Annotated in this window: 49 protein-coding genes (2 of these 49 cut by a window edge); 27 read left to right on the forward strand and 22 right to left on the reverse strand. The window is 56.2% G+C overall.

Annotated features, from left to right (window positions below):
* The 4 genes in view from ATO67_RS09785 to ATO67_RS09800 are tightly spaced (at most 19 nt apart) and all read left to right on the forward strand, a layout consistent with a single transcriptional unit that may run on beyond the window.
* Positions 1-85, forward strand: partial view of a carbohydrate ABC transporter permease gene (locus ATO67_RS09785; protein WP_067647686.1) — the end only. The gene continues 791 nt to the left of window position 1, outside the view; the window shows 85 of its 876 coding nt (coding positions 792-876); its start codon lies beyond the left edge, outside the window; the stop codon is at positions 83-85.
* A gap of 18 nt (positions 86-103) precedes the next feature.
* Positions 104-1,117 carry a Gfo/Idh/MocA family protein gene (locus tag ATO67_RS09790; protein WP_067647689.1) on the forward strand — a complete coding sequence of 338 codons (1,014 nt, stop codon included), beginning with the start codon at positions 104-106 and terminating at the stop codon, positions 1,115-1,117.
* A complete protein-coding gene (locus ATO67_RS09795) occupies positions 1,110-2,177 on the forward strand; it encodes a Gfo/Idh/MocA family protein (RefSeq protein ID WP_067647692.1) in 1,068 nt (355 codons plus the stop codon). The genes ATO67_RS09790 and ATO67_RS09795 overlap by 8 nt, the downstream gene beginning before the upstream one ends.
* A gap of 19 nt (positions 2,178-2,196) precedes the next feature.
* On the forward strand, positions 2,197-3,273 hold the full coding sequence (locus ATO67_RS09800; protein WP_067647695.1) for an ABC transporter ATP-binding protein: 1,077 nt from the start codon (positions 2,197-2,199) through the stop codon (positions 3,271-3,273).
* Positions 3,274-3,286: 13 nt separating this feature from the next.
* Here the strand turns inward: ATO67_RS09800 and ATO67_RS09805 are convergent, their stop codons facing one another.
* Complete coding sequence (locus tag ATO67_RS09805) at positions 3,287-4,435, reverse strand: PLP-dependent cysteine synthase family protein (protein ID WP_067647697.1); 1,149 nt, start codon at positions 4,433-4,435, stop codon at positions 3,287-3,289.
* Between the two features lie 398 nt (positions 4,436-4,833).
* On the opposite strand from ATO67_RS09805, the gene ATO67_RS09810 reads away from it, so the two are divergent.
* Positions 4,834-5,979 (forward strand): fumarylacetoacetate hydrolase family protein, encoded by a 1,146-nt coding sequence (locus ATO67_RS09810; protein WP_106404930.1) that lies wholly within the window; start codon positions 4,834-4,836, stop codon positions 5,977-5,979.
* Between the two features lie 66 nt (positions 5,980-6,045).
* Here the strand turns inward: ATO67_RS09810 and ATO67_RS09815 are convergent, their stop codons facing one another.
* Together ATO67_RS09815 and ATO67_RS09820 are read right to left on the reverse strand one after the other, a co-directional pair.
* Positions 6,046-6,861 (reverse strand): lytic murein transglycosylase, encoded by an 816-nt coding sequence (locus tag ATO67_RS09815; protein ID WP_082760220.1) that lies wholly within the window; start codon positions 6,859-6,861, stop codon positions 6,046-6,048.
* Between the two features lie 195 nt (positions 6,862-7,056).
* Positions 7,057-8,091, reverse strand: coding sequence for an aspartate-semialdehyde dehydrogenase (locus ATO67_RS09820; protein ID WP_067647703.1), 1,035 nt, complete (start codon positions 8,089-8,091; stop codon positions 7,057-7,059).
* A 502-nt stretch (positions 8,092-8,593) separates the two neighbouring features.
* On the opposite strand from ATO67_RS09820, the gene ATO67_RS09830 reads away from it, so the two are divergent.
* Entirely contained in the window at positions 8,594-10,480 is a 1,887-nt protein-coding gene (locus tag ATO67_RS09830; RefSeq protein WP_067647709.1) for an MFS transporter, read from the forward strand.
* A 70-nt stretch (positions 10,481-10,550) separates the two neighbouring features.
* Here ATO67_RS09830 and ATO67_RS09835 read toward each other — a convergent pair whose 3' ends face one another.
* From ATO67_RS09835 to ATO67_RS09880, 10 genes are all read right to left on the reverse strand, one after another.
* Complete coding sequence (locus ATO67_RS09835) at positions 10,551-11,957, reverse strand: mannitol dehydrogenase family protein (RefSeq protein ID WP_067647712.1); 1,407 nt, start codon at positions 11,955-11,957, stop codon at positions 10,551-10,553.
* 4 nt (positions 11,958-11,961) lie between these two features.
* Positions 11,962-13,158, reverse strand: coding sequence for a mannonate dehydratase (uxuA, locus tag ATO67_RS09840; RefSeq protein ID WP_067647715.1), 1,197 nt, complete (start codon positions 13,156-13,158; stop codon positions 11,962-11,964).
* A gap of 19 nt (positions 13,159-13,177) precedes the next feature.
* The gene (locus ATO67_RS09845) at positions 13,178-14,227 is read right to left on the reverse strand and encodes an L-idonate 5-dehydrogenase (RefSeq protein WP_067647718.1); all 1,050 of its coding nucleotides are present in this window, start codon (positions 14,225-14,227) and stop codon (positions 13,178-13,180) included.
* A 68-nt stretch (positions 14,228-14,295) separates the two neighbouring features.
* The gene (locus ATO67_RS09850; protein WP_067647721.1) at positions 14,296-15,702 is read right to left on the reverse strand and encodes a TRAP transporter large permease; all 1,407 of its coding nucleotides are present in this window, start codon (positions 15,700-15,702) and stop codon (positions 14,296-14,298) included.
* A 4-nt stretch (positions 15,703-15,706) separates the two neighbouring features.
* Complete coding sequence (locus ATO67_RS09855; protein ID WP_067647724.1) at positions 15,707-16,279, reverse strand: TRAP transporter small permease; 573 nt, start codon at positions 16,277-16,279, stop codon at positions 15,707-15,709.
* Positions 16,280-16,341: 62 nt separating this feature from the next.
* A complete protein-coding gene (locus tag ATO67_RS09860) occupies positions 16,342-17,316 on the reverse strand; it encodes a sialic acid TRAP transporter substrate-binding protein SiaP (RefSeq protein ID WP_067647727.1) in 975 nt (324 codons plus the stop codon).
* A gap of 76 nt (positions 17,317-17,392) precedes the next feature.
* A complete protein-coding gene (locus ATO67_RS09865; protein ID WP_067647730.1) occupies positions 17,393-18,094 on the reverse strand; it encodes a FadR/GntR family transcriptional regulator in 702 nt (233 codons plus the stop codon).
* Positions 18,095-18,266: 172 nt separating this feature from the next.
* Positions 18,267-18,908, reverse strand: coding sequence for a carbonic anhydrase (locus ATO67_RS09870; RefSeq protein WP_067647733.1), 642 nt, complete (start codon positions 18,906-18,908; stop codon positions 18,267-18,269).
* A 74-nt stretch (positions 18,909-18,982) separates the two neighbouring features.
* Positions 18,983-19,858, reverse strand: a complete 876-nt coding sequence (gene pdxY, locus ATO67_RS09875; RefSeq protein WP_067647736.1) for a pyridoxal kinase PdxY — start codon at positions 19,856-19,858, stop codon at positions 18,983-18,985.
* Between the two features lie 132 nt (positions 19,859-19,990).
* Positions 19,991-20,662, reverse strand: coding sequence for a GntR family transcriptional regulator (locus ATO67_RS09880; RefSeq protein ID WP_067647739.1), 672 nt, complete (start codon positions 20,660-20,662; stop codon positions 19,991-19,993).
* Positions 20,663-20,899: 237 nt separating this feature from the next.
* On the opposite strand from ATO67_RS09880, the gene ATO67_RS09885 reads away from it, so the two are divergent.
* From ATO67_RS09885 to ATO67_RS09910, 6 genes are all read left to right on the forward strand, one after another.
* On the forward strand, positions 20,900-22,141 hold the full coding sequence (locus ATO67_RS09885; RefSeq protein ID WP_067647742.1) for an NRAMP family divalent metal transporter: 1,242 nt from the start codon (positions 20,900-20,902) through the stop codon (positions 22,139-22,141).
* A 10-nt stretch (positions 22,142-22,151) separates the two neighbouring features.
* Positions 22,152-22,919, forward strand: a complete 768-nt coding sequence (locus ATO67_RS09890; RefSeq protein ID WP_067647745.1) for a LamB/YcsF family protein — start codon at positions 22,152-22,154, stop codon at positions 22,917-22,919.
* Positions 22,920-22,928: 9 nt separating this feature from the next.
* Complete coding sequence (locus ATO67_RS09895; protein ID WP_067647748.1) at positions 22,929-23,738, forward strand: putative hydro-lyase; 810 nt, start codon at positions 22,929-22,931, stop codon at positions 23,736-23,738.
* A 7-nt stretch (positions 23,739-23,745) separates the two neighbouring features.
* A complete protein-coding gene (locus ATO67_RS09900; RefSeq protein ID WP_067648279.1) occupies positions 23,746-25,365 on the forward strand; it encodes a 5-oxoprolinase subunit B/C family protein in 1,620 nt (539 codons plus the stop codon).
* Entirely contained in the window at positions 25,362-27,086 is a 1,725-nt protein-coding gene (locus ATO67_RS09905) for an acetyl/propionyl/methylcrotonyl-CoA carboxylase subunit alpha (protein WP_067647751.1), read from the forward strand. Before ATO67_RS09900 ends, ATO67_RS09905 begins: the two co-directional genes overlap by 4 nt.
* Before the next feature lie 149 nt (positions 27,087-27,235).
* Entirely contained in the window at positions 27,236-28,519 is a 1,284-nt protein-coding gene (locus ATO67_RS09910; RefSeq protein ID WP_245303951.1) for a glucoamylase family protein, read from the forward strand.
* A 6-nt stretch (positions 28,520-28,525) separates the two neighbouring features.
* On the opposite strand, the gene ATO67_RS09915 is transcribed toward ATO67_RS09910, so the two are convergent.
* Positions 28,526-30,424 carry a bifunctional sugar phosphate isomerase/epimerase/4-hydroxyphenylpyruvate dioxygenase family protein gene (locus ATO67_RS09915; protein WP_067648286.1) on the reverse strand — a complete coding sequence of 633 codons (1,899 nt, stop codon included), beginning with the start codon at positions 30,422-30,424 and terminating at the stop codon, positions 28,526-28,528.
* 121 nt (positions 30,425-30,545) lie between these two features.
* Between ATO67_RS09915 and ATO67_RS09920 the strand changes: the two genes are divergently transcribed.
* On the forward strand, positions 30,546-31,241 hold the full coding sequence (locus tag ATO67_RS09920) for a TetR/AcrR family transcriptional regulator (RefSeq protein WP_067647754.1): 696 nt from the start codon (positions 30,546-30,548) through the stop codon (positions 31,239-31,241).
* Positions 31,242-31,253: 12 nt separating this feature from the next.
* Here ATO67_RS09920 and ATO67_RS09925 read toward each other — a convergent pair whose 3' ends face one another.
* The 5 genes from ATO67_RS09925 to ATO67_RS09945 are packed head-to-tail and all read right to left on the reverse strand — an operon-like array spanning position 31,254 to position 35,156.
* Positions 31,254-32,132: a shikimate dehydrogenase gene (locus tag ATO67_RS09925; RefSeq protein WP_067647757.1), complete on the reverse strand. Its 879-nt coding sequence runs from the start codon at positions 32,130-32,132 to the stop codon at positions 31,254-31,256.
* A 41-nt stretch (positions 32,133-32,173) separates the two neighbouring features.
* Complete coding sequence (locus ATO67_RS09930) at positions 32,174-32,935, reverse strand: amino acid ABC transporter ATP-binding protein (RefSeq protein WP_067647760.1); 762 nt, start codon at positions 32,933-32,935, stop codon at positions 32,174-32,176.
* Between the two features lie 13 nt (positions 32,936-32,948).
* A complete protein-coding gene (locus ATO67_RS09935) occupies positions 32,949-33,788 on the reverse strand; it encodes a transporter substrate-binding domain-containing protein (RefSeq protein ID WP_067647763.1) in 840 nt (279 codons plus the stop codon).
* Positions 33,789-33,826: 38 nt separating this feature from the next.
* Positions 33,827-34,477 (reverse strand): amino acid ABC transporter permease, encoded by a 651-nt coding sequence (locus ATO67_RS09940; RefSeq protein ID WP_067647766.1) that lies wholly within the window; start codon positions 34,475-34,477, stop codon positions 33,827-33,829.
* Between the two features lie 10 nt (positions 34,478-34,487).
* Positions 34,488-35,156 carry an amino acid ABC transporter permease gene (locus ATO67_RS09945; RefSeq protein ID WP_067647769.1) on the reverse strand — a complete coding sequence of 223 codons (669 nt, stop codon included), beginning with the start codon at positions 35,154-35,156 and terminating at the stop codon, positions 34,488-34,490.
* A gap of 344 nt (positions 35,157-35,500) precedes the next feature.
* Here ATO67_RS09945 and ATO67_RS09950 point away from each other — a divergent pair, with 344 nt between their 5' ends.
* The 7 genes from ATO67_RS09950 (at position 35,501) to ATO67_RS09980 (ending at position 45,083) form a co-directional block, all read left to right on the forward strand.
* Positions 35,501-37,048 (forward strand): cryptochrome/photolyase family protein, encoded by a 1,548-nt coding sequence (locus ATO67_RS09950; protein WP_067647772.1) that lies wholly within the window; start codon positions 35,501-35,503, stop codon positions 37,046-37,048.
* Positions 37,049-37,217: 169 nt separating this feature from the next.
* Entirely contained in the window at positions 37,218-37,337 is a 120-nt protein-coding gene (kdpF, locus tag ATO67_RS09955; protein ID WP_082760221.1) for a K(+)-transporting ATPase subunit F, read from the forward strand.
* Between the two features lie 17 nt (positions 37,338-37,354).
* Positions 37,355-39,064 (forward strand): potassium-transporting ATPase subunit KdpA, encoded by a 1,710-nt coding sequence (gene kdpA / locus ATO67_RS09960; RefSeq protein WP_067647779.1) that lies wholly within the window; start codon positions 37,355-37,357, stop codon positions 39,062-39,064.
* Between the two features lie 13 nt (positions 39,065-39,077).
* Positions 39,078-41,114 carry a potassium-transporting ATPase subunit KdpB gene (gene kdpB, locus ATO67_RS09965; protein ID WP_067647783.1) on the forward strand — a complete coding sequence of 679 codons (2,037 nt, stop codon included), beginning with the start codon at positions 39,078-39,080 and terminating at the stop codon, positions 41,112-41,114.
* Between the two features lie 2 nt (positions 41,115-41,116).
* Positions 41,117-41,686, forward strand: a complete 570-nt coding sequence (kdpC, locus tag ATO67_RS09970) for a potassium-transporting ATPase subunit KdpC (protein WP_067647787.1) — start codon at positions 41,117-41,119, stop codon at positions 41,684-41,686.
* A gap of 5 nt (positions 41,687-41,691) precedes the next feature.
* Complete coding sequence (locus ATO67_RS09975; protein ID WP_067647790.1) at positions 41,692-44,385, forward strand: sensor histidine kinase; 2,694 nt, start codon at positions 41,692-41,694, stop codon at positions 44,383-44,385.
* Positions 44,382-45,083 (forward strand): response regulator, encoded by a 702-nt coding sequence (locus ATO67_RS09980; RefSeq protein WP_067647793.1) that lies wholly within the window; start codon positions 44,382-44,384, stop codon positions 45,081-45,083. Before ATO67_RS09975 ends, ATO67_RS09980 begins: the two co-directional genes overlap by 4 nt.
* Positions 45,084-45,117: 34 nt before the next feature.
* On the opposite strand, the gene ATO67_RS09985 is transcribed toward ATO67_RS09980, so the two are convergent.
* Entirely contained in the window at positions 45,118-47,175 is a 2,058-nt protein-coding gene (locus ATO67_RS09985; RefSeq protein WP_067647796.1) for a hybrid sensor histidine kinase/response regulator, read from the reverse strand.
* Positions 47,168-48,670: an ATPase domain-containing protein gene (locus ATO67_RS09990; protein ID WP_067647799.1), complete on the reverse strand. Its 1,503-nt coding sequence runs from the start codon at positions 48,668-48,670 to the stop codon at positions 47,168-47,170. The genes ATO67_RS09985 and ATO67_RS09990 overlap by 8 nt, the downstream gene beginning before the upstream one ends.
* 215 nt (positions 48,671-48,885) lie before the next feature.
* On the opposite strand from ATO67_RS09990, the gene ATO67_RS09995 reads away from it, so the two are divergent.
* Positions 48,886-49,716, forward strand: coding sequence for an NADPH-dependent oxidoreductase (locus ATO67_RS09995; protein ID WP_106404931.1), 831 nt, complete (start codon positions 48,886-48,888; stop codon positions 49,714-49,716).
* 254 nt (positions 49,717-49,970) lie between these two features.
* On the forward strand, positions 49,971-50,597 hold the full coding sequence (locus tag ATO67_RS10000) for an outer membrane protein (RefSeq protein WP_067647805.1): 627 nt from the start codon (positions 49,971-49,973) through the stop codon (positions 50,595-50,597).
* A 197-nt stretch (positions 50,598-50,794) separates the two neighbouring features.
* Here the strand turns inward: ATO67_RS10000 and ATO67_RS10005 are convergent, their stop codons facing one another.
* Positions 50,795-51,847: a LacI family DNA-binding transcriptional regulator gene (locus tag ATO67_RS10005; protein WP_067647809.1), complete on the reverse strand. Its 1,053-nt coding sequence runs from the start codon at positions 51,845-51,847 to the stop codon at positions 50,795-50,797.
* A gap of 278 nt (positions 51,848-52,125) precedes the next feature.
* On the opposite strand from ATO67_RS10005, the gene ATO67_RS10010 reads away from it, so the two are divergent.
* The 5 genes from ATO67_RS10010 to ATO67_RS10030 all read left to right on the forward strand — a co-directional run.
* Positions 52,126-53,172, forward strand: a complete 1,047-nt coding sequence (locus tag ATO67_RS10010; RefSeq protein WP_067647812.1) for an ABC transporter substrate-binding protein — start codon at positions 52,126-52,128, stop codon at positions 53,170-53,172.
* 76 nt (positions 53,173-53,248) lie between these two features.
* Positions 53,249-54,067: an ATP-binding cassette domain-containing protein gene (locus tag ATO67_RS10015; RefSeq protein ID WP_067647814.1), complete on the forward strand. Its 819-nt coding sequence runs from the start codon at positions 53,249-53,251 to the stop codon at positions 54,065-54,067.
* Positions 54,064-55,326 carry a sugar ABC transporter permease gene (locus ATO67_RS10020; protein WP_067647818.1) on the forward strand — a complete coding sequence of 421 codons (1,263 nt, stop codon included), beginning with the start codon at positions 54,064-54,066 and terminating at the stop codon, positions 55,324-55,326. The genes ATO67_RS10015 and ATO67_RS10020 overlap by 4 nt, the downstream gene beginning before the upstream one ends.
* A gap of 21 nt (positions 55,327-55,347) precedes the next feature.
* Complete coding sequence (locus ATO67_RS10025; RefSeq protein ID WP_067647822.1) at positions 55,348-56,076, forward strand: SDR family oxidoreductase; 729 nt, start codon at positions 55,348-55,350, stop codon at positions 56,074-56,076.
* Between the two features lie 51 nt (positions 56,077-56,127).
* On the forward strand, positions 56,128-57,671 hold the 5' portion of the coding sequence (locus ATO67_RS10030) for an FGGY-family carbohydrate kinase (protein WP_067647825.1). The gene runs 85 nt beyond the window's last position; the window shows 1,544 of its 1,629 coding nt (coding positions 1-1,544); the start codon lies at positions 56,128-56,130; the stop codon falls past the right edge of the window.

Here is a 57,671-nt window from a genome sequence, read left to right on the forward strand (position 1 = left end):
TTCGCTCGTTCCCGTTTTTCTCTTTTTCCTTTTCTTCCAGCGTCTCCTCATCGAAGGCATCGCCACCACAGGCATGAAGCGCTGAAACACCAAGGCATGGACAATGAAACCCGTTCGGTTTGCGACAATCGGTATCAACCACAATCACATCTTTGGACAGACGAGCTGCCTGTTGAATGCAGGGGCCGAGCTTGTTGGCTTTCACGCCGTGGAAGATGATCTCGCAAGTGAATACTCTGATGCGTTCTCCGGTGTGCCGCGCGTCGATGACAAACGCAGGCTGCTGGATGATCCGTCTGTCGACCTCATCATAACCGCCGCCATTCCGGATGAGCGCGCGCCCTTGGCGATTGAGGCCATGCGTGCTGGCAAGGATGTGATGACTGACAAGCCGGGTATGGTTACATTCGCCCAGTTGAATGAAGTGAGGAAAGTCCAGGTGGAGACAGGTCGGCTTTTTTCCGTCCTCTACTCCGAACATTTTGAAAACCGCGCCACCGTCAAGGCTGGCGAGCTTATCGCAGCCGGTGCAATCGGTAAGGTCGTTTCTACGGCAGGCTTCGGCCCGCACCGCCTGCGAGCGTCAACACGGCCGGAGTGGTTTTTCGACCGTGCGCGATATGGCGGTATCCTGGTTGATATCGCATCCCACCAATGCGAGCAGTTCCTATTTTTCACCAACTCCGATACGGCGGATATTCTCGCCGCAAAGGTCTCGAACCGCGCCAACCCACAATGGCCCGGCTTGCAAGATAGTGGAGATATTCATCTCTGCACCAAAGATGTGGATGGATTTATCCGTGTGGACTGGTTTACGCCGGATGGCCTGCCAAGTTGGGGGGATGGTCGACTTTTCATTACCGGCACTGAAGGTGCAATCGAAATCCGCAAGAACGTCGACATTGGGGGACGGGATGGCGGCAATCACCTGTTCCTTATCGATAAAAGCGGTGTGCAGCACATTGATTGTGCCAATGTAGCGCTACCCTACGGGCCGCAGCTTCTGTCCGATATTCGTAACCGCACAGAAACCGCCATGCCGCAGGCGCGCTGCTTTGCCGCCATGGAGCTTGCCTTGAAAGCGCAGCAGATGGCGGAGGGTCGCCACCATGGCTAAGCGATACAAGGTCGGCGTCATCGGTTGCGGCATTGGCCGATCCCACATTTCCGAGGGATATGCGATGCATCCGGATAAATACGAGGTGACTGTTCTGTGCGATCTTGATGAAGCGCGCCTGAACGCTGTTGCAGATGAATTCAACGTTGCTGGTCGTATCAAGTCCTCGGACGAATTGATGGCAATGCCTGACGTGGACATCATCGATATCTGCACACCGCCCGCCATCCACACAAAGCTTATTCTGCAGGCGCTTGCCGCGGGTAAACATGTCGTCTGCGAAAAGCCGCTGACGGGTTCGCTGGCCGAGCTGGATGATGTCGTTGCGGCTGAACAGATGGCAAAGGGCGTGTTGATGCCGATTTACCAGTATCGGTATGGTGATGGCGTTCAACAGGTGCGGCGCATCATCGAAAGTGGTCTCGCCGGAAAACCCTATGTCGGAACCGCAGAAACGCTGTGGAAGAGAAACGCTGCCTATTACGATAATCCATGGCGCGGGCGCTGGGCTACGGAACTTGGTGGTGTCTTGATGACCCACGCCATACACCTGCATGATATGCTCACATATCTCATGGGTCCTATAGACCGCGTGTTTGCCCGCACGGCCACCCTGGTCAACACAATCGAGGTTGAGGACTGTGTCTCTGCCAGCCTGTTGATGAAAAACGGTGCGTTGGTCTCACTTACCGCGACGCTGGGCTCTCAGGAAGAGATCAGCCGTTTGCGGCTGGCTTTCGAAAACGTGACCTTCGAGAGTAATCATTCCCCCTATTCGCCGGGTGACGGCCCTTGGCGCATCATTCCAGCCAATGACGAGATTGGCGCCAAAATCGGGGCGCTATTGGAGGGCATGCCCGCTGTTGGCCGCCGTTTCAACGGGCAGATGGAAGCCTTCTATCGCACGTTGGAAAAGGGTGAGAAGCCACCTGTTACGACAACGGACGCGCGCGGCTCGCTGGAACTCATAGCTGCGATCTATCACTCGAACGACATCAATTCCGACGTTGCCCTGCCGATCACGAAGGGTCACTCGAAATACATCAGCTGGCGACCGTAGGTTTGCCGGGAGGAACGATATGGCAAGTAGCATTACTCTTGAAAAAATCGTCAAACGCTTCGGCGCTTTCCCGGTCGTGCATGGCATCGATCTTCAGATAGAGCCGGGTGAGTTCACAGTTTTCGTCGGCCCATCCGGCTGCGGTAAATCGACACTTCTGCGGATGATTGCAGGGCTGGAAGAGATATCGGAAGGCGAGCTGCGGATTGATGGAGAGCGGGTCAACGAAACCGCTGCGTCCAAACGCGGTATAGCCATGGTGTTTCAGTCCTATGCGCTATACCCGCATATGAGCGTCTACAAGAATCTTGCCTTCGGGCTGGAAACGGCGGGCTATAAAAAGCCAGAGATCGAAGTTCGCGTCAAAAAAGCAGCGGATATTCTACAAATCAATCCTTTATTGCAGCGCAAGCCGAAGGCTCTCTCGGGCGGTCAGCGTCAACGTGTCGCCATTGGCCGCGCCATCGTTCGCGAACCCAAGATATTTCTGTTCGATGAACCGCTGTCCAACCTCGATGCGGAATTGCGTGTGCAGATGCGCGTCGAAATCGCCAAGCTTCACCAGACCCTTGGCAGCACCATGATTTATGTGACCCATGATCAGGTGGAAGCCATGACGATGGCCGACAAGATCGTGGTCCTGCGTGAAGGGCGCATCATGCAGGTCGGGCGTCCATTGGATCTTTATAACCATCCAGCCAACCAGTTCGTGGCGGGTTTTATCGGCTCTCCGAAAATGAATTTTCTGGCGACAAAACTGGTGACGTCGGACGCGTCGCGCCGCACCATAGAGATCGCCGGGCAGCAGATCGTCTTGGATCGCCCGCTTGAGGCTCAGGATGGCGAGGCTTTGACATTGGGTATTCGCCCGGAGCATATTCAGGCGCAGATGCAATCCGCCACCCTTGGTCAAGGCAACATTCAGCTTGTCGAGCATCTGGGTGGATCGACTGTCCTTTACACCAACACGGCGGATGGGCAGCCGGTGACAGTGTTGCTGGAAGGGCAGAAGCAGTTGCGCATGGGCGAAACCGTTCCGCTGTCCTTCGATCTCGCCAATGCCCACGTTTTCGGCACTGATGGGCGCAGGGTCTGAAAAAAGCCGCGCTTCAAAGCGCGGCTGCGCTCCCTATGATGCCTGCCTCGAACCTCTTGAATTCGCCGTGGTCGATGAAGGTTTCCAACATGTCGCGGTATGGCGTGATATCGATCTCGTTCTTCGCCAGCCAATCGGGATTGTAATAAGTGGCGGCGTAGCGGTCGCCGCTATCGCAAATCAAGGACACCAGCGAGCCCTTTTTGCCTTCCTTCATCATGTTTGCTGCAATCCAGCATGTCCCGAAGAAATTTGTGCCCGTGGAGCCTCCCACACGCCGGAACAGCCGGTCGGATAGGACATGCATTGCGGCGATGGAGGCCGCATCCGGTATCTTTATCATGTGGTCGATGACGCCAGGAATGAAGGACGGCTCGACCCTTGGGCGTCCAACACCTTCGATCCGAGATGGCGTGGGGCAGGTAATGTCACGGTCGCCCGACATATAGGACGCATAAAAGGCCGAATGCTCGACATCCACCACGCAAAGACGCGTGCGCAGGTTGCGATAGCGAATAAATCGGCCAATCGTCGCTGATGTGCCGCCCGTTCCCGCGTTCATCACCACCCATTCAGGCTCGGGATGCTCTTCGCTTTTCATCTGCTCGAAAATGGAATCTGCAATGTTGTTGTTGCCGCGCCAGTCGGTCGCCCGTTCGGCGTAAGTAAACTGGTCGAGATAATGCCCACTCGTTTCGGCCGCCACCCTTTCTGCAACGGTATAAACTTCCGAAGGGCGATCCACAAAATGGCACTTGCCACCAAAACGCTCGATGGCTTCGACCTTCTGCGGACTGGTGGAGTGTGGCATGACAGCAATGAATGGCAAATCGAGGAGGTGTGCGAAATAGGCCTCGCTAACCGCAGTGGAGCCCGAGGATGCCTCCACCAGCGTTGTCCCCTGTGCGATCTTGCCGTTGCAGATGCCATATAGAAAAAGCGAGCGCGCCAACCTGTGCTTGAGACTGCCGGTGGGGTGTGTGGACTCGTCTTTCAGATAGATCGAAATACCCCGTAACCCTTTGAAAACAGGTTTGACCAGATGTGTATCAGCAGAGCGGCGCCCATCTCCCTCCAAAATGCCGATGGCACGTCTCGCCCATTCACGATCCTCGCAGGCGGGCAGGGGAGAGAGGGGAGGAGTTGAGATGCACTCTGACATCAGAGTTGGTCCTTTTGCCGGGTGAGGAGCTTTAGTCGCTGTTTTCGGCGTGGAAGCTCTACATCACGTTTTGTCTATTTTTGAGTAGATTATCGGAATATATTTCTATTATTCTCCAATATATTAGAAATCATCGGTCGCCAAGCAAAAATTCCAGACCTCTTTATAGAGCTTGGCCTTTCCCTTGGTCGGCCGTTTACCGAAATATTAATAGTCAGGCGTGGCGGCGTGTCGGATGCATCTGTAGAGACAACTTTCTCTGAGTGCTGGACATCGGAAAAAAGCCCTAATAGACATAGGCAGGGAGAATTGTCAGACATTCTGACAACAGAAATAGCGTCGCTGAGAGCCGCGCTTTGACAGGGAAATGTGGAGGACTAACCTTGAAATCCGAACGTATGCTGCGCGCTGAAGCCATTTTGCCGACGGACGCGGCCGATGCTCTATTGGTTGGACGCGTATGGTCTAACACCAATGCCGGACCATGCCCGGTTATGATTTCTGATGGTCGGGTTCTCAATCTGACCAGTATTGCTGCCACAATGTCCGGTCTGCTCGAAACGGAAAATCTTGTCGATCGTTTGCGTCGACCTCTCGACTTGGCGGACCTGGGTGACCTCAATAGCTTTTTGTCAGGCGAGGCCGGTAAAATTCTCGCCCCCATTGATCTTCAGGCTGTGAAAGCTGCTGGCGTGACGTTCGCAGACAGCATGCTGGAACGTGTCATCGAAGAGCAGGCGAAGGGCGACCCGCGCCGCGCGCAGGACATCCGTGCCAAGCTCGCACCTATTCTTGGTGATAGCTTACGCGGGCTTGTCGCCGGTTCCGAACAGGCGGCGAAGGTCAAGAAACTTCTTCAGGATATGGGGCTGTGGTCGCAATATCTTGAAGTCGGCATCGGTCCGGATGCTGAAATTTTCACCAAATCCCAACCCATGTCATCTGTCGGATGCGGCGATCTCGTCGGCATTCATCCGATTTCGCAGTGGAATAATCCCGAGCCGGAAGTGGTTCTTGTACTGAGGTCCGATGGCACGATCGTTGGCGCGAGCCTAGGCAACGACGTGAATTTGCGTGATGTCGAAGGACGTTCAGCTCTGCTGCTGGGTAAGGCAAAAGACAACAATGCCTCCTGCTCCATAGGCCCTTTCATCAGGTTGTTTGATGAGGGTTTCACGATGGAACACCTGCGCCGCGTGCGTGTCGCTCTTGAAGTGCACGGCGAGGATGGATTTGAAATGACCGGTGAGAGCCCGATGGAGGCTATCAGTCGCTCGCCGGAAAGCCTTGCCTCACAACTCATGAACCGAAACCATCAGTACCCTGATGGTGCCGTGCTTTTCCTGGGTACGATGTTTGCCCCGGTCAAGGATCGGCGCGGTGCGGGAGAGGGCTTCACCCATGAGGTCGGTGATCGCGTCGAAATCTCGACTGCGAAGCTTGGCCGCCTTGTTAACTGGGTGGAACGCACGGATGTCTGCCCGCAGTGGACGTTCGGCGTCAGTGCGCTCATCCGCAATCTGGCTGGCCGAAATCTGTTGTGATGAAATCATAGGCACGGCAGGTCGGGATGTGTGGTCCCGACCTGCCGCGTGATGCACCGGCTCGAATTATTGGCCGTCGATGGCCTTGCCGATATAGGCGATAGCCTGCTGGTAGACGCTTGCGGCGTTCCAGCCCTGAATCGCGGAGAAATTCGTTTGGCCCTGCTGATATCCGGCGCCGCGCTGCCAGCCGTGGCCCACGAGGAAATTCGCGGTCGAGGCCAGAGCATCAGCGCGTGAGCCGACGAGATCAATACGACCATTGCGGTCGAAATCGACGCCATAGCGGACGACGTTGAGGGGCAGGAACTGCGTCTGGCCGATTTCGCCGTGTGCTGCGCCCTTAGCGGTTACGCTCAAATTGCCGCTGCCAACCAGTTTCAAAGCCGCATACAACTGCTCGGTAAAATAGTCGGAACGACGGCAGTCGTAGGAAAGTGTGGCAACTGCAGACAGCGTATGCTGGTTGCCCAGGAAACCACCAAAGCCGGTTTCCATGCCCCAGATCGCCAGAAGCGGACCGGCAGGAACGCCGTAGGCACGTTCGATATTGGCAAACAGGGCAGCGTTGTTCTTCTTCATCGCCTTTCCGCGAGAGATGATCGCCTGACCGCCGCGCTTTTGCATGAACTGGTCGAAGGAAAGCTTGAAGCTGTGCTGACCACGGTCTGCGCTGATTGTCGGCCTGTTATACGAGACATTCGAGAATGCACGGTCTAGAACGGAAGCGCTGACGCCACGACCTGCTGCCTCCTGCTTGAACGCGCCGACCCAGGCGTCAAAGCCTGCCGATGTGTTGCCGCACTGCGCCGCCAGAACCGGCGTGGCCGCAAATGCGGCAACCATAACTGCGCCAACGGAAAAAGCTTTTAGTGCCCGCATCAGAATCTGCCTTCAATATGTCTTGGGATCATGCCCTAACTCGGTCACCACTTGACTGAGACGTCGTGTGTTTCAGCCTGCCTGTCGATATCATAACCGGCAAATAAACTGCCCGTGATAAGCAACTCAACTGAAAACCCGTCCATCCCGCAGTGGAATAGACGGGTTATAGTTAATAGTTGTTAAAAAACAGTATCAGGCTGCTTCTTTGCGCGGCTTGATCAGGCCGCGATTGACCAGAAGCTCGGCAATCTGAATCGCGTTGAGCGCAGCGCCCTTGCGCAGATTGTCTGAAACGACCCAGATATTCAGGCCATTTTCAACGGTTGCGTCTTCGCGAATACGCGAAATATACGTTGCATCTTCGCCTGCGCACTCGACCGGTGTGATGTAGCCACCGTCTTCATGCTTGTCGATGACGAGGCAACCCGGTGCTTCGCGCAGGATATCGCGAGCCTGATCGGCAGTGATTTCGTTTTCGAATTCGATGTTCACAGATTCCGAATGACCGATAAAGACAGGAACGCGCACTGCGGTGCAGGTAACCTTGATCTTCGGGTCCAGCATCTTTTTGGTTTCTGCCAGAACCTTCCACTCTTCCTTCGTGTAGCCGTCTTCCATGAACACATCGATATGCGGAATGACGTTGAAGGCGATGCGCTTGGTGAACTTCTTGGTTTCGACAGGATCGGCCACGAAAACGGCGCGGGTCTGCTGGAACAGTTCGTCCATGCCTTCCTTACCGGCACCGGATACGGACTGGTAGGTGGAGATGACGACCCGCTTGATCTGGGCGGCGTCATGCAACGGCTTCAACGCAACGACGAGCTGTGCTGTCGAGCAATTCGGGTTGGCAATGATGTTGCGCTTGCGGAAACCTTCGATGGCATCGGCGTTTACTTCAGGAACGATCAAAGGAACATCCTGATCGTAGCGCCATGCCGAGGAATTATCGATAACGACGCAACCCTGCGCACCGATCTTTGGTGACCACTTCTTGGAAACATCGCCGCCTGCCGACATCAGGCAGATATCTGTCGTGGAGAAATCGTAGTTCTCCATGTTGGAGACTTTTAGCGTGCGATCGCCGTAGGACACTTCAGTGCCTTGGCTACGGGCTGACGCCAAAGCGACGACCTCGTCTGCCGGAAACCCGCGTTCGGAAAGGATATTGAGCATTTCACGACCGACATTGCCGGTGGCGCCTACGATTGCAACTTTGAAACCCATGATAAGTTCTCTTTCTGCCTCTCCTCGTTTCTGGTGAGGGGGAACCCGCAAGTCTGCGGTTTCCTTCTTCCCCGACCAAACCGGGGAGAGAGCGGCGGGCCAGAGACGTCAGACGGTTTTAATCGTCGTTTTGGCCGTAATTCGGATGGAGTAAGCAAGGCGCGAACGATCACCGGCAAATCCTGCCGGGTTCTGCATGACAACCATGTCGTGGACATGTCCTATCAAAATCGTGCTCCTTTTCTTGGCAAAGCTATTATGGTGTTTCGATTTTCTGTCAAGCTCAAACCGCCTGCAATTCCGTTCAGTAGTGCGCAAAGGTGCAATCAGCAGGAACATAGTCTGTAGTCGTCATTAGACTAAAGTCATAAGCCGAAAGCATCGCTCTTCCTTTCATTAATTTTCTGTCACTCTGTCCACAGGTGCATCGCACTGTCAGGGCAGCTTGTGGGTGAGTCGAGCTGCTGCGATGTGTCATTTTGATATCTGTGGAGGACAGAGAATGGCGAATGTAGCAGTCGCTGCCAGCGAAAAAGCCCGTCCGATGACGGGCGAAGAGAAGAAAGTGATTTTCGCTTCTTCTCTTGGAACAGTCTTCGAATGGTACGATTTTTATCTTTATGGCTCCTTGGCCATCTATATTGGCGCGAACTTCTTTAGCCAGTATCCAGAAACAACACGCAACATCTTTGCTTTGCTTGCCTTCGCCGCGGGCTTTCTCGTTCGCCCGTTCGGCGCTTTGGTGTTTGGACGTCTGGGCGATCTCGTGGGTCGCAAATACACGTTCCTCGTCACGATCCTGATCATGGGCCTGTCGACCTTCCTCGTGGGCGTTCTGCCGAATGCCTCGCAGATCGGTATCGCGGCACCCATCATCCTCATCATCCTGCGCATGTTGCAGGGTCTGGCTCTTGGTGGTGAATATGGCGGCGCGGCAACCTATGTGGCCGAACATGCGCCCAATGGCCGTCGCGGCTACTACACGTCGTGGATTCAGACGACAGCAACGCTTGGTCTCTTCTTGTCGCTGATCGTCATTCTCGGCGTGCAGTTTGCATTGGGCCGTGAAGCTTTCGCCGACTGGGGCTGGCGTATTCCGTTCCTGTTGTCGGTTATTCTGCTGGGTGTTTCGGTCTGGATTCGTCTGAAGATGAGTGAATCGCCTGCTTTCATGAAGATGAAGGCAGAAGGCACCACTTCAAAGGCACCTCTCAGTGAAGCTTTTGGCCAATGGAAAAACGCCAAGATCGCAATCATCGCGCTCGTCGGTGCGGTCATTGGTCAGGCAGTGGTATGGTACACCGGCCAGTTTTACGCTCTGTTCTTCTTACAAAGCATTCTGAAGGTAGACGGACAGTCGGCCAACATCATGGTTGCCTGCGCCCTCATTCTCGGCACCGGTTTCTTCGTGCTGTTCGGATGGCTCTCCGACAAGATCGGTCGCAAGCCGATCATCATGGCCGGTCTCGTGTTGGCGATGCTGACATACTTCCCGTTGTTCAAGGCGCTGACATGGGCAGGTAACCCAGCACTTGCTCAGGCTCAGGCTACGGTTCGCGCGACAGTGACAGCCGCTCCAGGCGATTGCCGTTTCCAGTTCAACCCAACCGGCACGGCTAAATTCACCACGTCTTGCGATATCGCAACGGCGTTCCTGACCAAGAACTCTGTACCTTATGATGTCGTGGATGGCCCTGCGGGACAACCGGCTACAGTCAAGATCGGCGATGCGATCATTCCGAGCTATGATGCCGTTGCCGCCGGTGCCAACGCAGCCGGAAACGACCGCACCTTCCAGAAGCAAGTCAACATTGCGCTTCAAGATGGTGGCTATCCCTTGGTTCGCGGCGCCGCTCAGGTCCCAGCAGCAAAGCTTGATGCATTTATTGCTGCAAACCCGGAACTCGGCCTAAACGCCGATGCCGTGCGGGCAACGCCTGCCAAGACTGTCCCAGGCGATAAGCTGGTGGCTGACAAGTTGCTGACGCCAGCTGAACTGAATGGTGCGACCGAGATGGCAGTCTACACTGTTGGTGGCGGCGGAGCCTTCGCCATGGTTGCCGATCCGGCGGCCGTGAACTGGATCGCCATCATCGCGGTTCTGACCGTCCTCGTCATCTACGTAACGATGGTCTACGGCCCGATTGCCGCGCTGCTGGTCGAACTGTTCCCGACCCGCATTCGTTACTCCGGCATGTCCTTACCATACCACATTGGTAACGGCTGGTTTGGTGGACTTCTCCCTGCAACCGCATTCGCAATGAGTGCCGCCAAGGGTGATATCTACTACGGCCTCTGGTACCCGATCATCTTCGCAGGCATCACGCTGGTTGTCGGCTTGCTGTTCCTGCCGGAAACCAAGGACCGCGACATTCACAAAATGGAGTAATCCGCGCAATGAAAGAAAAACCCGGCGAAGATCTCGCCGGGTTTTTTTTATTACTTACCAGTCCCGCAATTCAGGGCAATAATTTTGCCAGTTCACGATTGACCAAGTCGCGCCAAGTGCGGTTTTGAACAAGTTCGGACAGGAATAAACCTTCGATAGCAAAGAAGGATGCGGAAGGGTCGGCGTTGTCAATCTGCCTGGCTGCTGCCAGTATCTCGGAGCTGCGCGGATCATTGAGGTCGCCACGCTTGTGAACGGACGCAATCCACAGAGCCACGACATATGCGAACTCGGCAGCATCTCTGCCGGCAACCAAGGCTTCTGCCGCCGCCGCGAGTATACGTTGGGGCAGCTTCTGGCTTGTATCCATCGCGATCTGTTCGTTCCGGTGGGCGATCGTCGGGTTCGAGAAGCGTTCAAGCAGTTCATTCCGATAGGACGGAAGATCGATGCCTGGAACAGGATCAAGTGTATCTGTAGCCGCTTCCATGTGCTGCCTAACCTTTTCCACGAACGCAGGCACCGCCATCACATCACGTACGAACTCCAGATCATGCAGAATTCCCAGATGTGCGATCAATGTGTGCGAACCGTTGAGAAGTCGGAGCTTCATGTTTTCGTAGGGCTCGACAGATGGTGCGAAAACGGCTCCTGCCGCTTCCCACTGGGGACGGCCTGAGACAAAATCATCCTCGATGACCCATTGCAGAAAGGGCTCGGTTTCCAAGGCGAGCTGGTCTTCAGCACCTAGCAGACGGGCGGCACGTTTTCGCGTCTCGTCGGTTGCAGCGGGCACGATGCGGTCCACCATGCTGCAAGGGAATTTGCCTTTGTTTGCAATCCAGTGTGCCAATTCTGGATCACGCCGCTCTGCCATATCAAGTACCAGACGGCGCACAACATGCCCGTTGGACGGAAGATTGTCGCAGCATAGGACTGTGAAGGGTAAGACACCTAGCTCGCGCCGTCTTGCAAGGCCTTCAACCAGAAAGCCGATAGCGCCGACCGGAGCATGCGGGTTAGCTATGTCGGCAGCAACTGACGGATGTTTGAGGTCTAGCCCACCGGTTACAGGATCGAGGCCGTAAGCCTTTTCGCTGACGGTTAAGGTTACAACACGGATATGGGCATCGGCGAGATAGTTCAGGACATCCTCGCCTCGCTCTGCAGCGCAAAGCCAGTCGACCGTTACGCCGATGACCTCTGCCTTGTCTCCCTCTGCGCTGCGGGTGATGATGGAATAAAGTCCGTCCTGTTCGGCCAGCGACTGAACGGGCTCAGGTGAGCGTAGATTGACAGCAACGATCCCCCAGGGGCCGAAGTTATGCTCCAACGCTTTTTGCGTGTAGACGGCCTGATGAGCGCGGTGGAAAGCGCCAAGGCCGATATGCACGATCCCAGGTTTCAGCGTTTTACGGTTGAAAGCGGGGGCAGTCACGCTTTCTCGCAAGCTCGTGAGTGAAGACAGTCTATCCATGGTACTATACTCGACCGTAACTTGGGTGAAGAAGGGAGCGCTCGATGCCGCGCAGTTCGGCAAGGCCTTTCAGGCGGCCAATGGCTGGATAACCAGGCTGTGCACCGCGGGAGAGATCATCCAGAATTTCCTGTCCGTGATCGGGGCGCATGGCGATGCGATGGTCTTGGCGACCTTCCGCCCGTCTGCGCTTTTCCTCTTCAAGCAGCACTGCGATGACGGCGACCATGTCTGTTCCACCCTCCAGATGTTCATCCTCGAAAAAGGAGCACGGCACAGTATCAGTATCGCGCGTGACATTCCGCAGATGCACGAAGTGAATGCGGTCTGCGAATGTCTTTGCAATGAAGGGCAGGTCATTGTCATCTCGTGCGCCGAGCGAACCGGTGCAGAGCGTAACGCCATTTGCTCTGCTATCAACCTGTCCTAACATATGCGCGTAATCGGCCTGAGTTGACAGAATGCGCGGCAGACCGAGAAGTGGCCAAGGTGGATCGTCACCATGGGCGCAAAGGTTGATGCCCACCTCCTGGGCCACCGGAACGACCTGCGACAGGAAGTCGATCAGATTGGATTGAAGTTTCAAACGGTCGACGCCCTGATAGGTCCGCAGTTTCTCCAGAAGCTGATCGAGGGTGTAACCATCCGCCGAGCCAGGAAGACCCGCTCCTATGTTGAGCCCCAAAGCGATGATCTTGGTATCCGGCATCTCGGAAAACCGTATCGATGCCTCCTCAACCAACCAATCAGGATAATCATCCCTGGCATCTGGACGTTTGAGAATGTCGATGTCGAAAGCAGCGAAATCCGTCAGATCAAACCGCATGGCTTTTGCACCGTGACGGGTTTCCCAACGCAAGTCCGTACGTGTCCAGTCCAGTACCGGCATGAAGTTGTAGCAAACGGTGCGAATGCCGCTCGCTGACAGGCACCGCAGTGTCTCCTGCCAGTTGGCGATGTGGGCTTTCCAGTCTCCGGTCTGGGTTTTGATGTCTTCCGACACCGGGACGCTTTCCACCACATCCCAGTAAAGCCCGCCTTGCTTTATCTCCTGATGGCGCTTGTCGATCTCATCCACGGGCCAGACAGCCCCAGTTTCGATGTGATGCAGCGCGCTGACGATGCCCTCAGCGCCCGCTTGAGCAGCGTCTCGTACAGATACCTTGTCCACCGGTCCAAACCAGCGCCATGTATGCTTCATGCTTGTAGTCCTCTAAAAATCAATGGCCTTGGCCAAACGTGATCTGCACCTTGCATGCAACAGACCTATCGCCAGCTTGCTCGAAAGCTTCGACTGCGCTCTCCAGCGGAAATTCATGAGAAATGATCGGCCGCACATCGATGGCACGGGACGAGATCAGTTTTACCGCCTCGCCGAACTCACTGTCGAAGCGCTGGGAACCGCGCCAGATGATTTCCTTGCCCACCAATGCGTTGAGCGGAATGGTTATATCCCCGGTTACGCCGACCTGCACGAGAGTCCCGCGTGGCTTTATGACAGCGAAGGCAGAACGCAAAGCGGGGCCTGCGGCAGAACAATCAAACACCACATCGAATGTTCCCTTGTTCTTCTGATAGGGGGCGAGACCATCCCGGTCGGACGCTACGTTAATAACATGTGTGGCACCCATGGCCGGTGCGCGTGCCAATGCGCCATCGGCCAGATCGGTGACGACGATTTCGGAGGCGCCAGCGTGTTTGATGGCAGCTACCGTCAGCAAGCCGATGGGTCCGGCACCTGTGACGAGAACCTGTTTACCCGAGAGGTCGCCCGCCTGCGCTACCGCGTGCAGGCATACGGCCAGAGGCTCGGCGCAAGCGGCCTCCGCCGGTGTTGTGTCGCTACCGCATGCGAAACATTGTTGCGCGGGCACCACCAGCCAGTCTCGAAACATGCCTTGTTCATGCGGAAGGCGCATGGCGCTGCCCATGAAGCGCATGTCGAGGCAATGGATCGGCCGGTCGATTTCGCAGTAGTGGCATTTACCACAGGGCTGTGACGGATTGATTGCGACGAGCGCCCCAAGTGCCAGATCACTGACGCCTTGCCCTAGGGACTCGATATAGCCGGAGGCTTCATGGCCCGAAATAATGGGCTCACGGACCTGAACAGGGCCGAAGCCGCCGTCTTGATAATAATGCAGATCGGAACCGCAAATGCCACCTGCGGCCATGCCCAACAGCACCTCGCCGGCCCCGGGTTTTGGCACATCCTGGGTTTCGACCTTGATGGATTTTTTGCCGTAAAGACGCGCTACGCGAGTGAGCATGCGGTTGCTTTCTGTCTTGCCAAGAGAATGGTAAGCCCGCGCGGTAAACGCACGGGCTTGGTTGTGTGTTAGCGGATCAGCCCCATTTCAGTCGGCAGCCACAAAGTAATTGCCGGAATGAAGGTGATAAGAATAAGCGCCAAGAACAGTGGCACCAACCAGGGCAGAATGGCCATCGTCGTTCGCTCGACCGAAAGTTTGGCGACACGCGATAGGACAAACAACACCATGCCAAGCGGTGGGTGCAACAGGCCGATCATAAGGTTCAACGTCATGATCAGTCCGAAATGCACCGGATCGATATCGAACTGCAGCACCAGCGGCAGAAGGATCGGCACAAGAATTGTGATCGCCGCAATCGTATCCAGGAAGCAGCCTACGAATAGCATGAGGATATTGACCAATATCAGGAATATCCATTTGCTGTCTGTCAGAGTCAAAATGGCCGTCGAAAGAAGCTGCGCGGCCTGACTGACCGTCAATAGCCACGCGAAGACGGAAGCTGCCGCCACGATGAACAATACAGCCGCTGTCGTCTCGATGGTGTCGAAGGAGGCTTTTGCCAGCGTTTTGAACGTCATGGTGCGGTACCGCACAAGACCGAGAAAGAGTGACCACAACACGGCAGCAACGGCCGCTTCGGTAGGCGTGAACCAGCCCATTGTCATGCCGCCAATAAGAATGACTGGCGTCATAAGCGCCATGACAGCGGAAAAATCGAAATACCAGTCACACGCAATCAAAACCGCCAGCACGATGCAGATGGCAAAGTTCAGCGACATTCCGAACATGGTCAACACATAGACGCTGATCGGCACCAGCAGAACGATCAAGACTTCCAGTGAGGCGCCGAAAATCGTGCGAAGACTGAATGGCGTGTCTGAGCCCCAATTTTTGATATAAGCGAAAACCGTCACCGTGATCATCATCAGCAGCGTCATGACGACGCCTGGAACGATGCCCGCCATGAACAGAGCGCCGATGGAGACATTGGCCATCATGCCGTAGATCACAAAGGGCAAGGATGGCGGAAAGATCGGCCCCAGCGTGGCGGATGCAGCCGTGACGCCGACGGCGGCCTCGACCGGGTAGCCATGATCCTTCATCGCTTTGATTTCGATTGTGCCAATACCGGCAGCGTCGGCAAGGGCTGTACCCGACATGCCGGAGAAGATAACGGACCCGATGATGTTGACCTGCGCAAGGCCGCCCTTCATCCACCCAACGAGAGCAACGGCGAAGGAGTAGATGCGACCGGTAACACCGGCGCTGTTCATCAAATTACCGGCCAGAATGAAGAATGGTACCGCAAGCAGTGGAAAGCTCTCGACACCGGCGATCATGCGCTGTGCGGCAATGATATCTGGGGCGACATTATAAAAGAGAATATAGGCCAGTGACGAAACGGCCATGGACATGGCAACGGGCAGACCGATGACCATCAAGACGAGGAAGGAACCTATCAGCAACAACATGGCATCAATCTCCCACGCTCTGGAATTCTTCAGGGCGTTCCAGCACGGAGTAACCACGACGAAGATTTGCGACGAATACCTGGATGGACCGCAGGAACATCAGGACGAATGCGGCGAAGACGGTGTAGAAAACGATACCGCGCGGCAGTGCCACAGTGACCATTTCTTCGTCCGCAACGATTTCCAGGTAACGCCACATCAGCCATGACATATAAGCAAAGAAGCCGATACGCAGCACGTCCACCAACAAGGACATGACACGCGTCAGGCTAGGCGGCAGATAGTGATAGAGCACATCGACCTGGATGTGGCGCGACATGCGTACGCACATGACGGACCCCATGAACACGACGCCGATCAGGCAATTGACCGCAATTTCCTCGGTCCAGGCATAGCTGTCATTCAAGACGTAGCGTGTGAAAAACTGTAGGAAGACGCAGGCCGTCATGACCCAGAACAGGGCGAGGGTAAGCCAGTCTTCGAAGGAATAGATGGAAAGGTCGGTTTCCAGAGGCGCTTCATCGAACGTATGGGCAAGCTCCTCAGGGGTTACCTGATTATGGATTTCGCGCGACATTGTATTATCCCAGCTGAGAAGAAAAGGGCGGCGCGGCTTTCAAAGCCGCGCCGGAGACGGGACTACTGGATGGCGCGAATGGCTTCCCAATCGGACTTTTCGTAACCGAAGTCTTCGAACTTCACCTTTTCGAGGACGTTCTTCTCGAAGTCTGCCTTATCGACTTCCGTGACCGTCAAACCACGCTTCTTGAATTCGTCGACCAGCGCGTTTTCTCGGCCTTCTATAATTTTGGTGGTTTTGGTTGCTGCTTCCTGCATGACATCTACGAAAATTTTCTTGTCTTCGTCGGAAAGGCTTGCCCAGCGGCTTTTGGAGATCACGGTATTGAGGTGATCGACGATGTGCCCGGTCAGCACGATGTTCTTCTGAACTTCGAAGAACTTTTTCGCCTCGATGGTCGTCAGCGGGTTTTCCTGCGCATCGACCGTGCCGTTCTGAAGGGCGAGATAGACTTCGGCAAAAGCAATCGGTGTGGTGTTGGCGCCGCAGGCGCGTGGCATCGCCAGATAGGCCGGAACATCGGGAACACGCATTTTCACGCCGGCGAGGTCGGCGCATGTCGCGATCGGTTTGTTGGCGGTAGTGTGACGGGTACCGTAGTAGCTCACGGCAGCGATGACATTGCCGGTCTTGTCTTCATAACCTTTGGCAAGACGCTTGAAGACATCGCTTTTGGTGTAGGCGATCAGGTGCTCTGGATTGCGGAAGATGTAGGGGAAATAGGTCACGCCGATCGGCTTGTAATCACGCGCGGCAAAACTGGAACCGGAGATGACCATATCCACTGTTCCCAGTTTAAGGCCCTGATTGATATCCGCTTCTTTTCCGAGCTGCGAGGCCGGGAACACGTCGATTTTGTATCGACCTTCCGTACGCTTCTCGATTTCTTTGGCAGCCCATACGGATTCCGTGTGGAACGGCTCGCTGGTTTCATAAACATGCGCCCATTTCAGCGCCGTCTGTGCCTGCGCTGAAAGTGCAGATGCCATGACCATGGCCGTTGCGCCAAGCAAGCTGGTTATTCTTGATATCATTGGTTTTCCTCCCGGATTAAGATCTCATGTCTGTTTTCCGGCTTCGCCCTCTCTCCTGGCGAAGCCATCTTTTTCCTTACGGCTCCTCCCCGAAGCTTTCGGAAAATCTCTTTTGCGACAGCTTCAAATGCTGTCGCATCGCATCCCGCGCGCCACTTGCGTCATTGGCTGCAATCGCGTTGCGTATGATCGTGTGTTCCTCCAGCGCCGCGCGCCAGGTATGCGGACCCTCGAAATGCGCCGCCAAGCGCTCGAAATAGGGCGTCATTCGCCTATCGAAGATGTGGCCTGTAAAATTGTGAAGCGTGGCGTTGCCAATGATATCTGTGATGCCGGTATGAAATGCGCGGTCCTGGACCAGCATCTTGACCGGATCGCCAATCGCGCTCTCCATGCGGCGAAGGCATTCATCCAGGATTGCGATATGATCCGCGTTTGCCAGTCTCGCAGCTTCTTCGGCAATTGCGCTTTCGATGATGCTGCGCGCCCGGAGAATTTCAAACGGGCCGTCGCTCTCATCCACCGATAAGACTGGGGGTACAGCATTGGGTCGCTGGCTAACGTAAACGCCGGAACCCATTCGTATCTGAATGTAACCTTCTACTTCCAGAACGATCAGTGCTTCGCGCACGGTAGGTCGAGATACCGCGAACCGTTCGGCAAGATCGCGCTCTGCGGGAAGTTTTGCACCAAGGGCAATTTCTCCCGTTTCTATAAGCGCTCGTATCTGGTCCGCAACCTGTCTATGCAGGCGACGCGGTTCCAAAGCGACAAACATGTGAAACCTCCCAACCCATCATCCCAAATGCGCTTTGGTAAAGTGGTCTTACCAATCGCATTAACTAAGTCTAATGGGAACGGAAAGTCAACCGTCTAATAATGATGCGTTGATGTTTGTCGCGGTTACGCCACCTAGGGTAGCGTAACCGTTAAGCTTTATTCTTCGCTTGTCACACTTCCGGACGTCGAAAATCGCCGGTTTTGCCGTCCATCACCCACAACTCGCCGGTCGAAATATCGAACCAGGCACCATGAAGCTTGACCTTGCCAGCTACTTCCTGCGCCTTCACGAAAGGAAATGCGCGCAGATTGCTGATGGAATTGCGAATGGAAACCCGCTCCAGTGCCGTCTGTCGCTCGCCCGGTGTCATGACGTCGTTGCTCTGGATTTGTTCAGCCGCAGATTTGACCATGTTCATCCACTTGCCGATGAAATCGCCGGGTGACAGAGGTTCAAGATTGGGATCGAGCGCTGCCTGGATACCGCCGCAACGGCCGTGGCCCATCACGACGATGTCTTTGACCTTCAAGACCTGTACGGCATATTCGATGGCTGCTGAGGTCGCGTGATATTGCCCGTCCGGCTCGAATGGCGGAACCATGTTGGCGACATTCCGCATCACGAAAAGTTCTCCCGGTCCGCAGTCGAAAATAGTTTCCGGCGCGGAACGAGAGTCACAACAGGCGATGATGAGAGTTTGAGGCTTTTGGCCGGTGTCTGCGAGTGCACGATATCTTTCGCGCTCATCGGTGTAACGACCGCTCATAAAGTTCTTGTAACCGTTCAGAAGGTAGTCTGGAAAATCTTTCATGATATCGCAGTACCGTATGCTTGGGGCCAGCCTCTTATATGAGCCCGGCGCGTTGAAACCCGTTTTTCATTCCGCTATTTGCGCTTGCTGCGTGATGGATGCAAGAGATGACGCATTTGCACCATGGCCATGGGTGTGGAAAGACTGGACGCATCGGTTTCAAGCGTTAGTTCGTTCAACCCACGTTTCATGGTGCGCGCCAGCACCTCGAACACGCTGGCCGTCGCCAGTTGTAGTGCCCGTTCATCGTCCATGCCCTGTAACAATCGCGCAAGGAAAAGGGCGGAGATGAGGTCGCCAAGACCGTTTGGAACATTGTCGATAGACCGATGCTCGGCGAGCAGTGCATGACGTCCGCTCAGGAAAAGGTTGCCAATGCCGCCCGCCATCATCGGCACGGCCGACGTCACCAGCATTTTCGGTGGTCCAAGCGCCAGAGCCGCGTCCATGATCTCATTGTTGGTCTCAAGTTCCGCGCCGCTCATCCATGCCAGTTCATAGCGGTTGGGTGTCGAGACAGTGGCGAGCGGAATAAGTTCGTCGCGAATGGCTTGTGCCGTTTCAATCGGTACATAAAGCCCGCCCTTGTCACCCATGACGGGATCGCAGAGATAGATGAGATCAGGGTTGGCCTCTTTCATGGTTCGGATGAGGCGGGCGACGGACCGGACCTGCTCGACGCTTCCGAAATATCCGGTCAGGATGGCGCGCACTTCGCTGGACCACTTGGACGTTGCCAAATCCTGCATGGCCTTATCGAATTCGGCGTTGTCGAACCGCAGGCGCGTTGATGGTCCATGGCCGGGGTGCCAGGGCATGACGATGGTCGGAACTGCCCAAACGGGAAAGCCGAGCGTTTCAAGTCCGAAAACGACCGCCCTGTTACCGACAGAGCCTCGCATGACATGGCTGGAGATGACGATGACGGAGCCGTTGGTATTGTCCTGCATGGCGCACTCACTCAACTTGGTCGCTGCCACGGCTCCACTCGATGCCACTGGCTGCGTGATCGGTTCGTCATGGCATATCGTACGGCCGCTTTCCACTGCTATGTGTGGTATCGGCGTGCGCGTTTGCCTCGTTTATTTCGAGGCGCGTTCCAGTGCCTTCAGCACGGTGCGCTCAGACAGGGTCAGATAAAGCTCCATCTGGGTTGCGGCCTCTGTCACCTTACCCTTTTCGACAAGATCGAGAATCTGCTCGTTCATATCGACAAAGGGAGAGTGCAATTGCTCCGGGTCGTTCAACAGCCCGAAGCTGAGGCGAAGCTCAGCAGCGACGCGCGCGTAGAAATCGCTCAGCCGACTGCTGTCCGACAGGTCGACCACCGCTGCATGAAATCTCATATTGGCGCTGCCAACTTCGCGCCACTGCCGCTGGTCGCGTTGCAACTTTGCGTATTCCACCGCCTCACGCATGATCGACGTTGCGGGGTGTTTCGGCCAAGCCTGACGCAAAGCGCCACATTCCAGCATACGGCGTACCCGGTAGATATCTATGATCTGATCCGTGCTGGGCGTGGAGACGAAAACGCCGCGATTGGCTTCGTGCCGCAAGAGGCCGTCCTTGGTCAAAAGCCGGAAGGCCTCGCGCAGGGAATTACGCGATACATCAAGACGCTCGCTGAACGCTGCTTCGGATATCCGCTGCCCAGGTGTCAGTGCGCCGGTAATCAGAAGATCACGAATATCTCTGGCCACGCGATCCGCAAGCGGCAGGGATTCCGTCGTGACGTTCTCTTCTTGGGCACTCATTTGTAGTCCATCTTTCATTGGCAGCGTCTCGCGCACCGTCGGTGCCGGTTGCAATATCACAAATATTGAGCAGCGCAGGTAAAATTCGTGCTTAATTTCAGTCCAAAAGCGCCAAAGATTGCGCAAATTGAAAGAACGATATAATTTTATTGTTCAACAATATTGACAATTTTGTAGATGCCGCCAAGATCGGTCCAAAGCATCCGCGAGGGGCGGAATGCAATAAGGAGAAAATCCATGGAGCAAACAAAAATTGCCCAGACCGTCGAGTTTGCGCGGTCACGACGAGCGTCTCTTACTGCTGCGATATTCCTGATGGCCACATCTGCTATCGGGCCCGGCTTCATTACGCAGACAGCAACCTTTACCGCCAAGCTCGGCTCGGCCTTCGCCTTTGCAATCCTTGCCTCGATCGTCATCGATTTCGTCGTCCAGTTGAACATCTGGCGCATCGTGACGCTGACGCGCATGCGAGCATCTGACATCGCCAATTCAGCCATACCCGGCTCTGGTTATGTGCTTGCTATTCTCGTCATTGTTGGCGGATTGTTTTTTAACATCGGCAATATCGGTGGCTCCGGCCTTGGACTGAATGCGATGCTTGGCCTTGATCCAAAATGGGGCGGCGCGCTCAGCGCACTTTTGGCCATCGGCATCTTTCTCTCCAAACGCGCAGGCATGGCAGTCGACCGGTTTATCATCTTCGCCGGTATCTTGATGATCGTGCTGACGATCTATGTTGCCTTTGCTTCAGGTCCCCCCGTCGGGGAGGCGCTTTTCCAGACATTCCTGCCGTCTACAATCGATTTTGCCACGATCACGACCATCGTTGGCGGTACGGTCGGTGGCTATATCACATATTCCGGTGCCCATCGTTTGCTGGATAAGGGCATGGTCGGCGTCGAGAATCTCGGCTCCGTCAACCGGGCGGCCCTGACCGGCATCGCCGTGACGGGTGTCATGCGTTACGTCCTCTTTCTGGCCATTCTTGGTGTTGTTGCCAGTGGCGTCGTCATCGACGTTTCAGGAAAGGGTGCAAATCCAGCTGCGCAGGCTTTTCAGGTTGCCGCAGGAGATATCGGTCTAAGAATATTCGGCATCGTTCTTTGGGCCGCAGCCATCACGTCGGTTATCGGCGCTGCCTACACCTCGGTTTCCTTCATCACTGTTTTCAACAAGGATATCACCGAGCGCGGTCGCAATATTGCGACGGTTATCTTTATCGCAGTTTCTCTTTTCTTCTACATGGTCATCACCACGCCACCAGCACAGATGCTGGTATTCGTCGGTGGCCTGAATGGACTCATTCTCCCAATCGGTCTGTCGATCTTCATTTACGCAGCCTGGGCCCGGTCCGATTTGATGGAAGGATATCGCTATCCACGCTGGCTTCTTGTGCTTGGTGTGATCGTCTGCGCCCTGACCTGGTATATGGGTTATAAATCCATTGGCCCGATCTTCGCACTTTTGACAGCATGAGGAGAGAGACATGGCGTCCATCGATCTGAACAGTGATCTTGGCGAAAGCTACGGTGCATGGAGCATGGGGGATGACAGCGCGATGTTGTTGGTCGTTTCCAGTGCCAACATTGCTTGTGGTTTCCACGCGGGTGATCCGGCGGGTATCTACCGCACGGTCAAAGCCGCTGCTGAGAATGGGGTGGTCGTTGGAGCGCATGTCTCTTATCCGGACCGCGTCGGCTTCGGCCGCCGCGATCTGGACGTCACATCGGAAGAACTGATCGCCGATGTCATCTATCAGATCGGGGCGCTGCAAGGCATTGCTGCTGCCGCCGGAACTGCCGTTCGTTACGTCAAGCCCCACGGCGCGCTCTATAACCGCATCGCCAATGATGCGAAGCAAGGCCAGGCGGTGATCGATGGCATGAAGGCCATCGACCCGTCGCTGGTGCTTATGGGGCTTGCCAACGCACCTATCCTTGAGCTTGCCCGCAAGTCCGGCTTGTCAGTGGTTGCGGAAGCCTTCGCGGACCGCGCCTACACGCCGCAGGGCCAGCTTGTTTCCCGCCGCGAGGCCGGTGCCGTGCTGCATGATGCAGAGAAAATTGCGGCCCGTATGGTCCAGCTTGCCCGGGAGGGTACGCTCGAAGCCATCGACGGCAGCATCATCAAAATCGAAGCCCAATCCATCTGCGTCCATGGCGATAGCCCCGGTGCCGTTGCCATCGCCCAACAAATTCGAAAGCGGTTCGAGACCGATGGCATCGCTATCGGCTCGTTCGCCTCCAGCATGTAAGGAGCGGTCATGACGATCCCCATATCCTATCTGAACCACACGGACGCAACGGTCGCCCGCAAGGCGCGTGGCGATTATCGCAACGGTTTGGTCGCCCCGACATCGGGCATCGCTCCGGGCTTCACGCAGGCCAACATGATCGTTCTACCGCGTGACTGGGCTTTCGATTTTCTATTATACGCGCAGCGCAACCCAAAGCCTTGCCCGGTTCTCGACGTGTCCGATCCTGGTGTGCCGACCACCTTGCTCGCGCCCGGTGCCGATCTCCGCACCGATTTGCCGCTCTACCGCATCTGGCGGGACGGTAAGCTGGTCGAGGAAACGGCAGATGCTACCAGCGCCTGGGCTGAACGGAATGATCTCGTAGCGTTCCTGATCGGTTGTAGTTTCACCTTTGAAACGCCGATGGTCGAAGCGGGCATCGAAATCCGCCATATGAAGGACAAATGTAATGTGCCGATGTATCTGACGAACCAACCTTGTCGTCCAGCTGGTCGCTTGAAGGGTAACATGGTCGTTTCCATGCGGCCTATACCTGCTGCGCGGGTGGCGGATGCCGCGACTATTTCGGGGCGTTTTCCCGCTGTGCATGGCTCACCCGTCCACGTCGGCTCCCATGAAGATATCGGCATTACCGACCTTTCAAAGCCGGACTTCGGCGATGCAGTACGTATCGAACCCGGTGAAGTTCCGGTGTTTTGGGCATGCGGTGTCACGCCTCAAGCGGCGGTCATGGCATCGGGCGTGCCATTTGCGATCACCCACTCCCCCGGGCATATGTTCATCACCGACATTCCCGATTCTGCCTATCATGCGTGAGGCCAAGATGCGTTTTTTACCCGTCAGCCTCACCACCATTCTGGTGGAGCTTGCCGATCTCGACCAGACGCTTGCGCTTTTCGCATCGCTTGAGGCCGACCCCATCGAAGGCATCGAGGAAACGGTTCCTGCTGCCCGTACGCTGATGATCCGTTTCCGTCCGGAAAAAATCGAGGCGCAAGCATTGGCGGCCAGAATTGCCACGCGTGATCTGTCTGCCAAGATAGCACCATCGGACAAGCTGGTGGAAATTCCGGTTCACTACGATGGCGAGGATTTGGCCGACGTCGCGGAACTGACGGGCCTTAGTGTCGAAGACGTCATTCGTCGCCATACGGAAAGCGAATTCACCGTCGCCTTCTGCGGCTTTGCACCTGGCTTTGGTTATCTGGTGGGTGGTGATCCAGCGCTGCATGTGCCTCGGCGTCAGAGCCCTCGCACCCGCATTCCCGCCGGATCGGTCGCCCTTGCTGGTGCTTTCAGTGGTGTCTATCCACAAAACAGCCCAGGTGGCTGGCAGATACTGGGCACCACGCCACTGAAAATGTGGGATATCGAGCGCGACCCCGGCGCATTGCTCCAGCCCGGTTACCGTGTCCGTTTCTTCGACATGGACAAAGCAGGGCGCAGCACTGAGGCTCCCGCTACAAGATCTGCTGCCCCGAAAACCGTGCCAGACAGAGACGCCGCACATTTCGAAGTGCTGGCAGCACCTGTGCCCGCTATTTTTCAAGACCTTGGCCGCTTCGGGCAGACGGGCCAGGGCGTATCGGCTTCTGGTGCACTCGACCGTTCTGCCTTTAACGCGGCAAACCGCATCGTCGGCAATCCCGTCAACACCCCCTGTCTTGAGCTGACGCTGGGGGGCTTTTCTTTCAAAAGCGCAACCCGGGCCGTGATCGGCGTGGCAGGTGCTTCCTGCGTTATAACCGTTACATCGGCAGCCTACAGCTTCGAGGCCACCCCCTATGCGCCGATCTCTCTGGAACCCGGTGATGTCGTGACATTCGGCAATCCCACCAGCGGCATGCGCTGTTATCTCTCGGTTCGCGGCGGTTTCGAGGTTGCTCCGGTTCTGGGAAGTGCTGCAACGGATACGCTGGCCGTTGTCGGACCGGAGAATGTCGTTACCGGTTCGGTGGTCAATCTTCGAAACCAGAAAACTGGCTTATCGAGCGTTTCCATCGATGAAGTTCCCGCCTTCGATCTGCCAAAGGCAGGCGAGGTCGTGACACTCGATGTCATCTATGGTCCACGCACCGATTGGTTTACACAAAACGGAATGAAAACGCTGACAAGTCAACTCTGGCAGGTCACGCCACAGTCGAGCCGCGTCGGCATTCGCCTTGCCGGCGAGGTCCCGGTGGAGCGCAAGGATAGTGCGGAGCTACCAAGCGAAGGTACGGCCACCGGCGCAATTCAGATTCCCCATAGCGGCCAACCGGTTCTGTTTCTCGCCGACCATCCGCTGACGGGCGGCTATCCGGTCATCGGCGCGGTTGCCGAGCATCACCTTGATCTGGCTGGCCAGATACCGATCAACGCTAAAATCCAGTTTCGCCCGCTTGGGCCATTCGCCGAGATTCCGGCAACTGAGAACACAAAATTTTCGGGAGACAAGCCATGAAAAAAGTCCTGATCGCCAATCGCGGCGAGATCGCGGTGCGTATCATCCGTGCCTGCCGTGACTATGATATCGGGTCCGTGGCTGTCTATGCAGACCCGGATCAGGACGCGCTTTTCGTCCGTCTTGCAGATGAAGCGTATGGGCTGGAAGGCGTGCGGCCTGCGGAAACCTATCTCGATATCGAAAAGCTTATTACCATTGCCAGGCGTTCTGGTGCCGATGCGGTTCACCCTGGCTATGGTTTCCTCTCTGAACGTGCCGAATTCGCGCAAGCCGTCATCGATGCGGGCCTGATCTGGATCGGTCCTGACCCTGATGTCATCAAGGTTTTGGGCGACAAGGTCGAAGCGCGCCGCATTGCCACCAGCGTTGGCGCACCTCTTGTTGCGGGCAGTGATGGACCGGTTTCGACGTCGGCGGAAGTCATTGCTTTTGCGGAAGAACACGGCCTGCCCGTCGCCATCAAGGCGGCACATGGCGGTGGCGGGCGCGGCATAAAGGTCGCGTGGAAGATGGAAGAGATTGCCGATCTCTACGAGTCCGCTGTGCGGGAAGCCACAGCAGCCTTCGGGCGTGGCGAGTGTTTCCTTGAGCGGTTCCTGGACCGCCCGCGCCACATCGAAGCGCAGGTCATCGCTGATAAACACGGCAACGTCGTGGTGCTTGGGACGCGTGATTGTTCGCTCCAGCGCCGCAATCAGAAACTGATCGAAGAAGCTCCCGCACCGTTTCTGACATCCGAACAACGTCAAAAAATCCATGATTCCGCCAAGGCGATCTGTGAGGCTGCAGGTTACTCCGGTGCTGGCACCGTGGAATTTCTTTTGGGCGTTGATGGCACGATTTCCTTTCTGGAGGTCAATACGCGCCTTCAGGTGGAACATCCGGTCACGGAAGAAACGACGGGCATCGATCTCTTGATCGAGCAGTTTCGCGTGGCCGAAGGCCAGTCGTTGCGCATCCGGCAAACACCGGAGCCGCGCGGCCATTCAATGGAATTCCGCATCAATGCGGAAGATCCCGGCCGTGGCTTTTTGCCGACGCCCGGCGCAATCACCGTGTTCGATCCCCCATCTGGCCCCGGCATTCGCCTGGACAGCGGCGTCGTCACCGGATCGACGATCCCCGGCGTTTTCGATTCTCTGATGGCAAAACTCATTGTCACCGGCGTAGATCGCGATCAGGTGTTGCGCCGCGCCCGCCGTGCGCTGAAGGAATTCCGTATCGAAGGCGTCGCCACGGTTCTGCCTTTCCATCGCGCCGCCATCGATACGGATGATTTTATCGGTGCTGACGGGTTCAAGGTTCATACCCGCTGGATAGAAACCGATTTTGCCGACATGCCGGACGCTATGGAGCGTCCGAAACCCGTTGACGATGCATCCGTCACTCGGACATGGCTGGAAATCGATGGTAAGCGCGTGGCAGTTGGCCTGCCGCATCTCTTGCTGGCGGGTTTCAGCGGCGCAGGCAACGGCGCTTTATCGTCGGCTACAGCGACAAAGCCGCAGGTGGATGGTATCACGGCGCCGGTTTCCGGCACGTTGCAGTCCTTTAAGATCGCGGATGGGGACACGGTGTCGGAAGGTGATCTCGTCGCTGTCATGGAAGCCATGAAAATGGAGACGCAGGTGACGGCACCCAAATCCGGCAAGGTTCGCATCCAAGCCAAAGAAGGCGATTACCTACAGTCTGGCGATGTGGTGATCGTTTTCGAATAGTCGTCGTTAAAGGGAGCGGCGCGTCTCATGCTCATGGGGCGACGCCATTTCCAAGACCCGGACGTTTCCGTATTTGCGCCCCATAGCCACTTTATCAATGGTTCGATTATTCCGTTTAAGATCGTACCATTAAAATATCGGGCAGCATTTTGGACACCAGGATCAATACATTCGACGGCCAGCCACAGGCTCTGCAGCACTCCGTTCCCGATGATATTGATGAAATCCATCGCCGGACATTCGAATATTTTTGGCTCGGTAGCCATCCGGTGTCTGGCTTGGTTAGAGACAGGTTGCGGGCGGATGGGACATCAATAAACGAGATTGCTTCGATCTCAGGCACGGGGTTCGGAGTTCTGGCCATCATCGTCGGTGCCGAGCGAGGGTGGATCACGCGCGATCAGGCGCTCGACCGTGTCACGACCATTGTACGAACGTTGAGCAAGGCGAAGAGATTTCACGGCGCATTCGCGCATTTTCTTCATGCCGACACATGTGAGGTCATTCCATTCAGCCCCAAGGACGATGGCGGCGATCTGGTCGAGACGGCATTTCTTTTGCAGGGCCTGATCTGCGCCCGTGAGTATTTTTCCCGCCCGACGCTGGCAGAAACGAGGTTTCGCAGCCTCGCGCAAGACCTGATCACAGGGGTGGAATGGAAGTGGTACACACGGCGAAGCGACGGTCCTCTCTGGTGGCACTGGAGCGCGAAATATAGGTGGTGCTTCGATATCGCCATCAGCGGATGGAACGAAGCACTGGTCTGTTATGTCCTGGCGGCCGGTGCCAGGCAGCATTCCATCGACCCGGTTCATTATCATCAAGGTTGGGCGCGTTCCGGCGCCATGATCAATGGCAACACCTATCTCGGAACAGTTTTGCCATTGGGAGAGCCATTTGGGGGGCCGCTTTTTCTATCGCAATATTCGTTCTGTTGTCTCGACCCGAGACGCCTGTCGGATCGTTACTGCGATTACCGGCAGCAGGTTGAGGCACACACCAGGATCAATTACGACTACTGCCAATCAAAATATCCGGGCACGGACCTGTGGGGCATGACGGCCAGCGATGGTCCGAAGGGTTACAAGGTGCATTCCCCGACGCAAGACAATGACGTGATTTCGCCAGCCGCCGCCTTGTCGAGTTTCCCGGTCTGCCCCGAAGAAGCAACGGCTGCGGCACGCGCCTTTCTGAGCTACGCAGATGGCAAGCTCGTAGGCAGATATGGCTTTGTCGATGCTTTTTCCCCAGGCACAGGCTGGATTGCCCAGACCCATCTTGCCATCGACCAGGGACCGGTCGTGGCCATGCTGGAGAATTACCGTTCCGGCGTGCTGTGGGCCTTGTTCATGGGCGCTCCGGAGGTTCAGCGCGGTCTCTCCCGCCTTGGCTTCACCACATCCGTTCAGCCAGACGCTCAAGACCACGTCTGAAGAGGCTCAGTCGCGCGGCATGCCTTCCGGTCGCGCCAATCGCCTTTGCGCACCAATGCGGAATGGTGCATTCATTGCACCGTAGCCAACATACTGGCCACGCCGTTCCACGATTTCGAAGAAGAAACCTTCACCGAAGGTTTGACTGTAGATCTGGAAGTATTCGCCATTGTCATCGCGGTCGTAAAGGATGCTGGAGGCGCGCAGTGCATCTGACAGTTCCGGTTCAAGTCCAAAACGCGCTTCCAGATCATCATAATAATTGCGCGAAATTGGCAGTGCCTGAAAGCCGCATGTTTTGAGCTCCGTTGCGGTCGCGAAGATATCGTCCGTGGAGAACGCTATGTGCTGAATGCTTGTGCCAAAGCCTTCCGCCAAAAATTTGCCCGCAAACGTCTTGCGGTTGTCTGCACCATTCATCGTCAATCGGAAATCGGGTCTGGGGCGGCTTTCTATTGCCTGGCTGCGAACGAGCCCACCAGGCTCCACGACATCGACCATGGGCGTTCGGCGCATCGAGAATATCGACGTGTAGAAGAGTAGCCATGTCAGCATCTCATCGTATCGAGTTGTCTGCGCAAGGTGATCGATCCGCGTCAATCCCGCATTGGCCTTTTCGTTTGAGGCAATAGGCACGAATTCCTGTTTCCAGATGGACGAAAGTGCCGGAGAGTCATCGAGGAAATAGATGACGCCATTGCCGACGCCCTGGATGGCCGGAATGGATGCCTCGCCGCTTTTGCGCGGCTCGAAGAAGGTTGGAGCACCCAAGGCTGCTGCTCGCTCCATTGCGGCATTCGCATCCTCGACCTTGAGGCCGAATGCATATGCGTTCGTGCCATGAACGGAATAGGATGCGCCGGCGAAGCTGTCGCCGGTACTATCCGTATTGATGACGATACGGATGTTGCCCTGTGTGTAAAGCTCGACCTCGCGGTTGCAGTGGCGGGCCGACTTGTTGAAGCCGAGCGTACTGAGCAGTTTTTCAAGGTCTGCTTTTTCGGTTTGCCCCGTCGTAAATTCCACGAACTCCACACCCGTCGTCTCGACGGGATTTGGCATTTCGGGTACCCCGATGCGAATATCCGGCTCCTGACGCTTCACCTGATCCATCAGGTTGATGAGTGAGCGGTGGCCGTCTTCCGCAAGCAGTCTGGCAGAACCGCCACGGAACTGGTCGTTGAAAATTTCCAGCGAGAGTGGTCCGGAATAGCCCGTTGCGGCAACCGCCCGCATGAATTCAACAACGGGGAGGTCACCTTCACCCGGCATGTTTCTGAAATGGCGGCTCCAGTAAAGCAGGTCCATATCGAAGAGGGGAGCATCCGCCAATTGCACGATGAAGATCTTGTCGCCGGGAATGGAGCGGATCGAATTGGGATCGATCTTGCGCGACAGCGTGTGGAAACTGTCCAGGATAATGCCGACATTCTTGTGGTCGGCGCGGCGGACAACTTCCCAGGCATCACGGTGATCGCTGATGTGGCGACCCCATGCCAAAGCCTCATAACCGACGCGCAGGCCGTGTTTGGCTGCTCGCTCTCCCAACTCGTTAAAGTCGTTGGCTGCGCGATCCACGCCGCCGAGCGATATCTGCGAGACGTTGGAGCATATCAGCATCAGCTCTGTGCCGAGTTCACCCATGATGTCGAATTTACGCTCAGCGCGTTCGAACGCACGTTGCCGGTGATGGTCCGGCATGCCTTCGAAGTCGCGAAAAGGTTGAAAAAGTGTGATTTCGAGGCCGTGATCACGAACCATTTCACGTACTTCGCGCGGGGACGCGTCATAGGTTAGAAAATCATTTTCGAAGATTTCAACGCCTGCAAAACCTGCTTTTGCAATGGCGGAAAGTTTTTCGGGAAATTCACCGCTGATGGAAACGGTTGCGATGGAGGTCCGCATCGGCAGCTTTTGCTGCTCTGTGCCAGAGATGACCATATTGCCTTCCTTTCCAGTGTTATGTACTGATTGGTTAATAATGACGGCTTCGGTTTGGGATTGGCTGAGCGCTGATGGGTGGACAATGACGAAAACCGTGATTTCCAACGGTATCAGTGGTACGCGGCAGACGAAGCGCGACCCTGAAGGCGTGCGCCGCGACATTCTTTCCGTCGCCATGGACGAGTTTTCGCAAAACGGCCTGTCTGGCGCGCGCATTGATGAAATTGCGGCGCGAACCCGAACCTCCAAGCGCATGATTTATTATTATTATGGCGACAAGGAAGGGCTCTATCAACAGGTGCTTGAAGAGGCCTACGCCAAGGTGCGCGGCGGCGAAAGCGATCTTGAACTGGATAGCTTGGAGCCATTGGCCGCGCTGGAAAAGCTTTGTCGCTTCACCTTCGACCACCACCGACGCAATCCTGATTTCATCCGTATGGTCATGATCGAAAACGTCCATCACGGGCGCCACATGCAGGGTTCTGAGGCGATCCGGCAACTCAACCGTCCAGCCATTGAAGCGCTGGAAAACGTGTTGGCGCGCGGTCAAAAGCAAGGTGTTTTTCGCAAACGCATCGAAGCGCTCGAACTGCACTGGCACATCAGTGCGCTGTCCTTTTTCAATGTATCGAACGCTGCCACCTTCTCGTTCATTTTTGGCAGCGGCCTGTTTACCGACGATGGTCAGGACGCTCTTTCGAAGCATGTCACAGATATGGTGATGCGTTACGTGCTTCGCGTCGATCATATCAGGGATACCGACCTTGTCGGCGAGTGAAGACATGGGATTTCACGCCGTTGATGCCACATTCTCATCGGCGCAGAGCTCCTTGAAATGTGCACTCATGCGCACCGGATCGGGCTCTTGGCCGGAAAACAGCCGGAAGGCACCCACTGCCTGAAAAACCGCCATGCCGCCGCCGGGCAGTGTCTGGCAACCTTTTGACATAGCTGCGGCCAGCAGCGCAGTGACCAACGGCATGTAAACAATGTCGGCCACCCAGTGCCGAGGATTGATCAAATCATCACGCACCGGCATGCCGGGATGAGCGGGCATACCCATCGGCGTTGCGTGTATCAGACCATCCGCATGGGGCATTGAGGTTTCAGGAGCATCAACCGCAAAAGCCCGGCCATCGCCAAATCGTGCGTTCAGTTTATCTGCCAATTGCTCGGCGCGTTTCACATCCTGATCGTAGATATCGAGACGAGCGATTTCCAATTTCAGCGCTGCATGGGCAACGGCGACGCCTGCACCACCCGCGCCGATCAACAGCGCGCGGTCCCGCTTGGCGTCCGGCAATCCCCGCTTGAAGCTTTCGTAAAAGCCGTACCAGTCGGTATTATGGCCAGTGCGCCGACCATCGTGAAAGACCACTGTGTTGACGGCACCCAGCATGCGCGCATCATCCGACAGATCATTCAGGAGAGGAATCACCAACTGCTTGAAAGGATGGGTAATGTTGACGCCAGCAAAACCTTTCGCTTCCGCCTCATCCAGCAGGGCAGGCAAAGCGCTTTCCGACAGTCCTCTGCAGTTGATGTCCATCAACTCATAGGAATAGTCGATTCCATGCGCTTCACCTTCACGCATGTGCATAGCAGGCGTTTTGGAGAGCTGGATATCGGCGCCAATCAGGCCGACTTTCAAGGAGGTTCTGTCTGTCATGGCGGGGAATTACTCATAAGACGAGGCAACTGCGGCGCAGTTCAATGATGGGCAAGAATTTCGCCGAGGAAGGTGCGGGTGCGCTGGTTTTGTGGCTTGCGGAAGAATTCTTCCGGGGGTGCTTCCTCGATGATTTCACCGGACGCCATGAACACCACACGGTCGGCCACCTGCCGCGCAAAACCCATTTCATGGGTCACGCAAATCATGGTCATCCCATCGCGGGCCAGGCCAATCATGGTATCAAGCACTTCCTTGACCATCTCAGGGTCCAGCGCAGACGTCGGTTCATCGAACAGCATAGCTTTCGGCTCCATGCACAATGCCCGTGCAATGGCGGCACGTTGCTGCTGGCCGCCGGATAGCTGTGCCGGATATTTCTCCGCCTGATCCTGGATGCGTACGCGCTCCAGATATTTGCGTGCGGTCGTCTCTGCGTCTGCTTTTGAGAGACCTTTGACACGCATGGGTGCAAGCGTACAGTTTTCCAGAATGGTCTTGTGAGGAAACAGATTGAAATTCTGAAACACCATGCCCACCTCGCGCCGCACTGTGTCGATGGCACTGGCGGATGATGTAAGCTGAGTTCCTTCAACGGTGATCCTACCTTTCTGAATTTCCTCCAGATGGTTGATGCAGCGAATCAGCGTGGATTTGCCGGAACCTGACGGCCCGCAAAGAACGATCTTCTCGCCTTTGCGGACCGTGAGGTCGATGTTTTTCAACGCATGAAAGGCTCCATACCACTTTTCCACCCCTTCGAGGGCGATCAGCGGAACCTGTGCGGCGGTGGTTTGCGGCATGGTGACCTCCAGATTACTTTACGGTGAACGGGACATCAGGCAGCGATTCCGGGAAGGCCGGAACTTCGCGTTTCATCCACTTGGTATAGATTTTTGCCAGTTCACCATCGCCCTTGATCTTGACGAGGAAGGAGTTGATCGTCTCATTCCAGTCCTTTTCACCGGGACGAGTGCCAGCGCCATTGTAAAGCGTTGTCAGGTCGAACTTGGGTTCATATTTCCCAGCGGCTGCCGCGTTCAGGCGATCACCGTAAAACTGGTTGCCACCCACGACTTCCACCTGCCCGGAGATCAGTGCCTGAATGTTGGCGGCATCGTCGTCGAAGCGTAGAATATTGGCTTTGGTGCCAGCGCCAGCCGTGATGGACGTATCCATTGCACTGGATTTCGGCACGCCGACGGAAACACCGGTGAGATCGTCATAGCCGGCGATTTTCTTGTCCTTCGGGCCATAAACAGAAAGAACGTTACCTGCGTAAGGCTGCGAATATTGAATTGTCTTTGCGCGCTCTGCCGTCATGCCCATGGTGGCGAAGAGAACATCGACCTTGCCGGTCATAAGCGCCGGGATGCGGTTTGCAACGGCCAGCGGCACGAACTCGACCTTTACGCCGAGATAGTCTGCGAAAGCCTTGCCGATGTCGGCATCCAGACCGTCCTGAACGCCGCTGGAGTTTACGAAGCCCCACGGCGAATTGTCACCCTGAATGCCGATGACGACTTTGCCCTTGGCCTTTGCTTCTTCGACAGTACCGGCGAATGCATCGACCGGTGCCACGAAGGGCAGGGCAACCGTTACTGCGGCAAGTGCCAGCAGCACACGGCGGTTTAGTTTCATGCTCTTGGATGTCATCTTTTGCTCCTCCTTACAAAGCTGATGATAGATATGGATCAACGTGAAGCGGTCTGTAGTCTTTTCTCGACGCCGGCACCCCACAGGGAGAGTGGCCAGCAGATGAGAAAATAGATGAGCCCGACAATGGCAAAGACCGTCAGTGGCTTGAATGTCTGGTTGGAAACGATCTGTCCTGCACGCGACAGTTCCACGAAGCCGACGATAGCGGCCAGCGATGTGCCTTTGATAAGCTGTACGAGAAAGCCGATGGTTGCAGGCAGCGAAATCTTGAATGCCTGCGGCAGAACGATGTCTTTCATGCGCGAGACGTAATGCAGGCCCAACGCCTTGGCTGCTTCGGTCTGGCCCTTTGGCACGGCCTGAATACCACCACGCCAGATTTCACCCAGAAATGCGCTGGCATGGAGTGTGAAGGCAATGGCAACCGCAATCCAGGCATCGATATCCAGGCCCACCAGCGCTACGCCGTAATAGACGACGAAAAGCTGCATCAAGAGCGGTGTGCCCTGAAACACGGCGATATAACCCGCAGTTACACGCCGACCGATGGGGTTGTCCACGGTGCGAGCCAGCGCCACGCAAAGGCCGAAAATGCCGCCGCCGATAAAGCCAATTACAGTCAACGCCAAGGTCCACTTCAGACCCTGCATGAGGAAAAACAATTCGTTGGTACCGATAGGTGTCATCGTCTTCTCCTCACTTGACCGGGTAGCTGAAGGACAGGCGGGCAATGAGCGCGAAGACGCCCATCATCAGCGAGGAAATGACGAGGTAGAGCAGCGTGATGGAGAAATAGACCTCGAACGAACGGAATGTCTCTGCCTCGATTCGCTGTGCCACCGACGTCAACTCGTAAGCCGCAATAGAGGTACATACCGATGTCGTCAGGGTCAGCATGATGAACTGGCTGGTGAGCGATGGATAGACCGCACGCAAAGCGGGCCGCAGAATGATGTGACGGAAAATTTGTGACCGGCGGAGCCCAAGCGCGAGCCCTGCCTCGACCTGCCCCTTGGGAACGGCATCGACGCCGCCGCGAATGATCTCGATGGCATAGGCACCGCCATTCAACGCCAGCGCAACAATTGCCGTCGTTGTCGGGTTGAGCCGCAAACCGAGTTGGGGGAGTGCGAAGAAGATGAAAAAGATTTGGACGAGAAACGGTGTGTTGCGGATAAGCTCGACAAAGCCGATCACCAATACGCGAAGAGCTTTGAAGCGTGAACCGCGGGCAATAACGCCCAGAACACCGATGATGGTCGCCAGAAACATACCGGCGAGCGCCAAACCAATCGTTGCAAGGCAAGCCAAAAACAGTTCGGGCAGGCGATCGTAGACTGCCGAAAAATCAAGCGTGTATGACATCCATCCTCCCCTCCAGCGCTAAAACCTTGCCGTTTCTCTGCGCCTTGCACGTCGTCGCCTTTACGGAAAGTCCCAGCATCTTGGTTTCCGTAAAAGTGTGGATCAAGCCTGCGCCTCCCGCGCCGCCATTATCCGCACAATGTTTGTACCAGTTAGTTCATTTCTGTCAAGCGACCATGAGCGTTGACTTTTAAGGCTGTGAAAAAGGATTGTTCACCTTATTGAGAGCAACGCCGGCATGCTTTTGTTGGCGTGCCTTCAGAATGTGCGCGCCTATCTTTGTTTTTGGTCATCCGATCCCCAGATCCAGCCGTAGTATCCGGAAACATCAGGATATCTTTGACATGAACCGATGCCGAAACCTCATTTTCATCCTCGGAGATCAGCTTTCCCCGCAGATGTCGAGCCTTGCAGGGGTTGATCTGGAGAGGGACGTTATCCTGATGTGCGAGGTGGCGGAGGAGACCACCTATGTGCGGCATCATCGCAAGAAACTCGTGTTTATTCTTTCGGCCATGCGTCATTTTGCAGCCGAACTGACGGCAAAAGGTTTCAAGCTTCAATATGTGCGTCTTGATGATGCTCAAAATTCTGGGTCATTCACAGGAGAGTTGAAAAGGGCCGTCAAAGACTTGTCTCCAGACAGTGTTTTGGTCACCGAGCCCGGCGAATGGCGGGTGTTGCAATCAATGCTCAAATGGGAGGAGGAGACAGGTGTAGGTGTCAGGATTCTCCCCGATACGCGCTACCTTTGTTCGCATGAAGAATTTGGCCTCTGGGTCGAGGGGCGTCGTGATCTGACGATGGAATTTTTTTATCGTGAGATGCGTCGCAAAACGGGTCTTTTGATGGATGGCGATGCGCCTGTGGGTGGGCGCTGGAATTTCGACAGCGAGAACCGCTCTCCCGCCAAGCCGGATTTATTTCGCCCAAGGCATCTGCAATTCCCGCCAGATGACGTGACGCGCAATGTTATGGAGATGGTTGAGGAAAGATTTCCCGATCACATGGGCTCCGCCGATGGTTTTGCTTTTGCAGTGACCAGCACCGACGCTGAAAAGGCGGCCGATGCGTTTATCGATGACTTTCTGCCCAAATTCGGTGAGACGCAGGACGCGATGGTCAAAGATGACCCGTTTCTCAATCATTCTCTCCTTTCTTTCTACATAAACCTCGGCTTCCTCGACCCGCTGTCGCTCTGCCGGAAAGCGGAGAGAGCGTATCTGGAAGGGCATGCGCCGATCAATGCGGTGGAGGGCTTCATCCGCCAGATCATCGGCTGGCGCGAATATATGCGTGGCATCTACTGGCGCTTCATGCCTGATTACGCTCAACGCAACTTCTTCGAAGTCAGCCGACCGCTGCCAGAATTCTTTTGGACTGCGAAGACCGACATGGCCTGCCTTGCGACCGTGATTGGTGAGACGATTGAAAACGCTTACGCGCATCACATCCAGCGTCTGATGATCACCGGCAATTTTGCCATGTTGGCGGGTCTCGATCCATTTGCGCTGCACGAATGGTATCTGGAAGTCTACGCCGATGCCTACGAGTGGGTGGAGCTTCCCAACGTTATCGGCATGAGCCAATTTGCCGATGGCGGGCTGCTCGGTTCAAAACCCTACGCGGCAAGTGGTGCTTATATTTCGAGGATGTCCGATTATTGTGGGACCTGTCGCTATGATGTGAAGAAGAAAACCGGGGAGGGCGCGTGCCCCTTCAATGCGCTCTATTGGGATTTTCTTGATCGAAACAAGAACAAACTGTCCGGTAATCGAAGGCTCGCGCAGACCTACGCGGCTTGGCGGAGAATGGATGACGGACAACGAGCAACCTACCGCGAGAGTGCGCGTGCTTTTCTCCAGAAACTAGACGATGGCCTCTTCGTGTAACCGGCACCTGAGGACCTTTATCTTTTCCTTATGTGATCGGCTCATCTTCGCAATCGAACCCTGACGCGATCAGGGATTAGGGTGCTCTCCTGAACCAACGAGAGAAACCCAATGTTCGACCTTGTCTTTGTTCTTCTGGGCAGTGCGGTGCTGATCGCCTTTGCGTTCTATGCGCGCGCCCTTAACCGACTGTGAGGGTGATGTGATCGAGCCCTTACTTGCGCTGGCTGTAGCCGCTGCCCTTGTCATCTATCTCGTCGTCACGCTGCTGCGTCCCGAACGCTTCTGACTTTCTGGAGAATCCTCATGACCATTCCCGGGTGGCTGCAGATCAGCCTCCTTTTCCTCGCCGTGCTCCTGGTCGTCAAACCGCTGGGGCTTTACATGGCGAAGGTTTTTTCCGGCCAAAGAACCCTTCTTTCTCCTGTCCTGAGCCCCATCGAACGCGGCATTTACCGCGCGGCCGGGACCAGCATGGACAAGGAACAGAACTGGCTGGCCTATACGCTGTCCATGCTTGCCTTTTCGCTGGCGAGCTTTGTCGTTCTTTACGCCATCTTGCGCCTTCAAGCCTATCTACCGCTTAACCCGCAGGGCTTTGCAAACGTGCCGCCGGATTTGGCCTTCAACACGTCCGTCAGCTTTATCACCAACACCAACTGGCAAAACTACGCCGGTGAAGCGACCATGAGCCATCTGAGCCAGATGGTCGGATTGACGGTGCAGAACTTCCTGTCTGCGGCCGTAGGTATCGCGCTTGCAATGGCCTTTACCCGTGCATTCATGCGCTCGCAGGCCAGCACGCTGGGCAATTTCTGGGTCGATATGACCAGAGCCACGCTTTACGTACTTGTGCCGTTGGCCATCGTCATTGCGATTGTCTTCGTTTGGACGGGCGTGCCGCAAACGCTGGATGGCAGTGTCACGGCAACAACGCTGGAAGGCGCACAACAGGTCATTTCGTTAGGCCCCGTCGCAAGCCAGGAAGCTATCAAGCAACTGGGTACCAATGGCGGCGGGTTCTTCAATGCCAATGCTGCTCACCCATTTGAAAATCCAACAGCATTTTCGAACTACGTCAACATCTTCGCGATGCTGTGCGTATCATCGGCGCTCGTCTACACATTCGGCCAGATGGTGGGCAACCGCCGCCAGGGCTGGGTATTGCTGTCGGCTATGGCGATCCTGCTGATCTCAGGTGTGACGGTCATTTACTGGGCGGAAGCCTCGGGCAATTCCATCTTGACCACGCTTGGTGTCGATGCGTTGCAGGGCAACATGGAAGGCAAGGAAGTTCGCTTCGGCCAGGCTATGACCGCTCTTTATGCGGCGGTGACAACTGGCCTTTCAAACGGTGGCGTCAATGGCATGCACGGCTCCTTTACCGGCCTTGGTGGATTGGTGCCGATGTTCCTCATCCAACTAGGCGAAATCCTGCCCGGCGGCGTCGGCTCCGGTCTTTACGGCATGCTCGTCTTTGCACTTCTGGCCGTCTTCGTGGCTGGTCTGATGGTGGGACGTACACCGGAATTTCTGGGCAAGAAGATCGAAGGCCGGGAAATGAAATGCGCCATGCTGGCCGTTCTCATCCTGCCGGTCGCCATTCTCGGCTTTTCGGCGGTGTCGGCCATGCTGCCCATGGCGATGGCCAGCATTGGTACGGCAGGCCCGCACGGTCTTTCTGAAATTCTCTATGCCTATACGTCGGCTGCGGGCAACAACGGCTCGGCATTCGGCGGCCTTTCCGGCAACACGACCTGGTACAATACGACGCTCGGGCTCGCCATGCTGCTGGGTCGTTTTGCCTACGTTATCCCAGTCATGGCCATCGCAGGATCGCTTGCAGCAAAGGTCCGTGTTCCCGCCTCAAGCGGCACATTCCCGACCGATGGCCCCCTGTTCGTCGGCCTTCTCATCGGTATCATCATCATCCTCGGCGGGCTGCAATATTTCCCGGCTCTGGCGCTCGGTCCCATCGTAGAACATTTTGCGATGCTGGCCGGTCAGACCTTCTAAAGGAAAACTTTTCATGTCACAAAAGCCAGAAAAACCTGGTCTTTTCGATCCAGCTATCATCGGTCCCGCCATCCGGCAGGCCTTCGTCAAGCTCGATCCCAGACAACTCTTCCGCACACCTGTGATCTTCGTGACTGAAGTGGTGGCCGCCATGGTGACCATCATCTTCATCCGCGATCTGCTGATCGGTCAAGGCACTGCCACCTTCTCCGGCCAGATTGCCGCCTGGCTGTGGTTTACGGTGTTGTTTGCCACCTTTGCCGAAGCCGTGGCCGAAGGCAGAGGTCGCGCACAGGCCGAGAGCCTGAAGCGCAGTCGCTCCGATCTCACGGCGCGCCGCATTGATGCCAATGGCGTGGAACAAGCCGTTCCCGCCACCATGCTTGCGGTGGGCGATGTCGTCGTTGTCGATGCCGGAGAACTCATCCCCGGCGACGGCGAGGTGATCGAGGGTGTCGCCTCCGTCAACGAAAGCGCCATCACCGGCGAATCCGCACCTGTCATCCGCGAATCCGGTGGGGACCGCTCCGCGGTTACGGGCGGGACACAGGTTTTGTCCGACCAGCTCAAAATCCGCATCACCACCCCCCAGGGTGCAAGCTTCGTGGACCGCATGATCGCGCTCATTGAAGGTGCAGAACGCCAGAAGACACCCAACGAGATTGCTCTGTCGATCCTGCTGTCGGGCCTGACGCTGATATTCCTCATCGTGGTCGTCACGATTTGGGGTCTCGCAGGCTACTCCGGCACGGTCCTTTCCGTCACCGTTCTGGCCGCTCTGCTCGTCACGCTCATTCCCACCACCATCGGCGGGTTGCTGTCGGCCATCGGTATTGCCGGTATGGATCGCCTGGTGCGCTTCAATGTCATCGCGACCTCTGGTCGTGCGGTCGAAGCGGCTGGCGATGTCGATACGCTGCTTCTTGACAAGACAGGCACGATCACCTTCGGTAACCGTATGGCGGCGGATTTCATTCCGGCACCCGGTGTCACCCAGCATCAGCTTGCAGAGGCCGCACTTCTCGCCAGCCTGTCTGACGAGACACCGGAAGGCCGCTCCATCGCGGCACTTGCCACCGGCGAGTTTGGCCTCGCTGCACCGAAGGTCGTGGTGGATAATACCATTGCATTCAGCGCGCAGACCCGCCTTTCCGGCGTCGATATGGGCGCGCACCAACTGCGCAAGGGCGCTATCGATGCCGTGCTGAAATTCACCGGCTTGACCGACAAGGACGCACCGCGTGAATTCCTGCAAGCGGTGGAAAGCGTGGCACGATCAGGCGGCACGCCGTTGGGTGTGGCTGACGGCAAGCGCCTGCTTGGCGTCATCCACCTGAAGGACGTGGTAAAGCCGGGCATCAAGGAACGCTTTGCCGCCCTACGCGCTATGGGTATTCGCACCGTCATGGTCACCGGGGACAACCCTGTGACCGCAGCCGCCATCGCGTCTGAAGCCGGTGTCGATGACTTCTTGGCCGAGGCAACGCCTGAGGATAAACTGGCCTATATTCGCCGTGAGCAGCAGGGTGGTCGCCTGATCGCCATGTGTGGTGACGGCACCAACGATGCGCCAGCGCTGGCGCAGGCCGATGTGGGTGTTGCCATGCAAAGCGGCACTCAGGCGGCCAGAGAAGCCGCCAACATGGTCGACCTCGACTCCAGCCCGACCAAGCTCATCGAGATCGTCGAAATCGGCAAGCAGCTTTTGATGACGCGCGGGTCGCTGACGACCTTTTCCATCGCCAACGATGTCGCCAAATATTTCGCGATCATCCCGGCTTTGTTTGTCACGACTTATCCGGCACTTGCCGCCTTCAACATCATGGGGCTTTCGACGCCGCAATCGGCGATTCTGTCGGCCGTCATCTTCAACGCCCTCATCATCATCGCGCTCATACCGCTTGCGCTGAAAGGCATCGCCTACCGGCCGTCCAGCGCTGCCGCTCTGTTGCGCCGTAACCTCCTGATTTATGGACTGGGTGGGTTGCTGCTGCCCTTTGCCGGAATCAAGATTATCGATCTCGCCGTTTCGGCCCTGCACCTGGTGTAATCATGCTCAAACTTCTTAGACCCGCTTTTGTCACTCTCGTTCTTCTAACGCTCGTCACGGGCGTTATCTATCCGCTCGCGGTCACCGGCATTGCCCAGGCGGTCATGCCGCAGCAGGCCAATGGCAGCGTCATCCGTCGCGGTGATACCGTTGTCGGCTCTGACCTGATCGGCCAGAATTTTACCTCCGAGCGCTATTTCTGGCCGCGCCCTTCGGCAACCTCGCCTGATCCGTATAATGCTGCTGCTTCCTCCGGCTCCAATTTGGGCACAACATCCTCCAAGCTGAAGGACCGTGTGGCGGCTGATATCGAGCGGCTTAAAGCGGCGGGCGTGACGGGCGCTGTTCCGGCTGATGCCGTCACCACATCCGGCTCCGGTCTGGACCCGCATATATCTCCGGATTTCGCGCAGGCGCAGGTCAACCGCGTGGCTGTCGCCCGGCAGTTGTCAGTGCCGCAAGTGCAGGATCTGCTTCTCAAACACACCGAGAATGCCGCCCTTGGAATTGTCGGTGAACCGCGTGTGAATGTGCTAGAGCTGAACCTTGCGCTGGATGCGCTCAAGAGCTGATACGAATGGCGACAAACGAACCTTACGAGACGAACCGTCCCGATCCCGATGCATTGCTTGCCCTGGCGGAGAAAGACCGCCGGGGCAAGCTGACAATTTTTTTGGGCGCCGCCCCCGGGGTCGGCAAAACCTATGCAATGCTGAACCGCGCCCAGCGATTGCGTGCGGACGGCACCGAGATCGTCGTCGGGCTTGCCGAAACCCATGGCCGCACGGAAACCTCCGCCCTTCTGGAAGGGTTGGAAATCTTGCCACGCCTGTCGGTTTCCTACCACGGCAAGGAATTGCAGGAGTTCGATCTCGATGGCGCGCTGGCCCGAAAGCCCCGCATCATCATTGTTGATGAACTGGCCCATTCCAACCCGGAAGGCTTCCGGCATCCCAAGCGTTATCAGGATATCGGCGAACTCATCAATGCCGGCATCGACGTGTGGACGGCGCTGAACATCCAGCATCTGGAAAGCCTGTCCGACCTTGTCGCCCAGATCACCGGCGTCAATGTGCGCGAAAGAGTTCCCGATACGGTACTGAAAAAGGCGGACGAAGTCTTGCTGGTCGATCTGCCGCCCGCAGAGCTGATCACACGCTTGCAGGATGGCAAGGTCTACCTGCCTGCCAGTGCGAGACGCGCCGCTGACCGGTTTTTCCGGCTTGGAAACCTCACTGCCCTTAGAGAACTGGCGCTTCGCCGGACGGCTGACCGGGTGGACGATCAGATGATCGATTACCTGCGCCAAAACGCCATCGAAGGCCCGTGGGCCACAGCCGAGCGTCTTTTGGTCTGCATCGGCCCTGACGCCTTGTCGGAGAAGGTGGTTCGTGTTGCCAGCCGTCTTGCGTCGGGTCTCAACGCCCCGTGGCTGGTCGTCAACATTTCCCATTCCGACCGCGAAACCATGGACGACGAGGATTTGCGGCGCATCGATGATACGTTCCGGCTTGCCGAAAAGCTGGGTGCAGAAACACGGCGCGTCACCGGTAGCGATTTCGTGACCGAAATCATGAAGCTTGCCAAGCGTGAGCACGTCACGCAGATCGTTATTGGATCGCATTGCCGGAGATGGTTGCGCAATCCGCTGCGCACCAGCCTGGCCGATGCGTTGACGCAGGAAACGAGCGGCATCGGTCTTCACCTCGTTACCGCCGACGAAAATACGCCGCATCGCATCAGGCCGAAACCGGTCTGGCCGCGTTTGCCCACACTTGCCAAACCCTTCGGTATCGCCTTTTTATGCGTGCTGCCGGCAGCATTGATCGGCGCGCTGATCGACCGCATCGTCTACTTGCCGAACATCTCGCTGTTGTTTCTGATCGCCGTTCTCGGTGCCGCCACCTATGCCGGTTTTGCGGCCGCTCTCATGGCGGCGCTCTTGTCGGCGCTTGCCTATAATTTCTTCTTCATCCCGCCGCTCTACACCTTCACCATCGCCTCACCGCATGAGGTCTTCGCCCTCTTCACCTTTGTGGTGGCGGCGGTTCTTGCTGGTAGTCTTGGTTCGCGCATTCGCGAACAGGCGAAAACGGCACGGTCGCGTGCCGCCGCCATGCAGGCGCTCTATGATTTCGCCCGCAAACTGTCGGGGACTGCCGATGTCGATGAGGTCCTCTGGGCCTCCGTCAGCCAGCTGCATGCGGGCATCAACCGCAATATCGTACTTCTCCGCCCCAATGGCGACGCGCTGGAAACCGCCGCCGCCTGGCCGCCTGACACCGAGCTTGGCATTGCCGAAATCGCCGCCGCCCGCTGGGCCAATACACGCAAAGAACCGGCGGGCGCTGGTACCGGCACGCTGCCCAATTGCCGCTTCCAGTTCCGGCCACTCACCAGCCCGCACGGCGTTGTCGGTGTCTGCGGTTACGAGGTTGGCAGCGAGCCGCTCGATTCCAACGCCGAACGCATGTTTTCCGCCATCATCGACCAGACGGCAACGGCCATCGACCGCGCGCGCCTGTCATCGGAAAGCGCCAAACAGGCCGTGCGTCTGGAAAGCGAACGTTACCGCGAAGCCCTTCTATCCTCCATTTCCCATGATCTGCGCACACCGCTCGCTACCATCACCGGTGCCGTCACCAGCCTGCGCGAGCTTGGCGAACGCATGTCGCCGGAAAGCCGCGACGACCTCCTGCAATCCATCGAAGAGGAGGGGGCGAGGCTGAGTCGTTTCGTCGCCAACCTCCTTGATATGACACGGATTTCCACCGGAACCCTGCAAGCCAAACGCGAATGGGTGGATGTCAGCGATGTCGTGCGCTCCGCAGCCGAGCGCGCCCGCAAGTATTTTCCCGCGCAAACCTTCGAGACCGGGATCGCGACGGATTTGCCTCTGCTGCGCGGAGACAGCGTGCTTCTGGAGCAGGTCTTGTTCAACCTTCTGGATAATGCCGCGAAATATGGTGGTGGAGAGCCCGTCAACATCTATGCTCGCAGGGATGGAAAAGAGCTGGTGCTATCCGTCACCGATCTGGGCAAAGGCATCCCCACCGTCGATCTCGACCGAATCTTCGAGAAATTCTACCGCCGCTCCAAGACCGATGGCCGCTCGCCTGGCACGGGGCTGGGCCTGTCGATTGCCCGTGGTTTCGTGGAGGCGCTTGGCGGGCGCATCCATGCCGAAAGCCCGGCGGTCAGAAAGAGAGGCACTCGTATTGTCATGCGTTTCCCGGTAGAGGAGAAAGACCAGACTTTGGGATCACCATGACACTAGCGCGTATTCTCGTCGTCGATGACGAACCACAGATCCGGCGTTTTCTTCGCCCGGCACTTGTTGCTGCGGGCTATGATGTCATCGAGGCTGAAAATGGTGCGGATGCGCTGAAAGCGGTGGCGACTGCTGCACCCGATGCCGTCATTCTCGACCTCGGCCTGCCGGACATGGACGGCAAGGATGTCATAACAAGCCTTCGTGGCTGGTCTACCATTCCCATCATCATTCTGTCTGCGCGTGATCGCGAAGTGGAGAAAATTGCAGCTCTTGATCTCGGTGCCGACGACTACATCGAAAAACCCTTCGGCATCGGCGAGCTCACCGCCCGTATCAGAACCGCCATGCGCCACCGGGCAAATGCCAGCAAGCCTCCTTCCTCAGTAAATGCCGACGGATTAATCATCGATGTCGTTCAGCGCATCGTTTCCCGCGACGGAAAATCCATTCGTCTGACGCCGAAGGAATATGATCTGCTGACACTTCTCGCTTACCATGCCGGTCGCGTCGTTACCCATAGAACTCTTTTGACATCCGTATGGGGTCCAGCTCATGAAGAGGACCTGCATTACTTACGCGTCTTCATCGGCCAGCTTCGTCAGAAGATCGAGCGCGACCCGACGCAGCCCAGGATCGTCCAGACCGAACCGGGTGTGGGATATCGGCTAGTTAGCGATGAAAGCACTGGATTTTGAATCCGTGGCCTTCTGTGGCGAAAGCTGCGTCCTTTTAGCCCACGCTTGCTGCAAGGACCTTTGATATTTCAGTTGCAAGCTGATCCTGGGAATAAGGTTTACCAAGTCGGGTAATGTCCAGTTCCATTCCGTCCGGCAGGTCCGCATAACCTGTCGCAATCAGAATGGGTAGATTTGGAACCAGTTCACGCGCTTTGCGCGACAGCTCGGCTCCGTTCATTCCAGGCATGGAAAAATCGGTCACGAGCAAATCGAACGGCGCTTCATTTGCCAGTATCTCAAGCGCCTGACGACCAGAGTTTGCCTCGACCACCTCGTGTCCAAGGTCTTCAAGCATATCGACGGAGCTCATGGCGATCAAAGCGTCATCATCGACCATAAGGATTCTAAGATGCCGGTTTTCAGCGCGTGTTGAGTCAACGGTACCAGGCATGGCCTGCTGCTGTCCGGCAGTGTCCTCCTCGCTAACGGGAATCCAAAGCTCTGCTGACGTTCCTTTGCCGAGCGTGCTTCTAAGAATGAGCGCACCCTTCAACTGCAAGGCGAGCCCATGGATCATCGATAATCCCAGACCTGTTCCCTTGCCCAGTTCTTTTGTCGAAAAGAACGGATCGATTGCCTTCTTGAGCGTTTCTGTGTCCATGCCAGTGCCTGTATCGGTCACTGACAGTACGACATAGTCGCCTGCCGCCAGTTCAGGCGTGGAACGTGCCAGATTGTCGTCACGCAGTCCGATGGTGATCGTCCCACCGTCTTTCATTGCGTCGCGCGCATTCACGACGAGATTTAGGAGTGCCAGCTCGATCTGATTTGCGTCTCCAGACGCAAACGGCAGACCAGTCGCGATCTCGCGCTCCAGCGTGATGCCGGATCCGGCAGACCGTTTCAGGAGATCATCCATATCGTCTACAAGCCTGAGCATATCAATCGGCTTGACTTGAAGGTCTTGGCGGCGGGCAAATGCAAGAAGTCGTTGGGTGAGCGAGGCACCCCGTTTGGCGCCTTTCATTGCGCCATCTATGAGGCGCACGGCTTTCTCGTCGCCGGGCAGATGTTTTGCCAGTAATTCTAGATTGCCCATAACGGCCATCAGCAGATTGTTGAAATCGTGCGCGACGCCGCCGGTAAGCTGACCGATTGCTTCCATTTTCAGAGCTTGACGAAGCTGTTCCTCCGTCTTTTGTCTATGCTCGACCTCTGCCATCACCTTGTTATGCGCCTGAAGAAGCTCGGCTGTCCGTTCGGCGACGCGCAGTTCCAATGTTTCGTTGAGAAGCCGCTGCTTTTCCGTGGCTTCCTTTCGCTCGGTGATATCGGCGGACACGCCAACCATTTTCACGGCGATGCCCCTTCTGTCTCGGTAAAGCTGGGCCTTGATTTCCACCCAATGCAATGACCCATCAGGCCAGACTACCCTGTATTCGATGGAGTATTCTTTTCCATTTTCCATCGTATCCTGTACCGCAGCCTGCATTCGCTCGCGATCATCTGGATGGACGCTGGCAAGAAGATCGTCATAGTCAAAACGTGCGCCGGGTGGATGCCCGAAGATGGATTTGCATGTATCTGACGTGACCAGCATCTTGGAAGCCAGCTCAAGTTCCAGGGATCCCAGGCGGCCAGCACTCAGCGCTGTCTGGAGCCACCGTTCGCTATCTGCGAGCGCTCCGATCTGCACTCTGGCGTCGAATTGACGTAACCTGTTTCGATATGCTGTTCGCGATACGCTGATAAAGGTTGTCGCATGAAATGGGCGCTCGATGAAGCTGACATTCCCCAAAATTTCCGACAGTCTCAAAGCTGCTGGGTTTCGCTCAGGCCCGCCACCACGATGAGTCAGGACGATGAATGGAAGATCAGACCACGCTAGCTGGGTGCCGATCCACTCAGATAGGGCGCGCAAGTCCGCGGAGCGCAATGTTTCCTCTGTAACGACCACGAATGCAACATCATCGTCAAGCGCCAACACCATGGAGGAAACGGTATCCACGGATTTGGATTTGATGCCAGCTTCTGCGAGCAGGGAAGCAGCAATCTGTGCATCTCTACCGATTGGAGCATAGACGAGGGCGGGATGTTCGAGATCAAAAATTTTCCAAACTCCCGTTGGTCAACGGCAATAGTATCTTTTCAGACGTCAGCACCGGCACGCCGCTCAACACACCCTGGAACGTGGAAACCGGCTCTCCCAGTGTCAAACCCATTTCGCTAATCTTGTATTCGCGTATCGTGTCTTCATGCATGCCGGTGCGCTTCTTAATGACGGAAACGGCTCGCCTTACACGACCAATAGCCTCGAAATAACGAAGCAAAATAACGGTGTCTGCCAGATAGGTTACATCGACCGGCGATTTCATGTCGCCGACAAGTCCGTGTTGCGCCACCGTCAGAAACGTATTGGCTCCCTGTCTGTTCAGGAATTGAAGCAGTTCGTGCATGTGAAGGATCAGCGCGTTCTCTTCCGGCATGGCCGCCTGATAACCGTTGATACTGTCGATAAGCACTGTCTTGGCATCGTAATCTGTGACGCAAGTTCTGACGCGCTGCGCAAATTCTCCAGGTGAGAGTTCCGCAGCGTCAAGCTGCTCGATATGCAGCGTGCCGTCATCCCGCATTTTTTCGAGATCGATACCCATATGCCGCATGCGCTCGAAGAGAAGCTCCAGCTCTTCGTCAAATATGAATACCGCAGCTTTTTCCCCGCGTTTGACCGCAGCATCCACGAACTGAAGTCCGAAAGTGGATTTTCCGGTTCCCGCCGGACCGATAAGCAGTGTGCTGGAGCCGCGACTGACACCTCCGCCAAGCAAGCCGTCAAGCTGGTCAACTCCGCTGCTCAAAATGTCTCGAGAAAACGACGTTTTGTGTTCAATGGCCCTGAGACGGGGAAATACTGTCACACCACCGGTGCGAATGACGAAATCATGATATCCACCCCGGTACGACTGACCGCGATATTTCAAAATTCTGACACGGCGGCGTTCAGGACCATAATTGGGTGACAATTCTTCGAGGTGAACAACCCCATGTACGACGCTGTGAACGGTTTTATCCAACACATCGGCCGTGAGATCATCCAGAAGCAGAACCGTTGCGCCGGACTTCGAGAAGTAGTGCTTCATGGCCAATATCTGTCGGCGATATCGCAGGGAACTCTGCGCGAGCAAGCGGATTTCGGACAGGCTGTCGATAACGACCCTATCGGGCTTTACGCGTTCAAATTCGCCGAAAATGAGTTTCGTCGTTTCGCCAAGCTCCAGATCGGAAGAGTAGAGAAGACTTTGCTGCTGGTCGGCATCAAGCAGATTTTCCGGCGGTACAAGTTCGAATATCTCGATGTTCTCGTGTAGCTTCATATTGTGAGAAGCGGCACTGTCGCGCAATTCGTCTTCAGATTCCGACAGGCTTATATACAGGCACCGCTCGCCTCTTACCGCGCCTTCTATCAAAAACTGCAGAGATATTGTCGTTTTACCGGTGCCGGGGGATCCCTCAAGCAAAAACACATGACGCCGGGACAGTCCTCCAGATAAAATATCATCAAGACCCTCGACGCCCGTAGTTGCTTTATTATCCATATCTCGCATGGTTATTCCCGATTTGTCGTTTTTAACAATGACTTTATCATCCGCAATGACGAACGAAAGTTTTATATTATCGACCTACAAAATGCTCTCCGAGGGCTTTCTGTTCCAATCGGGGTCGGCCAACATAAAGAACTTCTGCGTTTTTTAGGATGGGTCCTTGTCGAGAAGACAGGGTTCTGCGAGAGCGATGAAAGATCAAAAGAAGGAGTTTTTCAGTGACGTTGAATGAAGCCGAGACGCAGCAACTGCGCCTTGAGGCACGCTATGGTACCGCCAGCGATTTTTCGCCGCCATTCTGGAACAGCACGATTGATTCTCTGCTAAACCATCGTTCCATCCGGTCATATTTGCCAAAGCCATTGCCGCAGGGCACCCTGGAGCTTTTGGTGGCGGCAGCGCAGTCGGCACCGACCTCCTCCGGTCTTCAGGCGTGGAGCGTCGTTGCCGTTCAGGACCCGCAACGCAAGGCCCGGCTTGCAAGCTATACGGGCGGGAATGCACATATTCTTGCAGCACCTCTCTTCCTTGTCTGGCTCATCGATCTGACGCGGCTGAGAGCGGTGGCTCGTCAGCATGGCAACGAGGGTGAAGGTCTCGACTATCTGGAGAGTTTCCTCATCGGCACGATCGATGCCGCTCTAGCTGCACAAAATGCGGTAGCAGCAATCGATTCCCTTGGCCTTGGCTCCTGTTACATCGGTGGCATTCGCAACCAGCCGCAAAACGTAGCGCGTGAGCTTCAATTGCCGCCGGAAACAGTCGCGGTGTTCGGTCTCACGGTTGGCTATCCAGATCCGAATGTGATCACCGATGTCAAACCGCGCCTGCCACAATCGTCTGTTCTTTTCCATGAGACATTTTCGGGGTCGGCGGCAGAAGACCTCAGCGCTTACGATGACATCATGAAGGCGTTTCAAACAAAGCAGTCGCTTCCGAAAGTGGGTTGGACTTCATCTGTCGCAAAGCGAGTCGAAAATGCCGATGCTTTGAGTGGACGGGCGCAATTATCGGGAATCTTGCGCGAGTTTGGTTTCCCGTTGAAGTGAGAAACTGGAAAGATTTTGAACCTCGCAAGGTGTGCTGTTAACCGATTTTTAGCGGTAAGATGTTGGGGCTTTCGGGAGTTAACCCTTTGTTAGCTATGCTATTAAAGTTTTAGTCAAATTCTAATGGAATTGAGGAACGAGCCTTACCTTTGTGCCATTTGTAGCCAAGATCGCAGCCAGCAGCGCAATCGCAGATGCGTTTTGGATATTCAATGGCCCGTTCGGCCACCTCGAGTCTATGTGGAGTAAAAACTATGTCGAAGACCCTGAAATCAGTTGGGATTGTAGCAATCGTTTCTCTGGCGGCGTTTCCTGTTCTGTCGGCCGACCTTTCAAACTATGAAGCCCCTCCCGCCTACACCGAAGCACCAAAGTCTTCTTGGACAGGTGCTTACGTAGGTGGCCATATCGGCGCGGCTATGCCAAGCGCCAATCCATTCAAGGGCGGCAAGGGCCTGGCGCTCGGCGTACAGGGTGGCTACGATTACGACCTCGGCTCGGCCGTCGTGGGCGGTGAAGTCGAGGCGACGCATCTTGGCGATGCCAAGCAGAAGGTGCCGAATGGCAACCTGCGTGAGCGCTGGCGCGCAGCCGCGAAAGTTAGAGCTGGCGTCAAGATGGACGATACGCTTCTATACGGTACAGCCGGTTTGACTGTAACAAGTCTGCGCGATGGCAATAACGTAACCGGTCCCGATGGCATGAAGGAAGGCTATCTGCTCGGTGCAGGTGCCGAACACCGCTTCACACCACAGATTTCTGCAAAGGTCGAATACAACTACGTCGCAACGGATGACGTTCGCACCTTCTCCAACGGCGTAGCATCGCACACAGACCTGAGCGACCATGTCGTCAAAGGCGGTGTCAACTATCGCTTCTAATATCACGACAGGCGGCGGATTTGAGAATTCGCCGCCTTCTACTTTCAATACCCGGTTGCGCCCGGTGACTGATGGGGACCGCGCCCCAGCTCCGTATCGCCCTGCTCAAACTATGCGTCACATCCGACAGTACTGCTCGCCTTGAAAGCTTCATGTAAGCGGTCAATGAAAAACTGTTTCGTTGATGAACGCTTCGATTATATCGGCTTCGGCATTTCTTTGACATCCGAGACTCCAGCCCCGATAAATATCGGTGGAATTTCTACAAGCAAGCCAGTTGTCTTGCCCTCATCTATGATGTTGAACACGGCATCCAGCATGCCTTGCACATCTTGTCGAACCATCTCGATTTCGTCCCCCAGCAATGCCGCGAAGGGGTCCCAGTCGAAGCAGCCAATGACCGGAGTGCGGTTTTGGTAGTACCCGGATCGCTTGATCCAGCGCATTACGCCTTCCAGTGAGATGGTTGAGTTCACGAACATTCCGATAGGCAGCGGATCACCAGAGGCTGCAAGTGCTTGAAGGGAACTCTCGGCCTTTTCCGGGGCGTAGCCGGAGGCGAGAATATGCGTGTCGTCGACGGCGATGCCGATATCGTGGTGAGCCGCGCGAAAACCCCGTACACGCTCAGCTGTGTTGTGGTCACTGCCGCGACCACCGATGAAGAGGAGGGGTCGGGATGAGCCCAGCTTGCGTTTGCTGTTGGCCAGAATGCGCCGGGTCAGTTCGTATGCTCCGCCGAAATTGTCGGAAATGATCGATGGTGCCTTGCTGCCTGGCAGGTCGAGATTGACACTCCGCGCGCCTGCCTGACTGCAAAGATCGCTGATGCGATCCGGGTCAGTCGCTCCAGTCGAGACCAGCCATTCGACCTGATATGACAAAAGTGTTTGGGCCGCTTCGATCTCGAGCGCAGGATCGCGACGTGTGCAGGTGATGATTGGAAACAGGCCTCGCTCTCGCGCCATCGTCTCAAAAGTTTCGACGATAGACCCGAAATATCGATTGTCGTATTTCGGTACGATCATGCCGATGATCTTCGACTTCTCCCGACGCAGCAGGCTGGCCTGCATATTCACCGCATAGCCCTGTTCCTTGGCGAGCCGGGTGATCTTTTCGGCCAGATTGCTGCTGATTCGGCGTTTTTTCCAGGTTCCGTTGAGCACAGCACTGACTGCGCTGGCCGACGTCTGCGCGAGTGCGGCCAGATCGTAGATGGTTGTCTTCTTCGTCGGTCTTTCCTGATTCACGCATTCCTCCACTTCCAAACATAGACTTGACATCAATTCATCAAAGGAGCAATCTGCTTCATCGATTGAGCAAAGTTGCGCAATCGATGTTAGTGGTTGGCTGTGGAGGGTCGGCCGGGAGGCATCCGAGCTACATTCCAAATGACTGTCGCGCCGGAGATATGCTCCGAGAGCGATTGTTCGACAGTCTCTGCCTCTTGCGGCAGAGACGGAAGAGGTTTGGAGTGAAACCGGAACGTGTCTCTCGGTACAAATTTTGAGTTCAAAAGGAGGAGACTATGAGACTTCGTTCAATGATTGTGGCGTCGGTTGCTGCTGGTGCAATGTTTGCAGGCTCGGCCTACGCCCAGGAAGCGGCTACGGTTGCGTTCCTAATGCCCGATCAGGCGTCTACGCGCTATGAGAACCACGACTATCCAGGCTTCAAGGCCGAAATGTCAAAGCTCTGCGCTAAGTGCACGCTGATCTACCAGAATGCCAATGGTGATGCGGCGCTTCAGCAGCAGCAGTTCAATTCCGTGATCGCTCAGGGCGCCAAGGTGATCGTACTTGATCCTGTTGATTCCGCAGCCGCAGCCGCCCTCGTCGAAATTGCCCAGTCCCAGGAGGTCAAGGTGATCGCCTACGACCGTCCGATCCCTGCAAAGCCGGCGGATTATTATGTCTCGTTCGACAATCAGGGGATTGGTGAGGCGATTGCCAAGTCTCTGGTTGCCCATCTGAAGGCAAGTGGAGTTCCTGCTGGTGCGGGCGTTCTACAGATCAACGGTTCGCCCACCGATGCGGCTGCCGGCCTGATCCGCGATGGCGTGCATCTAGGCCTGAAGGATTCGGGCTACAAGACGCTTGCTGAATATGACACGCCGGAATGGGCTCCGCCCAAGGCGCAGGAATGGGCTGCTGGCCAGATCACCCGCTTCGGTGCCGACATCAAGGGCGTCGTTGCCGCCAATGACGGCACGGGTGGTGGTGCGATTGCCGCTTTCAAGGCCGCTGGTGTCAATCCGGTCCCGCCTGTGACCGGAAATGACGCGACCATCGCGGCCTTGCAGCTTGTCATTTCTGGCGACCAATACAATACGATTTCCAAGCCTTCGGAAATCGTTGCCGCTGCGGCTGCCAAGGTGGCGGTCCAGTTTCTGAAAGGCGAGAAGCCAGAAGCCAAGACCTCTCTATACGACACGCCGTCTGAGCTCTTCATTCCTGCCGTTGTCACGGCGGAAAACATCAAGGCGGAAATCTTCGATAAGAAGATTCAGACCGTCCAGGAGGTTTGCACCGGCGAATACGCTGCTGGCTGCAAGAAGCTCGGCATCACTCAGTAAACAGTCTTTAAATTTGCCCGATCGGATATCCTTGTCCGGTCGGTCATATCCGCGAACCAAAAAAGAGCCTGATCCCATGGTGCAAACAGACACAATCGTCCCGGAAAAGGGAAGCATACTTCTCAGACTCAGCAAAATTTCAAAAAAATTTGGTGCGGTGTCGGCTCTGACCGATATCAATCTGGAAGTGCGGGCTGGAGAGGTCGTTGCACTTGTGGGCGATAATGGCGCGGGCAAATCTACCCTGGTCAAGGTGCTGGCTGGCGTTCACCAGCCGACGTCTGGCACAATCGAATTCTGTGGTCAGGACGTATCGCTCGATAGCCCGAGCCGTGCATTGGAACTCGGCATCGCCACAGTCTTTCAGGATTTGGCGCTCTGCGAAAATCTCGATGTCGTTGCCAATCTTTTCCTCGGTCACGAAATGTCGCCGTGGAACTTAGACGAAGTCGCCATGGAAGTTCGTGCCTGGACGCTTCTGAAGGAACTGGCCGCGCGTATTCCCTCGGTGCGCGAACCGATTGCCTCACTCTCGGGTGGTCAGCGTCAGACGGTTGCGATTGCGCGCTCCCTACTGCTCGACCCGAAAATCATCATGCTGGACGAGCCGACAGCCGCCCTTGGTGTTGCCCAGACCGCCGAGGTGCTGAACCTGATCGAGCGTGTGCGTGATCGCGGCTTGGGTGTCATCATCATCAGTCACAACATGGAAGACGTCCGCGCTGTCGCCGACCGCATCGTCGTGCTGCGACTTGGGCGCAACAACGGCGTTTTCGAACCGGATGCCTCCAATCAGGAGCTTGTCGCATCTATCACCGGAGCGACCGAAAACTCGGTCTCACGCCGCAATGAGCGCAAAGCCGGGCACACGGAAACGACCGGGAGCACCCTATGAGCCAGAACATTTCCAATGATAAGCCCAACGAGGTATCGGCCCTCGACCGCAGTGATAGCCGCGTCCAGCATGACGACGGGATAGCCGGAATGGTTCGCGGTTTCTTCAGTCGCGTCCGCTCTGGCGACCTCGGCATGCTGCCGGTGGCAATCGGCTTGATTGTCATCTCGACAGTGTTCAGTATTCTCAATCCGGTCTTCCTGGCTCCGAACAACTTGGTCAACCTGCTGTTCGATTGCGCCACTGTCGGCATCATTTCTCTTGGCATCGTCTGCGTGCTGTTGCTCGGAGAGATCGACCTGTCCGTCGGCTCGATGAGCGGCCTTTCGTCCGCCATTATCGGCGTGCTCTGGGTGAACACTGGTTTGCCAGTCCCCGTCGCGATTTTCGCAGCTCTGGTGTTCGGTGCGCTGGTCGGCGCGCTCTACTCCGTGATGTATAATCGTTTGGGTATGCCGAGTTTCGTGGCGACGCTTGCAGGACTGCTCGCCTTGCTTGGCCTTCAACTTTACATACTCGGTCCGACGGGCAGCATCAATCTGCCCTATGCCTCGCCGTTGGTTCGCTTCGGTCAAATCCTGGTCATGCCGGACTGGTTGTCATATGCTCTGGCTTTCATGCCAGGCCTTGTTTTGGTCGTCACGGGCTACCTTGTTCGTCAGCGTCGTCTGTCCGTCAATTTGTCCGCACAACCTCTCAGTAGTCTGGTCATCAAGGCGGTCGTACTGACTGTGATTTTTGAATTCGCCGTTTACTACCTGAACCTCGGTCGCGGTGTGCCGTACATGTTCGGCCTATTCGTCGCCTTGGCCGTCATTCTTAACTATGCACTGACCAAGACCCAATGGGGCCGGTCGATGTTTGCCGTCGGCGGCAACAGAGAAGCGGCCCGCCGCTCCGGTATCAATGTCCGCCGTATCTATATGAGCGCCTTCATGCTGTGTTCGACACTGGGTGCGCTGGGTGGCGTGCTGTCAGCGTCGCGTCTGGCTTCGTCCAGCCAGCAGGCCGGTACGGGTGACGTCAATCTAAATGCAATCGCGGCAGCCGTGATCGGCGGCACCAGCCTTTTCGGCGGGCGTGGCAGCGCTTATTCGGCACTGCTGGGTATCATCGTCATTCAGGCCATTTCCAATGGTCTGACCTTGCTCAACCTCAACTCATCGCTGCGCTACATGATAACCGGGGCAGTCCTCGCAATCGCCGTCATTGTCGATTCGCTGGCGCGTCGGTCCCGTGTCAGCCATGGCCGCGCCTAATACCATACTGGAGAAACTCTGATGACTGAACTTATGAAAGGCAAGGTTGCGGCTATAACGGGCGCTGCATCGGGCATCGGCCTGGAATGCGCCCGCACCCTGCTGGCCGAAGGCGCAACCGTCGTGTTGATCGACCGCGCCAAAGACAAATTAGAGGCTCTGTGTGCCGAACTCGGGGACAAAGCCAAGCCATTAGTGGTCGACCTGCTGAACGGACCAGAAGTTTCGGCCATGCTGCCGCGCATCTTGGAAATTGCGGGCGGTCTGGATATTTTTCATGCTAATGCCGGAGCCTATGTTGGCGGACCAGTGGCTGAGGGCGATCCAGATGCGTGGGACCGGATGCTGAACCTCAACATCAATGCGGCCTTCCGTTCGGTTCATGCAGTGCTTCCATACATGATTGCCCAGAAGTCGGGCGACATCCTGTTCACCAGTTCGATCGCCGGTGTCGTGCCCGTTGTTTGGGAGCCGATCTATACGGCATCGAAGTTCGCGGTTCAGGCTTTCGTGCATTCCACCCGTCGCCAAGTGGCCCCGCACGGCGTGCGTGTCGGCGCGGTGCTGCCCGGTCCAGTGGTTACGGCCTTGATCGACGACTGGCCGAAGGCCAAGCTGGAGGATGCGCTTGCCAATGGCAGCCTGATGCAGCCAAAGGAAGTGGCAGACGCCGTTCTGTTCATGTTGTCGCGACCGCGCAACATAACCATCCGTGATCTCGTCATCCTGCCGAACAGCGTCGATCTCTGATCGGCGCCAACGGCCATCTTTCGATCCCAAGACTTTTAAGAGCCAAGCACAATGAACAATACAGCGAACACCACCGTGTCGGGCTACCTGATCGGCATTGATGTCGGCACTGGAAGCGCGCGAGCTGGCCTTTTCGATCTGGATGGCCACATGCTGGCATCGGCCAAGCAGGATATTTCGCTGTTTCGCGATGCCGGTGCGATCGTTGAACAGTCGAGTACCGAAATATGGGATGCCGTCTGCGCTGTGGTGCGGGAGGTGGTCAGTGCGAGTGGCGTCGATCCGGCTGCGATCATCGGTATGGGTTTCGATGCGACTTGCTCACTCGTGGTATTGGGTGAGGGTGGGCGTCCTTTGGCCGTGGGACCATCGGAGGACGAGAACCGCGACATCATCGTCTGGATGGATCACCGCGCCGTTGGCCAGGCTGAGCGGATCAATGCTCTCGGACATGACGTGCTGCGTTATGTTGGAGGCCGGATCTCGCCGGAGATGGAGACACCAAAGCTTCTATGGCTGAAGGAAAATCGCCCGAAAACCTTTGATGCAGCATGGCAGTTCTTCGATCTCGCCGACTTCCTGACCTGGAAAGCCACCGGTGACATGGCCCGGTCGACCTGCACCGTCACCTGCAAGTGGACCTATCTGGCGCATGAAAAGAGGTGGGACCCAAGCTATTTCGACAAGATCGGCCTTGGAACACTGGCCAGCGAAAACTTTGCCCGGATCGGCACCACCATTGTTGAGCCGGGAACGCCGCTTGGGCAAGGTCTGACGCAGGACGCGGCAAAGGCCATGGGGCTGTTGCCGGGTACGGCCGTTGCTGCCGGAATGATCGATGCCCATGCTGGCGGGATCGGAACTGCGGGTGTCGGCGGCAGTCCGGAGAACAATCTTGCCTATGTCTTCGGAACGTCTTCCTGCACCATGACTTCGACTGCCGAGCCGGTCTTCGTACCGGGCGTATGGGGTCCGTACTACTCTGCGATGGTGCCTGGCATGTGGCTCAACGAAGGCGGCCAGAGCGCCGCAGGCGCGGCAATCGACCAGTTACTTTCGTTTCATCCCGCCGCCGCAGATGCTCAGGTGAAGGCGTCTGCGCACGGGGTGCCATTACCGGTGCTTATTGCCGATGCGGCTGCGCCAAGTGCGGGCAGCGCGTCCGAAGTCGTTCGCCTTGCATTGGGTCTACACGTCGTTCCCGAATTTCTCGGTAACCGCGCGCCCTTTGCCGATCCGCACGCGCGTGCGGTCATCACCGGCCTCGGCATGGACCGTGACCTCGACAGCCTCGTGGCACTCTATGTCGCCGGACTTTGTGGCATTGGATATGGCCTACGGCAAATCATCGAGGCCCAGGCAAAAGCCGGAGCAAATGTCGAGCGCGTTGTCATTAGTGGCGGCGCCGGTCAGCATGATCTCGTCCGTCAGGTTCTCGCTGATGCCTGCGGTAAACCGGTTGTTGCCACGGTGTCGGAGGAGCCAGTGCTGCTCGGCTCGGCCATCCTCGGCGCTGTCGCCAGCGGTGCCTTTGCTGATGCACGTACAGCGATGACAAATCTCTGCCGTGTCGCGCGCACCTACATCCCCGTCGA

Source organism: Agrobacterium bohemicum, assembly GCF_001562555.1.
Classification (GTDB): domain Bacteria; phylum Pseudomonadota; class Alphaproteobacteria; order Rhizobiales; family Rhizobiaceae; genus Agrobacterium; species Agrobacterium bohemicum.

Coding starts and splice junctions, on each gene's coding strand:
- ATO67_RS09800 (WP_067647695.1), top strand. CDS start 2,197: ATGGCAAGTAGCATTACTCTTGAAAAAATCGTCAAACGCTTCGGCGCT.
- ATO67_RS10015 (WP_067647814.1), top strand. CDS start 53,249: ATGGTGCAAACAGACACAATCGTCCCGGAAAAGGGAAGCATACTTCTC.
- ATO67_RS09950 (WP_067647772.1), top strand. CDS start 35,501: ATGAACCGATGCCGAAACCTCATTTTCATCCTCGGAGATCAGCTTTCC.
- ATO67_RS09890 (WP_067647745.1), top strand. CDS start 22,152: ATGGCGTCCATCGATCTGAACAGTGATCTTGGCGAAAGCTACGGTGCA.
- ATO67_RS10020 (WP_067647818.1), top strand. CDS start 54,064: ATGAGCCAGAACATTTCCAATGATAAGCCCAACGAGGTATCGGCCCTC.
- ATO67_RS09935 (WP_067647763.1), bottom strand. CDS start 33,788: ATGACATCCAAGAGCATGAAACTAAACCGCCGTGTGCTGCTGGCACTT.
- ATO67_RS09795 (WP_067647692.1), top strand. CDS start 1,110: ATGGCTAAGCGATACAAGGTCGGCGTCATCGGTTGCGGCATTGGCCGA.
- ATO67_RS10025 (WP_067647822.1), top strand. CDS start 55,348: ATGACTGAACTTATGAAAGGCAAGGTTGCGGCTATAACGGGCGCTGCA.
- ATO67_RS09990 (WP_067647799.1), bottom strand. CDS start 48,670: ATGCGAGATATGGATAATAAAGCAACTACGGGCGTCGAGGGTCTTGAT.
- kdpC (WP_067647787.1), top strand. CDS start 41,117: ATGCTCAAACTTCTTAGACCCGCTTTTGTCACTCTCGTTCTTCTAACG.
- ATO67_RS09830 (WP_067647709.1), top strand. CDS start 8,594: ATGGCGAATGTAGCAGTCGCTGCCAGCGAAAAAGCCCGTCCGATGACG.
- ATO67_RS09945 (WP_067647769.1), bottom strand. CDS start 35,156: ATGTCATACACGCTTGATTTTTCGGCAGTCTACGATCGCCTGCCCGAA.
- kdpA (WP_067647779.1), top strand. CDS start 37,355: ATGACCATTCCCGGGTGGCTGCAGATCAGCCTCCTTTTCCTCGCCGTG.
- ATO67_RS09920 (WP_067647754.1), top strand. CDS start 30,546: ATGACGAAAACCGTGATTTCCAACGGTATCAGTGGTACGCGGCAGACG.
- ATO67_RS09895 (WP_067647748.1), top strand. CDS start 22,929: ATGACGATCCCCATATCCTATCTGAACCACACGGACGCAACGGTCGCC.
- ATO67_RS09900 (WP_067648279.1), top strand. CDS start 23,746: ATGCGTTTTTTACCCGTCAGCCTCACCACCATTCTGGTGGAGCTTGCC.
- ATO67_RS09980 (WP_067647793.1), top strand. CDS start 44,382: ATGACACTAGCGCGTATTCTCGTCGTCGATGACGAACCACAGATCCGG.
- uxuA (WP_067647715.1), bottom strand. CDS start 13,158: ATGAAGCATACATGGCGCTGGTTTGGACCGGTGGACAAGGTATCTGTA.
- ATO67_RS09855 (WP_067647724.1), bottom strand. CDS start 16,279: ATGTCGCGCGAAATCCATAATCAGGTAACCCCTGAGGAGCTTGCCCAT.
- ATO67_RS09885 (WP_067647742.1), top strand. CDS start 20,900: ATGGAGCAAACAAAAATTGCCCAGACCGTCGAGTTTGCGCGGTCACGA.
- ATO67_RS09860 (WP_067647727.1), bottom strand. CDS start 17,316: ATGATATCAAGAATAACCAGCTTGCTTGGCGCAACGGCCATGGTCATG.
- ATO67_RS09850 (WP_067647721.1), bottom strand. CDS start 15,702: ATGTTGTTGCTGATAGGTTCCTTCCTCGTCTTGATGGTCATCGGTCTG.
- ATO67_RS10010 (WP_067647812.1), top strand. CDS start 52,126: ATGAGACTTCGTTCAATGATTGTGGCGTCGGTTGCTGCTGGTGCAATG.
- ATO67_RS09810 (WP_106404930.1), top strand. CDS start 4,834: ATGCTGCGCGCTGAAGCCATTTTGCCGACGGACGCGGCCGATGCTCTA.
- ATO67_RS09930 (WP_067647760.1), bottom strand. CDS start 32,935: ATGCCGCAAACCACCGCCGCACAGGTTCCGCTGATCGCCCTCGAAGGG.
- ATO67_RS09905 (WP_067647751.1), top strand. CDS start 25,362: ATGAAAAAAGTCCTGATCGCCAATCGCGGCGAGATCGCGGTGCGTATC.
- pdxY (WP_067647736.1), bottom strand. CDS start 19,858: ATGCAGGACAATACCAACGGCTCCGTCATCGTCATCTCCAGCCATGTC.
- ATO67_RS10000 (WP_067647805.1), top strand. CDS start 49,971: ATGTCGAAGACCCTGAAATCAGTTGGGATTGTAGCAATCGTTTCTCTG.
- ATO67_RS09790 (WP_067647689.1), top strand. CDS start 104: ATGAAACCCGTTCGGTTTGCGACAATCGGTATCAACCACAATCACATC.
- kdpB (WP_067647783.1), top strand. CDS start 39,078: ATGTCACAAAAGCCAGAAAAACCTGGTCTTTTCGATCCAGCTATCATC.
- ATO67_RS09975 (WP_067647790.1), top strand. CDS start 41,692: ATGGCGACAAACGAACCTTACGAGACGAACCGTCCCGATCCCGATGCA.
- ATO67_RS09845 (WP_067647718.1), bottom strand. CDS start 14,227: ATGCTCACTCGCGTAGCGCGTCTTTACGGCAAAAAATCCATCAAGGTC.
- ATO67_RS09925 (WP_067647757.1), bottom strand. CDS start 32,132: ATGACAGACAGAACCTCCTTGAAAGTCGGCCTGATTGGCGCCGATATC.
- ATO67_RS09940 (WP_067647766.1), bottom strand. CDS start 34,477: ATGACACCTATCGGTACCAACGAATTGTTTTTCCTCATGCAGGGTCTG.
- ATO67_RS09870 (WP_067647733.1), bottom strand. CDS start 18,908: ATGAAAGATTTTCCAGACTACCTTCTGAACGGTTACAAGAACTTTATG.
- ATO67_RS09820 (WP_067647703.1), bottom strand. CDS start 8,091: ATGGGTTTCAAAGTTGCAATCGTAGGCGCCACCGGCAATGTCGGTCGT.
- kdpF (WP_082760221.1), top strand. CDS start 37,218: ATGCGCGCGCCCTTAACCGACTGTGAGGGTGATGTGATCGAGCCCTTA.
- ATO67_RS09835 (WP_067647712.1), bottom strand. CDS start 11,957: ATGGATAGACTGTCTTCACTCACGAGCTTGCGAGAAAGCGTGACTGCC.
- ATO67_RS09915 (WP_067648286.1), bottom strand. CDS start 30,424: ATGCGGACCTCCATCGCAACCGTTTCCATCAGCGGTGAATTTCCCGAA.
- ATO67_RS09815 (WP_082760220.1), bottom strand. CDS start 6,861: ATGCGGGCACTAAAAGCTTTTTCCGTTGGCGCAGTTATGGTTGCCGCA.
- ATO67_RS09880 (WP_067647739.1), bottom strand. CDS start 20,662: ATGAGTGCCCAAGAAGAGAACGTCACGACGGAATCCCTGCCGCTTGCG.
- ATO67_RS09805 (WP_067647697.1), bottom strand. CDS start 4,435: ATGTCAGAGTGCATCTCAACTCCTCCCCTCTCTCCCCTGCCCGCCTGC.
- ATO67_RS09865 (WP_067647730.1), bottom strand. CDS start 18,094: ATGTTTGTCGCTTTGGAACCGCGTCGCCTGCATAGACAGGTTGCGGAC.